The organism is Caulobacter sp. 17J65-9, assembly GCF_010975005.1.
In the GTDB taxonomy this organism is placed as follows: domain Bacteria; phylum Pseudomonadota; class Alphaproteobacteria; order Caulobacterales; family Caulobacteraceae; genus 17J80-11.
In genome coordinates this window covers 1-54620 of the sequence record NZ_JAAIVC010000003.1, presented here as the reverse complement: position 1 = coordinate 54620, position 54620 = coordinate 1, and the positions used below count along the sequence as shown (strand labels likewise).

At 69.9% G+C, this 54620-nt stretch carries 57 protein-coding genes and 1 tRNA gene (1 of these 58 running past the window's edge); 15 read left to right on the top strand and 43 right to left on the bottom strand.

The window, feature by feature from the left end:
• The 7 genes from G3573_RS01300 to G3573_RS01270 all read right to left on the bottom strand — a co-directional run.
• Positions 1-597, bottom strand: the 5' portion of a protein-coding gene (locus G3573_RS01300; RefSeq protein ID WP_346427321.1) for an AraC family transcriptional regulator. It extends 111 nt beyond the left edge of the window; 597 of the gene's 708 nt are visible here — the first part of the coding sequence; it begins with the start codon at positions 595-597; the stop codon falls past the left edge of the window.
• A gap of 148 nt (positions 598-745) precedes the next feature.
• Positions 746-1561, bottom strand: a complete 816-nt coding sequence (locus G3573_RS01295) for an MBL fold metallo-hydrolase (RefSeq protein ID WP_163259038.1) — start codon at positions 1559-1561, stop codon at positions 746-748.
• A complete protein-coding gene (locus tag G3573_RS01290; protein WP_163259037.1) occupies positions 1558-2337 on the bottom strand; it encodes a TatD family hydrolase in 780 nt (259 codons plus the stop codon). Before G3573_RS01290 ends, G3573_RS01295 begins: the two co-directional genes overlap by 4 nt.
• A gap of 19 nt (positions 2338-2356) precedes the next feature.
• Entirely contained in the window at positions 2357-3349 is a 993-nt protein-coding gene (locus G3573_RS01285; protein WP_163259036.1) for a DNA polymerase III subunit delta', read from the bottom strand.
• Entirely contained in the window at positions 3342-3983 is a 642-nt protein-coding gene (tmk, locus tag G3573_RS01280) for a dTMP kinase (protein WP_163259035.1), read from the bottom strand. Before tmk ends, G3573_RS01285 begins: the two co-directional genes overlap by 8 nt.
• 50 nt (positions 3984-4033) lie before the next feature.
• Complete coding sequence (locus G3573_RS01275; protein WP_163259034.1) at positions 4034-5005, bottom strand: SPOR domain-containing protein; 972 nt, start codon at positions 5003-5005, stop codon at positions 4034-4036.
• Positions 5006-5100: 95 nt separating this feature from the next.
• Positions 5101-5604 carry a septal ring lytic transglycosylase RlpA family protein gene (locus G3573_RS01270; RefSeq protein WP_205597996.1) on the bottom strand — a complete coding sequence of 168 codons (504 nt, stop codon included), beginning with the start codon at positions 5602-5604 and terminating at the stop codon, positions 5101-5103.
• A 187-nt stretch (positions 5605-5791) separates the two neighbouring features.
• Between G3573_RS01270 and G3573_RS01265 the strand changes: the two genes are divergently transcribed.
• A tRNA-Ser gene (locus G3573_RS01265) sits at positions 5792-5881 on the top strand.
• A 19-nt stretch (positions 5882-5900) separates the two neighbouring features.
• Here the strand turns inward: G3573_RS01265 and G3573_RS01260 are convergent.
• From G3573_RS01260 to G3573_RS01230, 7 genes are all read right to left on the bottom strand, one after another.
• Entirely contained in the window at positions 5901-7226 is a 1326-nt protein-coding gene (locus tag G3573_RS01260; RefSeq protein WP_163259032.1) for an epoxide hydrolase family protein, read from the bottom strand.
• An 80-nt stretch (positions 7227-7306) separates the two neighbouring features.
• Positions 7307-8455 (bottom strand): membrane dipeptidase, encoded by a 1149-nt coding sequence (locus tag G3573_RS01255; protein WP_163259031.1) that lies wholly within the window; start codon positions 8453-8455, stop codon positions 7307-7309.
• A gap of 112 nt (positions 8456-8567) precedes the next feature.
• Positions 8568-10316, bottom strand: coding sequence for an acyl-CoA dehydrogenase (locus tag G3573_RS01250; protein WP_163259030.1), 1749 nt, complete (start codon positions 10314-10316; stop codon positions 8568-8570).
• A gap of 36 nt (positions 10317-10352) precedes the next feature.
• Positions 10353-11654, bottom strand: coding sequence for an MFS transporter (locus G3573_RS01245; RefSeq protein WP_163259029.1), 1302 nt, complete (start codon positions 11652-11654; stop codon positions 10353-10355).
• 121 nt (positions 11655-11775) lie between these two features.
• Positions 11776-12837: a 3-keto-5-aminohexanoate cleavage protein gene (locus G3573_RS01240; protein WP_163259028.1), complete on the bottom strand. Its 1062-nt coding sequence runs from the start codon at positions 12835-12837 to the stop codon at positions 11776-11778.
• A 70-nt stretch (positions 12838-12907) separates the two neighbouring features.
• A complete protein-coding gene (locus tag G3573_RS01235) occupies positions 12908-13756 on the bottom strand; it encodes a TauD/TfdA family dioxygenase (protein WP_163259027.1) in 849 nt (282 codons plus the stop codon).
• 23 nt (positions 13757-13779) lie between these two features.
• Positions 13780-14760: a quinone oxidoreductase gene (locus G3573_RS01230; protein ID WP_205597995.1), complete on the bottom strand. Its 981-nt coding sequence runs from the start codon at positions 14758-14760 to the stop codon at positions 13780-13782.
• Between the two features lie 201 nt (positions 14761-14961).
• Here G3573_RS01230 and G3573_RS01225 point away from each other — a divergent pair, with 201 nt between their 5' ends.
• Complete coding sequence (locus tag G3573_RS01225) at positions 14962-15984, top strand: AraC family transcriptional regulator (RefSeq protein ID WP_163259026.1); 1023 nt, start codon at positions 14962-14964, stop codon at positions 15982-15984.
• Positions 15985-16008: 24 nt separating this feature from the next.
• On the opposite strand, the gene G3573_RS01220 is transcribed toward G3573_RS01225, so the two are convergent.
• The 3 genes from G3573_RS01220 to G3573_RS01210 form a co-directional block, all read right to left on the bottom strand.
• The gene (locus tag G3573_RS01220) at positions 16009-17637 is read right to left on the bottom strand and encodes a long-chain-fatty-acid--CoA ligase (protein ID WP_163259025.1); all 1629 of its coding nucleotides are present in this window, start codon (positions 17635-17637) and stop codon (positions 16009-16011) included.
• A 129-nt stretch (positions 17638-17766) separates the two neighbouring features.
• Complete coding sequence (locus tag G3573_RS01215; RefSeq protein WP_163259024.1) at positions 17767-20157, bottom strand: TonB-dependent receptor; 2391 nt, start codon at positions 20155-20157, stop codon at positions 17767-17769.
• A 235-nt stretch (positions 20158-20392) separates the two neighbouring features.
• Positions 20393-21199: a hypothetical protein gene (locus G3573_RS01210; RefSeq protein ID WP_163259023.1), complete on the bottom strand. Its 807-nt coding sequence runs from the start codon at positions 21197-21199 to the stop codon at positions 20393-20395.
• Between the two features lie 77 nt (positions 21200-21276).
• Between G3573_RS01210 and G3573_RS01205 the strand changes: the two genes are divergently transcribed.
• Positions 21277-21912 (top strand): hypothetical protein, encoded by a 636-nt coding sequence (locus G3573_RS01205; RefSeq protein ID WP_163259022.1) that lies wholly within the window; start codon positions 21277-21279, stop codon positions 21910-21912.
• 5 nt (positions 21913-21917) lie between these two features.
• On the opposite strand, the gene G3573_RS01200 is transcribed toward G3573_RS01205, so the two are convergent.
• From G3573_RS01200 to G3573_RS01180, 5 genes are read right to left on the bottom strand one after another with little or no spacing between them, the layout of a single operon-like run.
• A complete protein-coding gene (locus G3573_RS01200; RefSeq protein WP_163259021.1) occupies positions 21918-23021 on the bottom strand; it encodes an amidohydrolase family protein in 1104 nt (367 codons plus the stop codon).
• Positions 23022-23049: 28 nt separating this feature from the next.
• Complete coding sequence (locus G3573_RS01195) at positions 23050-24579, bottom strand: hypothetical protein (RefSeq protein WP_205597994.1); 1530 nt, start codon at positions 24577-24579, stop codon at positions 23050-23052.
• Between the two features lie 22 nt (positions 24580-24601).
• Positions 24602-26281: a hypothetical protein gene (locus G3573_RS01190; RefSeq protein WP_205597993.1), complete on the bottom strand. Its 1680-nt coding sequence runs from the start codon at positions 26279-26281 to the stop codon at positions 24602-24604.
• 34 nt (positions 26282-26315) lie between these two features.
• Positions 26316-27371 (bottom strand): glutaminase A, encoded by a 1056-nt coding sequence (gene glsA / locus G3573_RS01185; protein ID WP_205597992.1) that lies wholly within the window; start codon positions 27369-27371, stop codon positions 26316-26318.
• Entirely contained in the window at positions 27371-28591 is a 1221-nt protein-coding gene (locus G3573_RS01180) for a DcaP family trimeric outer membrane transporter (RefSeq protein WP_205597991.1), read from the bottom strand. The genes glsA and G3573_RS01180 overlap by 1 nt, the downstream gene beginning before the upstream one ends.
• Positions 28592-28830: 239 nt before the next feature.
• Here G3573_RS01180 and G3573_RS01175 point away from each other — a divergent pair, with 239 nt between their 5' ends.
• Positions 28831-29373: a hypothetical protein gene (locus G3573_RS01175; protein WP_163259020.1), complete on the top strand. Its 543-nt coding sequence runs from the start codon at positions 28831-28833 to the stop codon at positions 29371-29373.
• A 3-nt stretch (positions 29374-29376) separates the two neighbouring features.
• On the opposite strand, the gene G3573_RS01170 is transcribed toward G3573_RS01175, so the two are convergent.
• From G3573_RS01170 to G3573_RS01160, 3 genes are all read right to left on the bottom strand, one after another.
• Complete coding sequence (locus tag G3573_RS01170; protein ID WP_163259019.1) at positions 29377-29676, bottom strand: hypothetical protein; 300 nt, start codon at positions 29674-29676, stop codon at positions 29377-29379.
• Complete coding sequence (locus G3573_RS01165; RefSeq protein WP_163259018.1) at positions 29663-30196, bottom strand: RNA polymerase sigma factor; 534 nt, start codon at positions 30194-30196, stop codon at positions 29663-29665. The genes G3573_RS01170 and G3573_RS01165 overlap by 14 nt, the downstream gene beginning before the upstream one ends.
• Before the next feature lie 64 nt (positions 30197-30260).
• Positions 30261-30659, bottom strand: coding sequence for a hypothetical protein (locus tag G3573_RS01160; protein WP_163259017.1), 399 nt, complete (start codon positions 30657-30659; stop codon positions 30261-30263).
• A 113-nt stretch (positions 30660-30772) separates the two neighbouring features.
• Here G3573_RS01160 and G3573_RS01155 point away from each other — a divergent pair, with 113 nt between their 5' ends.
• The 3 genes from G3573_RS01155 (at position 30773) to G3573_RS01145 (ending at position 32907) form a co-directional block, all read left to right on the top strand.
• Complete coding sequence (locus tag G3573_RS01155; RefSeq protein ID WP_163259016.1) at positions 30773-31447, top strand: alpha/beta family hydrolase; 675 nt, start codon at positions 30773-30775, stop codon at positions 31445-31447.
• Between the two features lie 63 nt (positions 31448-31510).
• Positions 31511-32143 (top strand): VOC family protein, encoded by a 633-nt coding sequence (locus G3573_RS01150; protein WP_163259015.1) that lies wholly within the window; start codon positions 31511-31513, stop codon positions 32141-32143.
• 8 nt (positions 32144-32151) lie between these two features.
• Positions 32152-32907 (top strand): alpha/beta hydrolase, encoded by a 756-nt coding sequence (locus G3573_RS01145; protein WP_163259014.1) that lies wholly within the window; start codon positions 32152-32154, stop codon positions 32905-32907.
• A 2-nt stretch (positions 32908-32909) separates the two neighbouring features.
• On the opposite strand, the gene G3573_RS01140 is transcribed toward G3573_RS01145, so the two are convergent.
• From G3573_RS01140 to guaB, 8 genes are all read right to left on the bottom strand, one after another.
• Positions 32910-33284 (bottom strand): VOC family protein, encoded by a 375-nt coding sequence (locus G3573_RS01140; RefSeq protein WP_163259013.1) that lies wholly within the window; start codon positions 33282-33284, stop codon positions 32910-32912.
• Positions 33285-33300: 16 nt separating this feature from the next.
• Positions 33301-33648 carry an ArsC family reductase gene (locus tag G3573_RS01135; RefSeq protein ID WP_163259012.1) on the bottom strand — a complete coding sequence of 116 codons (348 nt, stop codon included), beginning with the start codon at positions 33646-33648 and terminating at the stop codon, positions 33301-33303.
• Between the two features lie 100 nt (positions 33649-33748).
• A complete protein-coding gene (locus tag G3573_RS01130) occupies positions 33749-34570 on the bottom strand; it encodes an aldo/keto reductase (protein WP_163259011.1) in 822 nt (273 codons plus the stop codon).
• Between the two features lie 240 nt (positions 34571-34810).
• Positions 34811-35194 (bottom strand): hypothetical protein, encoded by a 384-nt coding sequence (locus G3573_RS01125; protein WP_163259010.1) that lies wholly within the window; start codon positions 35192-35194, stop codon positions 34811-34813.
• 184 nt (positions 35195-35378) lie between these two features.
• The gene (guaA, locus tag G3573_RS01120; RefSeq protein WP_163259009.1) at positions 35379-36950 is read right to left on the bottom strand and encodes a glutamine-hydrolyzing GMP synthase; all 1572 of its coding nucleotides are present in this window, start codon (positions 36948-36950) and stop codon (positions 35379-35381) included.
• Complete coding sequence (locus G3573_RS01115; RefSeq protein ID WP_163259008.1) at positions 36947-38248, bottom strand: RsmB/NOP family class I SAM-dependent RNA methyltransferase; 1302 nt, start codon at positions 38246-38248, stop codon at positions 36947-36949. Before G3573_RS01115 ends, guaA begins: the two co-directional genes overlap by 4 nt.
• Positions 38249-38258: 10 nt before the next feature.
• Positions 38259-38690, bottom strand: a complete 432-nt coding sequence (locus G3573_RS01110; protein ID WP_240454448.1) for an MAPEG family protein — start codon at positions 38688-38690, stop codon at positions 38259-38261.
• 93 nt (positions 38691-38783) lie between these two features.
• Positions 38784-40244, bottom strand: a complete 1461-nt coding sequence (gene guaB / locus G3573_RS01105) for an IMP dehydrogenase (protein ID WP_163259007.1) — start codon at positions 40242-40244, stop codon at positions 38784-38786.
• A 292-nt stretch (positions 40245-40536) separates the two neighbouring features.
• Between guaB and G3573_RS01100 the strand changes: the two genes are divergently transcribed.
• The gene (locus tag G3573_RS01100) at positions 40537-40830 is read left to right on the top strand and encodes a hypothetical protein (protein ID WP_163259006.1); all 294 of its coding nucleotides are present in this window, start codon (positions 40537-40539) and stop codon (positions 40828-40830) included.
• On the opposite strand, the gene G3573_RS01095 is transcribed toward G3573_RS01100, so the two are convergent.
• From G3573_RS01095 to G3573_RS01085, 3 genes are read right to left on the bottom strand one after another with little or no spacing between them, the layout of a single operon-like run.
• Positions 40802-41152: a hypothetical protein gene (locus tag G3573_RS01095; RefSeq protein ID WP_163259005.1), complete on the bottom strand. Its 351-nt coding sequence runs from the start codon at positions 41150-41152 to the stop codon at positions 40802-40804. The genes G3573_RS01100 and G3573_RS01095 overlap by 29 nt on opposite strands.
• The gene (locus G3573_RS01090; RefSeq protein WP_163259004.1) at positions 41149-41865 is read right to left on the bottom strand and encodes an RlmE family RNA methyltransferase; all 717 of its coding nucleotides are present in this window, start codon (positions 41863-41865) and stop codon (positions 41149-41151) included. Before G3573_RS01090 ends, G3573_RS01095 begins: the two co-directional genes overlap by 4 nt.
• Before the next feature lie 55 nt (positions 41866-41920).
• Positions 41921-43606: a hypothetical protein gene (locus G3573_RS01085; protein ID WP_163259003.1), complete on the bottom strand. Its 1686-nt coding sequence runs from the start codon at positions 43604-43606 to the stop codon at positions 41921-41923.
• A 152-nt stretch (positions 43607-43758) separates the two neighbouring features.
• Here G3573_RS01085 and G3573_RS01080 point away from each other — a divergent pair, with 152 nt between their 5' ends.
• The 4 genes from G3573_RS01080 (at position 43759) to G3573_RS01065 (ending at position 46578) form a co-directional block, all read left to right on the top strand.
• Entirely contained in the window at positions 43759-44229 is a 471-nt protein-coding gene (locus tag G3573_RS01080) for a peptidylprolyl isomerase (RefSeq protein ID WP_163259002.1), read from the top strand.
• On the top strand, positions 44229-44672 hold the full coding sequence (locus tag G3573_RS01075) for a hypothetical protein (protein ID WP_163259001.1): 444 nt from the start codon (positions 44229-44231) through the stop codon (positions 44670-44672). Before G3573_RS01080 ends, G3573_RS01075 begins: the two co-directional genes overlap by 1 nt.
• Before the next feature lie 74 nt (positions 44673-44746).
• On the top strand, positions 44747-45319 hold the full coding sequence (locus tag G3573_RS01070) for a phosphohydrolase (RefSeq protein WP_163259000.1): 573 nt from the start codon (positions 44747-44749) through the stop codon (positions 45317-45319).
• A 101-nt stretch (positions 45320-45420) separates the two neighbouring features.
• Positions 45421-46578 (top strand): GNAT family N-acetyltransferase, encoded by a 1158-nt coding sequence (locus G3573_RS01065; protein WP_163258999.1) that lies wholly within the window; start codon positions 45421-45423, stop codon positions 46576-46578.
• Between the two features lie 154 nt (positions 46579-46732).
• Here the strand turns inward: G3573_RS01065 and G3573_RS01060 are convergent, their stop codons facing one another.
• Positions 46733-47311 carry a DUF5655 domain-containing protein gene (locus tag G3573_RS01060; protein ID WP_163258998.1) on the bottom strand — a complete coding sequence of 193 codons (579 nt, stop codon included), beginning with the start codon at positions 47309-47311 and terminating at the stop codon, positions 46733-46735.
• Between the two features lie 60 nt (positions 47312-47371).
• Here G3573_RS01060 and G3573_RS01055 point away from each other — a divergent pair, with 60 nt between their 5' ends.
• Complete coding sequence (locus tag G3573_RS01055; protein WP_163258997.1) at positions 47372-47803, top strand: HIT family protein; 432 nt, start codon at positions 47372-47374, stop codon at positions 47801-47803.
• 6 nt (positions 47804-47809) lie between these two features.
• Here the strand turns inward: G3573_RS01055 and G3573_RS01050 are convergent, their stop codons facing one another.
• From G3573_RS01050 to phaP, 5 genes are all read right to left on the bottom strand, one after another.
• A complete protein-coding gene (locus G3573_RS01050; protein ID WP_163258996.1) occupies positions 47810-48193 on the bottom strand; it encodes a TonB family protein in 384 nt (127 codons plus the stop codon).
• A gap of 5 nt (positions 48194-48198) precedes the next feature.
• Complete coding sequence (locus G3573_RS01045) at positions 48199-48816, bottom strand: hypothetical protein (RefSeq protein WP_163258995.1); 618 nt, start codon at positions 48814-48816, stop codon at positions 48199-48201.
• A gap of 81 nt (positions 48817-48897) precedes the next feature.
• Positions 48898-51201: an ATP-dependent Clp protease ATP-binding subunit ClpA gene (clpA, locus tag G3573_RS01040; RefSeq protein ID WP_163258994.1), complete on the bottom strand. Its 2304-nt coding sequence runs from the start codon at positions 51199-51201 to the stop codon at positions 48898-48900.
• 6 nt (positions 51202-51207) lie between these two features.
• Entirely contained in the window at positions 51208-51537 is a 330-nt protein-coding gene (gene clpS, locus G3573_RS01035; protein WP_163258993.1) for an ATP-dependent Clp protease adapter ClpS, read from the bottom strand.
• Positions 51538-51719: 182 nt separating this feature from the next.
• Positions 51720-52157, bottom strand: a complete 438-nt coding sequence (gene phaP / locus G3573_RS01030) for a TIGR01841 family phasin (RefSeq protein WP_163258992.1) — start codon at positions 52155-52157, stop codon at positions 51720-51722.
• A 267-nt stretch (positions 52158-52424) separates the two neighbouring features.
• Between phaP and G3573_RS01025 the strand changes: the two genes are divergently transcribed.
• Positions 52425-53822 (top strand): D-alanyl-D-alanine carboxypeptidase, encoded by a 1398-nt coding sequence (locus G3573_RS01025; protein WP_163258991.1) that lies wholly within the window; start codon positions 52425-52427, stop codon positions 53820-53822.
• A 104-nt stretch (positions 53823-53926) separates the two neighbouring features.
• Entirely contained in the window at positions 53927-54418 is a 492-nt protein-coding gene (locus G3573_RS01020) for a hypothetical protein (RefSeq protein WP_163258990.1), read from the top strand.
• Between the two features lie 7 nt (positions 54419-54425).
• Here the strand turns inward: G3573_RS01020 and G3573_RS01015 are convergent.
• Positions 54426-54620, bottom strand: a 195-nt coding sequence (locus G3573_RS01015) for a DnaJ domain-containing protein (protein ID WP_346427320.1), incomplete at its 5' end; no start/stop codon positions are given.

Here is a 54620-nt window from a genome sequence, read left to right as displayed (position 1 = left end):
GGCGAGCCCGTCCCCGGACCGGACGATCCGGTCGATCGCCCGGCCGATCCGTCCGGCCTGGCGAAGGTCAGCGGGCGTTCGGCCATAGGCGTCCCGGAACAGACGCGCGAACCGTACCGGATGAAGTCCGAGGGTGCGTGCGACCGTCGCGGTCCGGGTCTGTCCTTCGGCCAGCAGGCGTCGGCGCGCCGCCTCCAATCGGGGCTGCTCGTGGAAATCGGCCCTGGGCAGGCCGCGCATCGCGCCCAGGTTTTCCAGGGCGGGCTCTCCCGCCCAAGCGGCCGCCCTCAGCGCAATGTGGTCGATCCCTTCGGGACGGGGCACGGCGAAATGGCGGGTCAGGAACGGCGCCTCTGTCAGGTTGACCGACAGGATCAGCGCGCCGGCGTCGGAGAACTGGTTCTCATGCTCGAAGCCGGCCGGCTTGCCGGTCAGGACGCCGTCTTCCGCGACGAGGCGGCCGGCCGCCCCCTCTTCGTGATAGCCACCGGTCAGCACCAGAGAGATCTGCGCGCCGGCATGGCTGTGCGCCCGGCTGCGCTCGCCAGGGGCGTAGAAGCTCAGGGCGAGATGCCCGCCCCGGCACGCCTCGATCACCCGACTTATGCTCACCGCCCCTCCCCGTCGTTATTGGGTGAGAGGACGCCGAAGCCCGGATTGGATGCAGCGCCGCGCACTGAATATCGCCGGGCGGCGTACAGCTGTCTGAAAACTTGTGTCCACGCAGCGTGTTGCGCGTGTCTCCTCACGCGAGCTCTACGGTGAAGCGCAGGCCGTCATAGGCCGGCTCGACGCCGGCCGGCAGGCGCGCGGCCAGGGCTTCGAAGTCGAGGTCGACGTGCAGGTTGGTCAGGATCGCGCGGCGCGGCTTCACCTCGGCGATCCAGGCCAGGGCCTTGTCGACGTGGGCGTGGGTCGGATGCGGCGTCCAGCGCAGCGCGTCGACGATCCACACCTCCACGCCTGACAGCGCTATCAGCGCGTCGGGCCCCAGGGCTGAGACGTCGGGCGAATAGGCCAGCGGCCCGAACCGGTAGCCGACCGAGCGGATCGCCCCGTGCTCCTGGTCGAAGGTGCGCACCGGGATCTCGCCGGAGGGGCCGTCCACCGCCCAGGCCTCGCCGTGCGGCGGGATCCGCCAGGCGTCGCAGATGGCCGGATAGCCGGCCTGGTCCTGGAAGATGTAGTCGAACCGGGTGATCAGGCTGGCGTGGGTGGCCGCGTCCATGAAGCACGGCACGCGCCGGCGCATCTTGCCGGCGAAGCAGCGCAGATCGTCGATGCCGTGCACCTGATCGGCGTGGTCGTGGGTGTAGAGGGCGGCGTCGACCCGCTTGGCGCCGGCGGCGGCCGTCTGGCTGCGGAAGTCCGGCGAGGTGTCGACCACCACGGTCGTGGCCTGCATCGGATCGTTGAAGGGCGTCCGGCGCAGCATCAGCGAGCAGCGCGAGCGCCGGTTACGGGGATCGTTCGGATCGCACAGGCCCCAGTCGCCGTCCGCGCGCGGCACGCCCCCGGAGGAGCCGCTGCCCAGGATGGTGACCTCGAGCCCGCCGCTCACGGACGCGGGATCCGGTCGAACAGGTTGAAGAAGGCGTCCTCGGTCCGCTGTTCGGCCTCCTCGCGGCTCCAGCCGCGGATCTCGGCCAGTTTGTCGAGGATGAAGGGGATGTAGGCCGGCTCGTTCTTGCGCCCGCGCATGGGCACCGGGGCCAGGTAGGGGCAGTCGGTTTCGACGATGATGCGGTCGGCCGGGAAGTGGCGGATCACGTGGCGCACGCCGTCGGCGGCCTTGAAGGTGGCGATCCCCGAAACCGAGAACCAGGCGCCCAATTGTGCAGCTTTTTTCGCGAGTAGCGGCCCGGAGGTGTAGCAGTGCATGAGGAGCTTGAAGGCGCCCTTCGCGTACTCCTCCTCCAGGATCTCGGCCATGACGTCGTCGGCCTCGCGGGTGTGCACCACCAGCGGCAGGCCGGTTTCGCGCGCGGCGGCCACGTGGGCGCGGAACACCTGGGCCTGCACCTCGCGCGGGCTGAGGTCGTAGTGGAAGTCCAGCCCGCACTCGCCGATGCCGACGACCTTCGGACGGCCGGCCAGTTCGACCAGCTCGGCCGCGGTCAGCGCCGGGTTCTCCTTGGCCTCGTGCGGGTGGGTGCCGACCGTGCACCACATGTCGTCGTGGGCCATGGCCAGGGCGTGGGTCTGGTCGAAGGACGAGACCTTGTCGGAGATCTCCACCATCAGCCGGATGCCCGCCTCGCGGGCGCGGGCGATCACCTCGTCGCGGTCCTCGTCGAACTGGGCGGCGTGGAGGTTGACGTGGCTGTCGATGAGCATGGCCGTCTTTAAGCTGGGATCAGGCGCGCAGGGCCTTGAGGTCGGCGATCGTCGACCAGAACAGGTCGGCGCGGTCGAGGTTCAGCGCGTCGGCCTGGGCCGGCGCGGCGGCGAGCTTGTCCCACAGCGACGCCCAGCGTTCAACGGCCGAGCCCAGCGCGTTCCCCTGCCCCGTCGTGTGGGCCCGCACGGCGTCGCCCAGCCGCTCGAAGAACAGCTCGAAGCGGATCTGGCCGGGCTGGCCGCGGAAGCTGTCGGCCAGGTGCTGCAGCTCGGCCTGCGGCGGCGTGGCGCCATGCACCAGGGCCTGGGCCATGTCGTCGAACTCCAGGCCCGGGCCGCCGGCCAGCGTCAGGGCCCGGCCCGGCGCGCCGCCGGACATGGCGGCCAGCCGGTCGGCGTCCTCCAGGTTCACGCCCGCGCGTTCGTGCACGAAGGCGGCGACCTCGGCGGTCTTCCACGGCATGAACGGCAGGCGGCGGCACCGCGAGCGGATGGTGGCCAGGAGCTTGCCCGGCGAATGCGAGACCAGGAACAGCACGCCCCGTTCGGGCGGCTCTTCAAGTGTCTTCAGCAAGGCGTTGGCGGCGTTGATGTTCATGTCGTCGACGGCGTCGACGATGGCGACTCGGTAGGCCGCTCGCGAGGGGGCCTTGGAGAAGAATTCGGGCAGCACGCGAGCGTCGTCGACCGAGATGAACTTCTTGGTCTTTCCGTCGACCACGGCGCGTTCCAGCACGATCAGATCGGGGTGCGACTGGGCGGTGATCAGCCGGCTGACGGCGTCGCTGGGCGCGGCGCCCAGCAGGCCCATGGACGGCGTCTCGGCAGCCCCCAGCAGCCGGCGCGCGGCGCGGTAGGCGAAGGTGGCCTTGCCCACGCCCTCGGGGCCGCTCAGCAGCCAGGCGTGGTGCAGCCGTCCGCGCTCCAGCGCGTCGATGAAGGCGCGCTCGGGCGCGTCGGGGCCGCGCCAGTCGTAGACGTCGCGGGGATGCGGGGCGGCCTCAGCCATGCCCGGCGTCTTCCAGGGCCTCGATCACGGCCGCCCACACGGTCTCGGAGACCTCGTCGACGGGCCGCGTGGCGTCGATCACCCGGCAGCGGTCGGCTTCGGCCAGCGCGATGGCCAGGAAGCCCTGGCGCAGGCGGTTGTGGAAGTCGACGCCCTTGCTCTCGAACCGCGCCTCGCCGCCGGCCCGGTGGTGGGCGCGCGCCAGGCCGGCCTCGACGGGCAGGTCGAACACCAGGGTCAGGTCCGGCCGGTCGTCGCCGACCACGGTGCGGTCCAGCTGCTCGATCACCTCGGCCGACACGCCGCCGCCGGCGCCCTGGTAGGCGCGGGTGGAATCGCTGAAGCGGTCGCACACCACCCAGGCGCCGCTCTCCAGCGCGGGTCGGATCACCCGCTCCAGATGGTCGGAGCGCGCGGCGTACATCATCAGGGCTTCGCTGAGCGGCGACCAGCGCTCGGCCCCGCCTTCGACCAGCAGGCCTCGCAGGGCCTCGGCGCCGGGGGAGCCGCCGGGCTCGCGGGTCTGCACGACCTGGATGCCGCGCTCGCGCAAACGGTCGGCCAGGCGTCGCGCCTGGGTCGACTTGCCGGCGCCTTCGCCGCCTTCCAGGGTGATGAACCGCCCTCGCCTCACGGCCCGTTCTTCGGCCGGATCGCGCGTCGAGGCAAGCGTTAGAGCGCGCTCTAGTAGGGCCGCTTGATGATGGCGTCGGGGAAGCCCGCGCCGGCGGCCAGATCGCGGGCCCGGAAAGCCTCTTCCGCCACCGGCCAGGGGCCCAGGATCACCCGGTAGAGCACGCGCCCGCCGATCTGCACGCGGACGACCTCGGCCGGGGCGACCCGGCTCAGCATGGCCACCGCCCGCTGGGCGTTGGCCGGCACCTCGTAGGCCCCGGCCTGCACCGTCCAGCCGCCGCCCCCGCCATAGCCCCCGCCCCCGTAGCCCTCGGGCGGGACCGGCGGCGGAAGCGCCTGGCTGTCGACCGGTCCCGGGCCATACCCTCCGCCTGGAGGGTACGCGCCCGGGGCGCCGTTCGGCGGGTAGGCGCCGCCGCCCTGGTCCGGCGGGTACGCTCCCGCGCTCCCGTCGGGTGGATACTGCGGCGCGGCGCCGTCGCTGGCGTACTGGCCGGGATCGCCCAGCGGGGCCTGGCCGAGATAGCGGACCCGCACGTTGGCGGTTCCCCGGTCGGCGAAGCCGAGCTCCACGGCCGCGGCGCGCGACACCGAGATGATCTCGCCCGGCGCGTCGAACGGCCCGCGGTCGTTGATCCGCAGCGCGATGGTGGTGCCGGTGTCGAGGTTGGTCACCTCGACCATCACCGGCATGGGCAGGGTGGTGTGCGCCCCGGTCAGCGCCTCCGGGTCATAGACCTCGCCGTTGGCGGTGGTCTGGCCGCTCCGGTCGTCGCTGATGATTCCGGCCGTGCCGCTCTCGTCGTATTCGGGCTGCTCCTGGGGATAGTACCAGACCCCGTGCACCTCGTAGGGCTCGCCGACCATGTACTGGCCGGCCCCGCCCTGCAGCGGCGCTCCGCCGGGCGCGCCGTTGACGCCGGGTGTGGCGCAGGCGCTCAGCCCGGCCGCGACCGCCGCGGCGATCACGGTCAGAGCGCGAATCCAGCCGCCGAATTGGGCGCCGAATTGGGCGCGCACGGGGTGAGCCACCCTCCCCTCCGCGAGGCGAGCAAGGTCGCCCGGGGCTCGGGCGACGACGGCTTACAAACCGGCGAACCCCCGCAGAGGTTCGATCAGGACTGGCCCGCGGACGGCAGGAAGGGCGGAGTCGGCTGCGCCGGCGCCGGGGTGGCGTCTGGGCTCAGGGTCATGGCGCGGGTGGAGCCCGGCAGGAACGCCCGGATGCGCACCTTGGCGGTGCCGCGGCGCATGAAGTCCAGGGTCTCGGCGGCGGCGCGCGACAGGTCGACGACCCGCCGCCCGTGATAGGGGCCGCGGTCGTTCACCCGCACCTTCACGGTCTTGCCGTTGTCGAGGTTGGTGACCTCCAGCACGCTGCCGAACGGCAGGTCCGGATGGGCGGCGGTCAACTCGTCCGCGTCGTAGGTCTCGCCGCTGGCGGTGCGACGGCCCTGGAATCGGTCGGCGTAGAAAGACGCCGCGCCCACCTGCTCGAAGCTCGCCGGGTCCGCCGCCGTTTGGTTCGCGCTCTCCACCGGCGCTGCGGCCGGCGGGACTGGTTCTTCGGCCTGGGCGGCCCCGCCGAGAACGGCGCAGGCCAGGCCCATAAAGATCATACGCGACGCACGTCGGCCTTGCGGCCCCAGGAAGCTCCGGCTCATCGGCCCGCCCCACGCGGCGACCGCCCCTCGGCGGCCCTCTCTAAGGTCAGGCTAATGGCTAAGCTGAGATCGCGGGTTAAGCAACACGGTTAGCGGATCGACGGTCGCCTCGGCCGTCCGGCCCTGCTATCAGGGCGGCCCTGGACGGGTGGCCGAGTGGTTTAAGGCAGCGGTCTTGAAAACCGCCGTGGGTTCACGCCCACCGTGGGTTCGAATCCCACCCCGTCCGCCACTCCCCTGTTCGTGTCGGGTCAGGACTGCGCCTGCCGCAGCGGCCGGAAGGTGGCGCGCATTTCCTCGGCCAGGGCCTGGGGCTGCTCCCAGGCCGCGAAGTGGCCGCCCTTGGGCATGCGGCCGTAATGAATCAGGTTGGGATAGGCCTTCTCGGCCCAGCTCTTCGGCGCGGTGTAGATCTCCGTCGGGAAAGCGCTGACGCCGGTCGGCAGGGTGACGCCCTTGGGCGCGAAGAAGGCCAGCTTGCTCTCCCAGTACAGCCGCGCCGAAGGGACGCCCGTCTTGGTCAGCCAGTAGAGCGTCGCGTTGTCGAGCACGTCGTCGCGGCTCAGGCCCTCGGGCTGGCCGTCGAACACCCGCGCGATCAGGGCCAGGCCTTCGGCGTCGTGATCCAGCATCCAGGCGGCCAGACCGATCGGCGAGTCGTCGATCGCGTATAGGGTCTGCGGCCGGTTCGACATCTCCTGGGCGTAGCCCAGCCCGTGGGCGTAGAAGGTGACGAGCTGGTCGTAGGCGCGCTTCTCGTCGGCCGACAGGCCCGCCGGAGGCGGCGCGCCGGCAAGGGCCGCCTTGTCGATCTCGGGCGGCACGGTCGCGGGCATGTTGGTGTGGATGCCGATCAGGCCCGGCGGCTTCTGCAGCGCCATCTGCTCGGTCACGGCGTTGCCCCAGTCGCCGCCCTGGGCGACGAAGCGGTCGTAGCCCAGCCGCTGCATCAGCACGGGCCAGGCCTTGGCGATGCGGATCGGATCCCAGCCGAGCTCCGTCGGCGCGCCGGAGAAGCCGTACCCCGGCAGGGACGGGATCACCACGTCGAAGGCGTCCGCCGCCGTGCCGCCGTACGCGGTCGGGTCGGTCAGCGGTCCGATCATCTTGAGCTGCTCGGCCACCGAGCCCGGCCAGCCGTGCGTGATGATCACCGGCAGGGCGTTCGGCTCCTTCGACTTCACGTGGATGAAGTGGATCGGCACGCCGTCGATGGTGGTGACGAACTGCGGGTACGAGTTCAGCCTGGTCTCGAACTTGCGCCAGTCGTACGGGCCGCCCCAGTACTGGGCCAGCTTCTGCATGGTCGCCAGCGGCACGCCCTGGGACTGGTCGGAGACCAGTTCGCGCGGCGGCCAGCGGGTGGCGGCGATCCGGCGCTTCAGGTCGGCCAGGTCGGCGTCGGACGCGTGGTACTTGAACGGCCGGATCGACGCGTCGGCGGTCTTCGCGCCGGGCGACTGGGGCGAGGTCATCTGGGCGTGGGACTCCGAGGCGGGAAGCAGGAGACCGATCGTGCCAGCGGACGTGGACGCCAGAAATTCACGCCGCCCGATCGCGGGACGTCCTTCGGACATGACCGTTCTCCGTGGGAGGTGCGCGCTACCGACTGGCGGCCTGAGGCGCGTGTTCCCCCGTTGAACGTCCCGGCCGCTCCCTATCCCCACACCTCGCCCATCACCCGCGCGAAGTTGGCGCCGAGGATCTTCTCGATGCGGGCGTCCGGCCAGCCGCGGGCGGAGAGCTTGGCGGCCAGGGTTTCGAAGCGGTTGGGGACGTTCAGGTCGGGCGGGAACAGGGTCATTTCGGGCGAGCGGTCCTTGGCGAAGATGCCCTGGCTGATCATGTCCTTGACGGTGTCGAGGCTGTCCTTGGCGAACTCCGGGGTGAGTTCGATCGGCGAGATGCCGAGGTCGGTGCCGATGCCGACGTGATCTTCGCCGCAGACCTTCACGGCGTGCTCGAGGTGGCGGATGACGTCGGCGGAGGTCTGCTGGCCCTGAACGCGCAGGTAGGGCCAGAAGATGATCCCGACCACGCCGCCGCGGTCGGCCAGCAGCTTCAGGCTCTCGTCCGAGGTCAGGCGCGAGGCGTCGGCCAGCGCGCGGCAGCCGCTGTGCCCGACCAGAACCGGCGCCTTCGAGGCCAGGATGCCCTCGCGGATGGTGCGCGGCGAGCCGTGCGACAGGTCCACGACGATCCGCTCGGCGTTCAGCCGCTCCACCACCTGACGGCCGTAGTTGCTGAGGCCCGCGTCGCCGGCCTCCAGGGCCCCGTCGCCGACCAGGTTGCGGCGGTTGTGGGTCAGCTGGATCATCCGCACGCCCTGCTCGCGGAAGCTGGTGATCCGGTCCAGGTCCTCGCCCAGCGGCTCGGTGCCCTGGAAGGTGAAGATCACCCCGACCTTGCCCTCGCGGTTGGCGCGCTCCAGGTCGGCGCGCTCACGCACCAGCAGCAGCACGTCGGGGTGCTTGTCGATGCGTCCCTTCCATTCGTCGATGCGGGCGCGGGTGTCCTCGTAGGCCTTGTCGTTGAGCCAGAACCGGCCCTGCGGGGCGGCGGTCATCACCGCGCCGGTCAGGCCGCATTCGCGCAGGTGCTGCAGCAGCTTTGGCGCGGCCGGATCGTCTTCGGGGACGTAGAACAGGTCGACGCCGGTCATGGCGTCGACGGCCATGGCCTGGCGCATGCGCGGCCAGCGCGCCGGGCCCTCGGCGGCCCAGGCCCGGCCGCCCGTGGCGGCGCCCAACGTGGTTCCCAGGGCGGCCAGCCCCGCCGCACCCACAACCCGACGACGATCGATCATGACGCTTCCCCGTCGCGGGCGCACGGCCCGCTCCCCGCGGCGAAGCTAAGCTGGGCGAACGCGGTTCGGCGAGTCCGTCCGGGGGATTTGCGACGAACCGGGTCGGGTCGATTCAGGCGGCGAGGCCCTCGGGGCCGACCGCCTCGAGGTCGGCCGCGCCGTGGACGACCGCGGCGGCCCGGGCGTGGGCGCCGGCCAGCACCTCCTCGGCGAACAGGCGCGCCAGCACGATCTTGGTGCGCCAGTAGGGATCGGCGTCGGTCTCCGCGCGACGCGCGGCGACCAGCGCGCCCCTGGCCAGCATCCAGCCGCCGACCACGTCGCCCAACAGGTTCAGATAGCCGCTGGCCCCGGCCAGGGCGTCGGCCTCGCCGCGCCGTTGCAGCAGCCACTCGCTGGTCAGCCGTACGGCCGCCGCGCCCGCCTGAAGGCGGGCGGCGACCAGGGCCAGGGCGTCGGCCCGCTGTAGCTCGGCGACGGTGATGTCGATCTCGGCCAGCAGGGCGCGCACGCCCTCGCCGTCGCCCAGCGCCAGCTTGCGCCCGACCAGGTCCAGGGCCTGGATGCCGTTGGTGCCCTCGTAGATCGGGGCGATGCGGGCGTCGCGGTAGTGTTGGGCGGCGCCGGTCTCCTCGATGAAGCCCATGCCGCCGTGCACCTGCAGGCCGCGCGAGGCGACCTCGACGCCGACATCGGTGGACCAGGCCTTGGCCACCGGGGTCAGCACGGCCTCGCGCAGGGCCGCGGCTTCGTCGCCGGTCCGGCCCAGGTCGCCGGCCAGCGCGGTGGTCAGGCAGATGGCCCGCGCCGCTTCGGTCTTCGCCTTCATCAGCAGCAGGGTGCGGCGCACGTCCGGATGGTCGAAGATCCGGGCCGAGGCCTCGCCGGTCCACACCGAGCGGCCCTGGCGGCGCTCCAGCGCGTAGGCCAGCGCCTGCTGGTAGGCGCGTTCGGCCACGCCCACGCCCTGCACGCCGATGTTCAGGCGCGCCGAGTTCATCATGGTGAACATCTGGGCCAGGCCCTTGCCGCCCTCGCCGACCAGCTCGGCCTTCGCGCCCTCGAACTGGATCACGCAGGTGGGGGAGGCGTGGATGCCCAGCTTGTGCTCGATGCCGACCGGGCCCAGCGCGTTGGTCTCGCCCAGAGCGCCGTCGTCGGCGACCAGCCGCTTGGTCGCCAGGAACAGCGAAATGCCCTTCACGCCCTCCGGCGCGTCCGGCAGGCGGGCCAACACCAGGTGGACGATGTTGTCGGCGCAGTCGTGGTCGCCCCAGGTGATGAAGATCTTCTGGCCGTACAGGCGATAGCCGCCCTCCCCGTCCGGCTCGGCGCGGGTGCGCACGGCGGCCAGGTCCGAGCCCGCCTGCGGCTCGGTCAGGTCCATCACCCCGGTCCATTCGCCGGAGACGAGCCTGGGCAGGTAGAGCGCCTTCTGGCGGGGATCGCCGTGGGCGTGCAGGGCCTCGATCGCGCCCTGCGTCAGGGTCGGGCACAGGGTGAAGGCGGTGTTGGCCGCGTGCATCAGTTCGTAGACCGCCAGCTCCAGCGTCTTGGGCAGGCCCTGGCCGCCGTGCTCGGGATCGGCGGCCAGGCTGGTCCAGCCGCCTTCGGAGAACGCCCGATAGGCGTCGGCGAAGCCAGGCGCGGCGCGCACCCGGCCGTCCTCGAAGCGCGCGCCGTGCAGGTCGCCCGAGCGGTTCAGCGGGGCCAGCACGCCCTCGGCCAGGTCGCCGGCCGCCTCCAGCACGGCGGCCGCCATGTCGCGGTCGCAGTCGGGAAAGGCGGTGGTCAGCCGGTCGATGCCGACCACCTCGGTCAGGGCGAACAGCAGGTCGCGGGTGGGAGCGCGAAACGTCATGGCGGTACTCGGTCAGGCGTCGGTGTCGGGCGTGGCTCAGCCGGCGCTGGCGGCGATCCGATCGAGGTCTCGGGCGTAGGTTTTCCGGCCGATCAGGAAGACCAGGGCGGCGGCGGCCCCGATCGCCGGGACCCACTGCAGGGCGACGTCCAGGCCGAACCGGTCGGCCAGCATGCCGGTCAGGATCGGCCCGGGCGCCAGGCCCAGCAGGTTGTTGGCCAGGGTCAGGACGGCGAAGGCCGCGCCGTGGACGGCCAGGTGGGTCAGGTTGGCGACCATGGCCCCGGACGGCCCGGTGGCGCCGGCGGCGACGAACAGGCCGGCCGCGATCAGCAGCAGCTGCTCCTTCGAGGGCGGCATGCGGAAGGCGACCATCAGCAGGGCGCAGCAGGCTACGCACAGGAAGACGGCGAGGCTGGCGGCGCGCGGCTTGAAGCGCTTGGAAATGGCGTCGGCGAACATGCCCCAGACGACCATGCCGGCGCCGGAGACCAGCACCAGGCCCGCGGCGGTGACCGCGGCCTTGTCGGGCGCCATGCCGTGATAGCGGTTCAGATAGCTGGGCATCCAGGCCAGCATGGCCCCGGAGATGAACAGCTGCAGGCCGCTGCCGACGTAGGCGCACAGCACCGAGGGGGTGGAGACCAGGGTGCCGAGGCTCTTCCAGAAGCCCGGGCGGGCGGCTTCGCCCTCGACCGGGGCGGCCTTCTTCACCTTAGGGTGCACCTTCGACTGGCGCACCACGAACGGATAGAGCACGGCCAGGACCAGGCCGAAGGCGGCCATGGCGGCGAAGGCGGCGCGCCAGCCGTAGTGGGTTGCGACGATCCCGCCGGCCGCCATGCCCAGCACCGAGCCGAACAGGCCGCCGGCCATGAAGGCGCCGGTCAGGGTGGCGCGCATGTGGGGCGGGAAGACGCTGATCACCACGGCGATGCCGACGCTGCCGTAGGCGGCCTCGCCCAGGCCCACCAGGAAGCGGGCCAGCAGCATGTGGTTGTAGTCCTGGGCGAGCGCGCAGCCGAAGGTGGCCAGGCTCCACACCACGGCCATGGCGGCGATGGCCCGCACGCGGCCGACCCATTCGGCCAGCAGCGACAGCGGGAAGGTCAGCAGGCCGACCATCAGCGAGACCACGCCGCTGAGCGAACCCAGCTGGGTGTCGGTCAGGCCCCACTCGACCTTCAACAGCGGGAACACCGCGTTCAGGACCTGGCGGGACATGTAGTCGGAAATCAGCAGGCCGAACGTCAGGGCGAAAACCACCCAGGCGTAGGCCAGCGGAACCTTCACGGCGGGCGCCTGAGCGGCGCCGGCGTCGGCGTGGATCACGGCCATGGACGGCCCTCCTGATCGTATCGCCGTCGGCGGCATCTTCGGCCTGTCCGAGGGCGGCGTCTCCCTGAAAGTGAAAACGGGGTCGGGCGGCCCCTCACCGCCCGACCCCGCGGCGCAAGGCTTAGCCGGCCATACGGAACGGCACGCCGCGCTCACCCGGCTGGCGGTTCGGCGCGAAGCCGTTCTTCGCCAGGGTCTCGTCGGCGTTCTTGTAGAACTCGCCGATCCTGTAGATCTCGCGCGCCTCCTGGCAGCTGGCGATGTCGCGGCCGAACTCGTTGGAGATGCGGACCAGCTGCTCGATCTGCTCGATGCTGCCCATCTTCCGGTCGCGGCGCTGGGTCCAGATGTTGTCCTCGTTGCCGCAACGCACGTGCAGGCCCATGGCGATCGCCATCATGTTGACCGGCAGCACGTTGAGCATCGAGCTTTCCAGCGTCAGCACCGAGCCGTCCGGGCAGCCGCGCACGAAGTTCGCCAGGTTGTAGATGTTGGGCTGGTCGAAACCGCCGCCGATCGCGACCCAGGTCAGGATCAGCGGCACGTTGCAGACGCCGCGGCGCATCATGCGCTCGACCGTCTCGAGTTGGGTGATGTTGGCCAGCTGGAAGTGGGTCTGGATGCCCTTGGCCGAGAGGCGGCGGATGTGTTCCTCCACCCAGACCGGGCCGGCCGGGATGGTCATCTCGCTGTAGGCGCGTTTGCCTTCCGGCGTGCCGAGCGTGGTGCCGCGGATGTCCGCCTCGCACATCTGCTCGATGACGTTCATCTGGTTGGTGTTGATCGCGATCGTCACCTGGTCCGGCGCGGGATCCAGGTCGGCGAGCATGTGGCGGGTGTCGTCGGACAGCCACTTGGCCACGTCGCCGTCACCTTCGGGCGCGAACGAGATCGAGCCGCCGACCTGCAGGATCATGTCGGGCACGCGGGCCCGGATGCCGGCCAGCAGCTCGTTGAACATCGACAGGCGCTTGGAGCCGTGGCCGTCCAACTCACGGCAGTGCAGGTGCAGCACCGTGGCGCCGGCGTTGTAGCAGTCGACCGCCTTCTGGATCTGCTCTTCCATCGTCACCGGAATGTCTTCCGGGAAGTCGGACGGCATCCACTCCGGGCCGTACGGCGCGGCGGTGATCACGAGCTTCTGCTGGTTTTCGGGGAACAGCGAGCCGTCGAAGAAATTCATGTGCGTTTCCTTCAAAGTTCTGGGCGAAAGGCGCCGTCTCCGCGGCGCTCGGGGAAGACTTCGGTGTTGGTCAGAAGGGCTTGCAGCCGATGATCCCGGCCCGTTCCATCTTGCGGACGGCCGGCCAGTAGTCCTGGACCGCGTAGTGCTGGGTGCAGCGGTTGTCCCAGATGGCCATGCTGTTCTTCGTCCAGCGCCAGCGGACCTGGTATTCCGGGATGGCGGCGCGGCCGATCAGGTAGCTCAGCAGCTGGGCCGAGCCGGGCGCGAAGTCCTGGCCGTAGCGGACGTTCTGCGGCCGGTGGAAGTTCACGAAGTGCGTGGCGAAGCCGCTGACGAACAGCACCTTCTCGCCGGTCTCCGGATGGGTGCGCACCACCGGGTGCTCGGAGTCCGGGAAGCGCGCCTTCAGGGCGTGGCGCTTCTCCATCGGCATGGCCGCGCCGAAGCTGGCCTCGATGGAGTGGCGCGCGCGCAGGCCGTCGATCTGCTCTTTCACGTGGTCCGGCAGCTCGGCGTAGGCCTGGACCATGTTGACCCAGACGGTGTCGCCGCCGACGTCCGGCGTCTCCACGCAGCGCAGCACGCAGCCCATCGGCGGCTCGTCCCGCCAGGTGGCGTCGCAGTGGTAGGCGTTCTCGTAGTGCTCCGGCGGGCTGTCGAGATCCTTGTAGATCCGCACCAGGCCTGGATTTTCCGGATCGGAACCGACCACCGGATGGTCCTCCAGCTCGCCGAAGCGGCGGGCGAAGGCGACGTGGTCGGCCCGGGCGATGTCCTGGTCGCGCAGGAACAGCACCTTGTGCTGCAGCAGCAGCGCCTTGATCTCGGCGAACATGTCGTCGTTGCGGGCGGCTTCGCCCAGGTTCACGTCGAACAGCTCGGCGCCGATGTTGGCCGTCAGTTTTTCGGCTCTCATTGTCCCCTCCCTCTCCGGCGGCGTCAGATCACGAAGATCGAGGAGCCGGTGGTCTTCCGGGCCTCGAGATCGCGGTGGGCCTGGACGGCGTCTTCCAGGGCGTAGCGCTGGTTGACCTCGATCTTGATGCGGCCGGCGGCGACGTGGCTGAACAGCTCGCCGGCCAGCTCGGCGCGTTCGGCCGGGTCGGCGATGTAGTCGGCCAGCGCCGGGCGGGTGACGTAGAGCGAGCCCTTGATGGCCAGCTGCAGGGCGTCGATCGGCGGGATCGGGCCCGACGCGGTGCCGACGCAGACCAGCATGCCGCGGCGCTTCAGCGAGTTCAGCGAGCCCTGGAAGGTGGTCGCGCCGACGCTGTCGTAGACCACGGCCACGCCTTGGCCGTCGGTGATCTCGCGCACGCGGGTCGGCACGTCCTCGTGGTCGTAGCGGATGACGTGGTCGCAGCCGTGGGCGCGGGCGATCTCGGCCTTGGCGTCGGTGGAGACCGTGCCGATGACGTTCAGGCCCAGCAGCTTGGCCCACTGCGACACGATCAGGCCGACGCCGCCGGCGGCGGCGTGCAGCAGGACGGTGTCGCCGGCCTTCAGGGTCGGGCAGATGCGGCGCAGCAGATAGGACGAGGTCAGGCCGCGCATGGTCATGGCCGCGGCGGTCTCGAAGGCGATGGTCTCCGGCAGCTTGATCAGCGAGCCGGCCGGCATCACCCGGGCGGTCGAATAGGCGCCCAGCGGGCTGCCCGTGTAGGTGATGCGGTCGCCGGGCGCGAAGCCGGCGACGCCCTCGCCCACTTCCTCGATCACGCCGGAAGCTTCGACGCCGATCCCGCAGGTCGGCTTCACCGGGTAGTAGCCGGTGCGGAAGTAGGTGTCGGCGAAGTTCAGACCGACCGCGACGTGGCGGATGCGAACCTCGCCCGGCCCGGGCGCGCCGACCTCGACGTCCTCGTAGCGCAGGACCTCGGGGCCCCCGATCTCGTGAAAGCGAACGGCTTTTTGCAGCATTTCCTCAGGCCTACTGGGCTGGACGCCTCTGTTTGGACGCCTCTGTTTGGCCTTGGACCGTATGTGAGCCCCCGAGCGTGGCGCTCACCATCCGACGACAACCGCTTTTCATTTCATGACACGGGCGGTACGGTCGCAGGACTTGAGCCGCGGCGTTCCGCCGCCGCCCGCCTTTTCAGCGCCTCGCCCTACGATCTCGCCATGAGCACCCTGGTCCGCGCCGCCGTCCTGACCAACTACTTCGAGGTCGCTCGCCAGGTCGGGCTCAATCCGCAGCCGCTGCTGCGCGCCGCGGGCCTGAGCCAGACGACCCTGACCGATCCCGAGCAGCGGGTGCTGGTCAGCGCCGCCGCCAACCTGCTGGAGGAGTCCGCGCGGCAGGCCAACTGCCCGACCTTCGGCCTGCGGATGGCCGAGTCGCGCCAGCTGTCGGACATGGGCGCGATCAGCCTGCTGCTGACCCACCAGGCGACGCTGGGCGACGCGCTGCGCACCACCATCCAGTACCGCCACCTGCTCAACGAGGCGCTGGCCATCTACCTGGAGCAGGCCGGCGACACGGTGATCGTGCGCCAGGAGGTGCTGACCGACACGCCGGTCGCCTCGCGGCAGGCCACCGAGCTGGCGCTGGGCGTGCTGTTCCGCATGTGCGGGACAGTGCTGGGTGCGCACTGGCGGCCCTACAGCGTGAACTTCACCCATCCCGCGCCGCCGGACCTGCAGGTCCACCGGCGCGTGTTCGGGTCGTCGACCAAGTTTGAGTTCGATAGCGATTTCAACGGCTTTGTCTGCTCTGCTGCGGATCTGGAGCAGAAGAACCCGACCGCCGATCCGGTGATGGCGCGCTACGCCCAGCGCTTCGTCGACTCGCTGCAGAGCGCCAACGAACCGTCGGTGGTGCGCGACGTGCGCCGCGCCATCTACCTGTTCCTGCCGATGGGCCGCGCGACCATCGAGCTGGTCGCGCAGGGGCTGGGCCTGAACGTGCGCACCTTGCAGCGGCAACTGGACGACGCCGGCTCGAATTTCTCCGAGCTGATCAACGAGGTCCGCCGCGACCTGGCCCTGCGCTACATGCAGAACGAGAAGTACGCGCTGGGCCGGATCGCCGAGCTGCTCGGCTATTCCATGCCCAGCTCGTTCACCCGCTGGTTCACCGCCCAGTTCGGGGCCGCCCCCGCCCAGTGGCGTGCGGAGCACGCCCGCAAGCCCCGGGTGGAGTGAGTCGAAGGCTCATGACGCGAAGGCTCAGGCGGCCGGCAGTCGGTAGTCCTTCATCCGCTCGCGCAGCAGCTTCTTGTCGATCTTGCCGGTCGCGCCCAGCGGGATGTCCTCGAGGAACACCACCGCGTCCGGCGTCCACCACTTGGCGATTTTGCCTTCCAGGTGGGCCAGGAAGTCCTGCTCGGTCGCCTGCTCGCCGGCGCGCAGCTTGACCAGCAGCAGCGGACGCTCGTCCCACTTGGGGTGGGCCACGCCGATCACCGCCGCCAGCTCGGCCGCCGGGTGGCCGACGGCGATGTTCTCGATGTCGATGGAGCTGATCCACTCGCCGCCGGACTTGATGACGTCCTTGGCGCGGTCGGTGATCTGCATGAAGCCGTCGGCGTCCAGGGTGGCCACGTCGCCGGTGTCGAAGAAGCCGTCGGCGTCCAGAACCGAGCCGCCCGCGCCCTTGTAGTAGGCCCCCGCGACCGCCGCGCCGCGCACCACCAGGCGTCCCGGCGTGCGGCCGTCGTGCGGCACGGGACGGCCGGCGTCGTCGACCAGCTTCATCTCGACGGTCAGCGGCGCGCGGCCCTGCTTCAGCCGGGTCGGCACCTGGTCCTCGAACGGCCGGGCGGCGATCTCCGGCGGCAGCTGACAGAGCGCGCCGATCGGCGACAGCTCGGTCATGCCCCAGCCGTGGATGACGTCCACGCCGTAGTCGTCGTGGAAGGCGCGGATCATCGACTCCGGACAGGCGGAACCGCCGATCACCACCCGCTTCAGGGTGGAGAGCCGCAGCCCGTTGGCCTTCAGGTGCTGCAGGAGGCCGCCCCACACGGTCGGCACCGCGGCGGAGAAGGTCACACCCTCCCCTTCGATGAGGTCGTAGACGCTGGCCCCGTCCAGCCTGGCGCCGGGCATGACCAGCTTGGCGCCGGCGGCCGGGGCGGCGAAGGCCACGCCCCAGGCGTTGGCGTGGAACATCGGCACGATCGGGAGCACCACCTCGCGGCTGGAGACGCCCAGGCCGTCGGCCTGCAGGGCCAGCAGGCCGTGCAGGAAGTTCGAGCGGTGCGAGTACAGCACCCCCTTCGGATCGCCGGTGGTGCCGGACGTGTAGCAGAGGCCCGCGGCGGTGTTCTCGTCGAAGCCGCCCCAGGCGCAGTCGGCGTCGTAGCGGGGCAGCAGATCTTCGTAGCACTCCCAGCCGGCGGGGACGCCCGCGGGCATGTGGGCGCGGTCGGTCAGCAGCACCACGCGCTCCACCGTCGGGCAGCGCTCGACGATCTGGGCCAGCAGCGGCGCGAACACCACGTCGGCGAAGATCACCCGGTCCTCGGCGTGGTTGACGATCCAGGCCAGCTGCTCGGGGAACAGGCGCGGGTTCAGGGTATGGCAGACCGCCCCGATCCCCATGATCCCGTACCAGCATTCCAGGTGCCGGCCGGTGTTGAAGGCCAGCGTCGCGACCCGCTCGCCCTGCCCCACGCCCCAGGCCTTCAGCAGGCTGGAGACGCGCTTGGCCCGTTCGTGGAGCTCCGCGTAGGTGGTCTCGACGACAGGCCCCTCGACCGACCGGGTCACCACGGTGCGCCGGCCGTGCAGCGCCTTGGCGTGGTCCAGGATCTTGTCGATGGTCAGAGGCCAGTTCTGCATCAGGCCCAGCATGGCGCGAACTCCGTCACTGTCTTGAAGCGTCCGCGTAGGCCCAGCTTGGCCGGACGCGGAAAAAGAGACGGCGCGGCCCCTGGAGAAGCCGCGCCGTTAGGGAAGGAAACCAGTGAGTTTCCCGGGGCCTTAGAACTCCTTGCGAAGGGTCACGCCGATCTCGCGAGGAGGAGCCAGGAAGCGCTGGTAGGACGGGTCCTTGCCGAACAGGGTGGTGACGGCGTCCTGCACCACCACGCTCTCGTTGAGGAGGTTGTTGGCGAAGACCGAGATGTCGTAGCCGTCGCCGGCCCGCACGCCGAGGCGGGCGTTGAACAGCGAGTACGACGGCTGCACCAGGCGCGGGTCGAGGTTGGTGTTGGTGAAGTACTCCGACGACCAGGCCCAGTCGCCGCGGGCGTAGACTTCACCCCAGGCGACGCTGTGGGCGTAGTCGAGGCCGATCGAGGTGCTCCAGTTCGGGGCGATCGGCAGCGGCTTGCCGGACAGGTCGCAGTTGGCCGGCTGCGGAGCCGGAGCCTGCGGCCACGGCGCGTGGCAGGCGCCGCCGGTGTACTTCTCGTAGCGCGAGTCCAGGTAGGTGGCGCTGGCGGTCAGGTGGAAGCCGTGGCCGAGCACGAAGGCGCCGTTGGCCTCAACCCCGTCGACGACCACTTCCTCGGCGTTGTTGACCTGGAACTGGGCGCCGAGGAAGCCGGCGTTCTGGTAGTCCTCGTAGACCGTGTGGAAAGCGGCCGTCGACAGGCGGACGCGCTTGTCCAGCAGGTCGAGCTTGGCCCCGATCTCGTAGTTGTCGACGGTCTCCGGCTTGAACGGACGAGCCGACAGCGGCGCGTTGCCGAAGCCGATGTTGCCGCCGCCCGACTTCGCCCCGCGCGAGTAGGTCGCGTAGAACATGGTGTCGTTGTTCGGGTGGTAGTCGGCCGTCACGTTGCCGACGAAGTTGTCCATGTCCGGAATGGCGACGTCGCCGTTCACGCCGGTGGGCGTCAGCAGGAAGGTGATCAGGTTCAGGCTGCCCTGCGGGGCCGCGCGCGGCGTGACCACGGAGCGGTTGTGGACCGAGGCTTCCTTCTCCTCATGCTGCCAGCGCAGGCCGCCGGACAGGTTGATCTGGTCGGTGACGTGCCAGGTCGCCTGGCCGAAGGCGGCGTAGTAGGTCGACGAGGAGTCCGAGTCCAGGAAGCCCTTGTCGCCCGGCGTGCCCAGCACGAAGCCGCCCGGCGCGCCCGGCAGCGGCACGTAGGGCGCGGCGGCGGCCAGGACGAAGGTCGGCGTCTTGCCCTCGTTGCCGCGGTTGAAGTCGTTGACCATGAAGGTCGCGCCGACTTGCCACTCGAAGGTGTCGCTGACCGGCGAGGCCAGGCGGAGCTCTTCGCTGATCGTTTCGCCCGCCTGGGTGTCGAAATAGGTCAGCAGCGGGAACTGCGCCTGGGCGACGTCCTTGGTGGTGGTCTGCGACTTGTAGTTCGACCAGGCCGTGATCGAGGTGAAGTCGAGCCCGCCGATCTCGCTCGTCAACGTGGCCGAGACCATGTTGTTGAAGCTGTTGGTGTGGGTCGGGTCGGTGGTGCAGATCACCCGGTCGCGCGTGTCGGTGTTCGCGCAAGGCGACACGCCGAACAGGCCCGCCAGCGGCGAGTGCTGCAGGATGTAGATGGAGTTGTCGCCCGGGCCCGACGGGTAGCTCGAGGTCGGCTGGATGAAGATTTCCGGGTTGATCGCGTCGGTGTCGTAGATCTCGCTGCGAGCGGCGGCCACGCGCAGGGTGGTCTTTTCGCCGAGGTCCAGCGCCACCTCGCCACGGATGGCGTAGCGGTGCATGTCGTTGGCGTCGCCGACGCCGGGGACCAGGTTATGGTAGGTGTGGTCCTGGTCGTAGTTCACGCCGGTCAGGCGCACGCGGACCTTGTCGCTGAGCGGACCGGAGACCGACCCGGCCAGACGGTAGGCCATGGCGTTGTTGCCGCCCTGGAACTGCGACACGGTCGCGGCCAGGCTGCCTTCCCAATCGTGCGACGGCGCCTCGGTGACGACGTTGATCACGCCGGCGTTGACGTTCTTGCCGTACAGGGTCGACTGCGGGCCCGACAGCACCTCGACGCGCGCCACGTCGACCAGGTCGCCGACGCCCAGGCCCGAGCGGGGCATGTAGACGCCGTCGATGAACAGGCCGACTTCCGGCTCGAAGGTCGGGATCGAGGGCTCGGAGCCGATGCCGCGGATGCGGTAGGCCTGAGCGACCGGCTGGAAGCTTTCCTGGGTCTTCAGCGACGGCACGATGTTCGACACGGACTTCATGTCGACGACGCCGGCTTCCTGCAGGGTCTCCGAAGTCAGGGCCTGCACCGAGATCGGCACGTCCTGCAGAGCCTGTTCCCGCTTCTGCGCGGTGACGACGATCTCTTCGACCGAGTTGTTGTCTTCCGGCTGCGCCTGGGCATAGGCCGAGGCCGCGGTGCCGACCACCAGCGCCAGCGTGGACGCGCCGGCGAGCAAACGCCAATGACGAATCTTCATTTGTCTCCCCCGAAGGCTCCGTTGATCGGGCCTGTTCTCGGCGCCGCCCGCTGACGAAGCAGACGACCTCCTTGCACGGAGGAAAGCACCGCATCACGGGCGGCGACTTCTCATTTCATGACATGATCTTTGCATATGGCGACGGGCGGGAACCTCCTGATCGGAAGGTTTTCCCTGTGTCGCAAGGGCGGCACGCCGCTAAGCTAGTTTCCCCAGCGTCAACCGGTCGCGGAGGTCAGGGCGACGGAGGGCGGAGCTTGGCCGCTTCCAGCGCCGCGATGGTCTCGGCGGCGCGGACCATGGACGCCTGGCTGACCCGGATCGGGCCGCTGTAGGAGCGGTCCAGGTCGAGGATCAGCAGGAAGACGAAGGCGAACAGCAGGAACAGCACGGCCGTGGGCGCGCGGTGGCGCCGCTCCAGCTCCAGACCGTAGCCGGTGAAGAAGGCCGTCAGGACGGCGAAGCTGAGCAGGCCGATCAGGATCGAGGACGGGATGCGCGCGTCGACCATCGCCCGGCGCATGGCGGTGATCTCGAACATGGTGTTCGTGCTGTCCATCACCGGCTCGATCAGGGCGGGCTGTCGGGCCAGGCCGGCGAGGACGGCGTCCCAGATCTGCGCCTGGTAGGCTGCGGTCCGGGCGACCAGGGTGTTGAGCTTCTCCCGTTCCCGCTGGGCGTCGAACGCCTGGCTGCGGAGCTGGGCGTAGTCCCGCATCAGGCGGCTGAGCCGGGTGCGTTCCGGTTCCTCGAAGGCCTGGTAGCGCAGGTAGCTGGTCGACACGGCGTTGGCTTCCTGCATGACCAACCGCCGCCGCTGGTCGTAGCGGTCCTGCGCCATGGCGAAGGTGAAGGCGAACAGGAGGCCCAGCAGGGCCAGCGCCGCGCCGACGAGATTGCCGACCCGCTCCTCGCCCTTTCCTTCCTTGCCTCCACGCTGGGCGAGCATCCGGCAGCGGAAGCCGATCTCCTCGGCGGCGATCATGACCACCACCAGCAGCAAGCCGATCAGCCAGAGCGGCGCGGTGTTCAGGAAGTGCATCCCGGCCTCCTCCGGCGGAAGTCTCGGGCAACCGGGCCGCGACGCTGCGGGTTGCACGAACGGGAGCCGCAGCACCGATGGCCGATAGCCCCGCCGAACGCCGCGAGTGGAAGTCGCTGGAGATCGCCGCCCTGGTGCTGATGTCGCTGGCGAGTCTGGCCGGGTCCTGGAGCAGCTACCAGGCGACGCGGTGGAGCACGGTGCAGACCCGCAGCACCGCCGAGGTGGGCGGCCTGCGCACCCAGGCCAACCGCGCCGAGATCAAGGCCATGATCCAGCAGTCGCTGGACTTCCAGATGTTCGTGCGCTGGCTGGAGGCCGACGGGCGCGGCGACGCCAGGGCGGCGCTGATCTACGAGGGCCAGTTCCGCCCGGAATTCCGCCAGACCTTCCAGCTCTGGAAGGCGGCTCGCGATCGCCGCACGCCCGGAGTTCCGGACACGCCGTTCGACCTGCGGGCCTACCGTCTGGCGCAGGCCGTTCGCGTCGTCGAGCTGGACCGCAAGGCCGACCAGATGGCGGCGCGGGCGCGCGAAGCCACCTTCATGTCGGAGGCTTACGTGCAGAACGGGGTGATCTTCGCGCTCGTGCTCTTCCTGACCGGCATGGCGCAGACCTTCCGCCGGCCGCGGCTGCGGACCCTTCTGACCGTCGCCGCCGCCCTCACCTTCCTGTTCGGCGTGCTCCAGGGAATCCGGCTGCCGGCGGCGTGATCCCGTCAGGGCGCGGTCAGGTTGGCCTTCTCCCAGGCGCGCACCTTGGTGCGGGCGCTGTCGAACAGGCGCACATAGTTGCCCTTCAGCACCTTCTCGCGCGCGTCGGGGGTCAGGGCGTCCCAGAGCGGCTGGTACATCTGGTAGACCGCGAAATAGTGCTCGGCGTCCCGGGGCGCGACCACGTCGGTGCCGAACAGGAACCGGTCGGGGTGCGCGTTGATGACCTCGGCGGCCACCTTCACGGTCTGCTCGTCCTTGATCACGTACTTCGCGACCTCGTCCCACGAGAGGTCGAAGTAGACGTGGCTCATCTCCGGGTCGTTCAGGATCGACTCGATGAAGGCCCGGAATTCGGCCGGCGGCTGCACCACCCGGCCCAGGCCCATGTGCGCCCAGATGATGGTCGTCTTCGGGTGTTTGCGCAGCGCGTCGGTGAGCTGCTGGAAGTAGATCGGCGAGTACTCGGCCTTCGAGTACGGCATGATGATGTCGTTGTGCATGATGGTCAGCAGGCCGACCTCGCCGGCGAAATCGAGCAGACGGTCGAGCGCCGGGTCCAGCAGGCTGGCCACGTCGCCGGCCACCTTGGACGAGACGAACTCCTTGTGGATCGAGAACTCGCCGATGCCCACGAACACGCCCGGGTAGGTCTTCAGCACGCGCTTGATCTGATCGGCGGCGTACATGTCGGTCGGATTGAAGCCGGTGATCATCGGATCGAACCGGGCCCGCTCCTCCGGGCTCAGCGCCAGGTAGCGCACGGCGATGTCGGCGTCGGTGAAGGAGTAGTAGTAGAGGTGGGCGTCGGTATCCATGTAGTACTTGGGCGCCCGCCCCGCGGTCACGCGGTAGGACCACTGCTGCTGCAGCGGAATGCCGAACAGGGCCGAGCGGCACACCCGGCCGTCCATGATCTTCAGCACGTCGCGGGCCGGCGGGCCCTCCTGGATGTAGTTGGTCAGGTGGAAGTGGGAGTCGTTGAACAGGCAGGTCTTGCCCTTGGGCGGCACGGCCGCGACCGTGTTCGGGGAGTCCTGGGCCTTAGCCGCATTGGCGGCCAGAGCGATCAGGGCGGCCGCGGCCGCCGCGCTGAAAAGCCGAGACATCGCACCGCCTCCTCCGCCGGGCGGCGCCTCAGAATTTCAGCACCGCGTCGGTCGTGAACGTCCAACCGTCGCCACCGACCGGATAAGGCAGGGCGTTGTTCCCGACCGGCGACCGGTCGAGCCAGATGGCCTGGCCGTTCAGCTTCAGCTCCTGACGCGACAGCGGCCACCAGTTGAGCCCGAGGGCCAGGTCGCTGGGGTCGCCGAACTCGCCGAAGATCTTCGAGCCTGAGGCGTAGAGCTGGACCGTCTGGTGCACCGGCATGGCCGAGGCCTGCAGCTGGAAGCCGTGGTCGAAGAAGCGATCGAACGGGATGTCGCCGACGGTTTTGAAGTCGTCCAGCCAGCGCCAGTAGTACTCCCCGTCCAGCGAGAAGCCGCGGTATTTCACGCCGCCGTTCATCGCCAGCATCTCATAGGTGGCGCGGCGGATCTGGCCGTCGGTGGCGAAGGCGCCGGGCTGGAAGATGCGGGTGCCGTCGGAAATGCGCAGCTGCACGTTCTCGAAGGCGTTCTGGCCCGGCTGCTCCTCGGCGTCCTCGCGGCTGCGGGTGAAGTTCACCCCGAACAGGGTCGCCGCCTTGTCGTGGCCTTCCCAGTCGCCGAAGCCGCTGCGCAGACCGTATTCGCCGGTGGTCGGCATCCACCAAAGCGCGCCTGAGACGGTGTTGAGCCCCGCCGCCAACTGGCCGGCGTCGACGCCCAGCTGGCTCAGGTTGTCGCCGGCCATCACCCGGTAATAGAGCTTGTCGGTGATCTCGCCCCAGGCCCAGATCCCGCTGGTGTAGGAGCCGCGGAAGTACTCGTCGGCGATGGTGCGGTTGTCGTTGCGCAGCCAGTACGGGAAGGTCTGGTTGGTCGAGCGGGTGGTCGGCAGGCTGTCGATGCCGGCGGCCAGGCTGAAATGCTCGTTGAACCGCCAGCCCAGATTGCCGCCCACCACCACCTGGGCGCCCAGCCCCTGGCTGGTGTTGGAGGTCCAGACGTAGAGCTGGTAGCGCAGCCGCGGATCGGCGATCCAGCCGAGGAAGTTCAGCGTCACCTTCTGCAGCTGCACGTCCTCGCGCAGGTGCAGCTGCGTGGTGCGCCCGAAGGCGTCGGTGTAGTCCGGCGCCAGCGCCGTCTGATTGATGTAGCGGGCGTAGGTGAAGGGACTGAACACCAGCTCGCCCTGCGGCCGGCGCATCAGCACCACGCCCCTGCCCGGCTCGTAGATCCCGCCCACCTCTGCGGTCTGGGTCGGCGAGACCGGGACCGGCAGGGCGGGGAATTCCTGGGCGTGCTCCGGCGGCGCTTCGACGATCGTGGTCGGTGGGCCGGCCCCGGCGTCCGCGGTCGCGACCGGGCCGTGAAGCTCCGTCTCCAGCGCCTCGACCCGGGCGTCCAGCGCCTGCATCTGGCGGGCGAGGTCGCGGCGCATGGCGTTGATCTCGTCGAGCTCGCGTTCGATGCGCGCCGGGTCGGCCGGGGCCGTCGCCTGGGCTTCGGCCCGGCCCGCGACGGCCGTCAGCGCCAGGCCGGCGGCAGCGACTGCGAGGCGTTGCGCGGACGACGTCATGGGGCCTTCCCCACCGTCGCCGTCAGAACTGGACGATCAGGTCGGTGTTGAACACCCAGCCGTCGCCGCCGACCTGGGCGACCAGCACGTTGCTGCCGATCGGCGAATGGTCCAGCCGCAGGGCCTGGGCGTTCAGGCGCACTTCCTTCCGCTGGAACGGATACCAGTTGACCCCCAGCGCGATCTCCGACGGGTCGCCGTACTGGCCGAAGATGTGCGAGCCGGTGACGTAGCCCTGCAGGCGCTTGGGCACGAACATCACCGAGCCGCGCAGGGTGTAGCCGTGGTCGTAGAGGTCGTCGACCGGCACGGTCCCGCCGGTCACCACGAAGTCGTCGACCCACCGCCAGTAGTACTCGCCCTCCAGATAGAGGCCCCGGTACTTCATGCCGGCGTTGACCGCGGCCATGCGGTAGTCGGCCTGGGTGATGCTGCCGCTGGTGTTGAAGGCGTTCGGGCTGAACAGCAGCGTGCCGTCCGACAGGCGGATCTGGCTGTTCTCGATGGTGTTGACGCCCGGCTGCTCCTGGGCGGTCTCGGTGCTCGAGGTGAAGTGGGCCCCGAACAGGGTCGCCAGCTTCTCGTGCTCCTCGTAGTCGCCGAAGCCGTTCGACGGGCCGAACTCGCCGGTCGTGGGCATCCACCAGACCGCGCCCGAGACGGTGTCGAGGCCGTTGTTCAGCTGGGCGGCGCTGATGCCCAGCTGGGCCAGGTTGTTGGTCAGGGCGACGCGGTAGTGCAGCTTGGGCAAGATCTCGCCCTGCGCGTCGATGCCGGTGGAGTACGAGCCGCGGAAGAACTCGTCGGCCATCACCCGGTTGTCGTTCCGCAGCCAGTTCGGGAAGGTGTAGTTGGTGCTGCGGGTGGTCGGCACCGGCATGACGCCGGCCGTGACGATGAACGCCGGATCGAACCGGTACTGGAAGTAGCCGCCCAGGACGACCTGCGCCCCCTCGCCCATGTTCGGGTTCGCGGTCCAGAAGAAGTAGTAGTAGCGGAACTTCGGGTCGAACAGCCAACCCTTCAGGTTCATGCTGATCTTCTGGAACTGGAGGCTCTGGTTCCGTTCGACCGACTTGGTGCGGCCGAAGGCGTCGACATAGGTCGGGTTCAGGCCGTTCTGGTTGATGTAGCGGGCGTAGCTGAACATGCCCATGCCCAGCTCGCCATCCTTCCCGTCGACGAACAGGAACCCCTTGCCGGGCTCGTAGGCGGGCAGATGGCGGTGCTCTTCCTCGAAGTCCTCCGCCTCGACCGGCTCCTCCTGGCGGGCCAGGACGAGCGCCGGGGCCGCCGCATCGGCCGAGTACGTCTCGTCGACGGACGCGCCCGGATCACGGCCGATCGGGGCCGAAGCGAATACGGCCGGCGCCGGCGCGGTCACGGCGATCTCGGCGGGGGCTGACGGCGTGGGGACCGGTCTGATCCCGGTGCGCGACGCCGCAGGCCCGGACGGCGGCGGGACGGCCGCCACCGTCGAGGGCGCGGCGCCCAGGACGGCGTCGAGCTTGTGCTCCAGCTGATCGATGCGCCGGGCGCGGTCGGCCTCCTCGGCCTTCAGCGCGCTGAGTTCGGCGCGCAGGGCCGCGACCTCGTCGGCGGACAAGGTCACGTCCTGGGCGAAGGCCGGGCTGGCGAGCGCGCTGGCGCCCAGGACGAGCGCAAGCCACCCCGCCCGTCCGGCGGTGAACCGAAGCGACATCACTACCCCCGTCGGTGAAGCGAAGGCCCGGCCGTCAGACCGGGCGCACCAAGTACGGATTGCCGTTCAGCGCGGTGGAGATGTCGGTGATCGCGCGCTGGCCGCGGACGCTGTTGCCGGCTTCATCCAGCGGCGGCGAGAAGGTGCCGACACCGAACTTGCCCGGCGACACCGCCATCAGGCCGCCGCCGACGCCGCTCTTGGCCGGCAGGCCGGTGTGGAACAGCCACTTGCCGCTGTCGTCGTAGAGGCCGGCCGTCGCCATCACCGCCAGCGCGTGGGCGATCAGCTTCGGCTCGACGATCTGCTGCTTGCTGACCGGGTTCTTGCCGCCGTTGGCCATGGTCGCGGCCATGACGCCGAGATCCTTGGCGGTGACGTTGATCGAGCACTGGCGGGTGTAGAGGTCGACCGCCTGGGCCGGATCGCCGGGGAAGCGTTCGTAGGCGCTCATCAGGGCGCTGATGGCCCGGTTGCGCTGGTTGGTGTCGGACTCCGACTTGTAGACCTCCTGGTTCACCTCCAGCTGGCGCCCGGCGAAGGCGCTGTGGATGGCCAGGATCTTCTTCCAGACCTCGTCGGCGCTGGCGCCCTTGACGTTGCCGACCGTGGCGATGGCCCCCGGATTGACCAGGGGGTTCATCTCCTTGCCCTTGTACTGCTCGATCGCCTCGATCGAGTTGAACACCCGGCCAGTGGCGTCGACGCCGACGGTCTCCTCGATCTTCTGCGGGCCGGACTCCTGCATCACCAGGATCATGGTGAAGACCTTGGAGATCGACTGGATCGAGAACGGGCTGTCGATGTCGCCGGCGGTGGCCTGCTGGCCGCCGGGCGTCACGAGCGCGATGCCGAACAGGCTGGACGGCACCTTGGCCAACGCCGGGATGTAGTCGGCGTTCTTGCCTTCCTGCAGGCCGCGATACTTCTCGAAGGCGGCCTTGACCGCCTTTTCGGCGGCGCCGGCGGCGACGCCGGCCTCCTCCTTCTTGAAGAACGGCATGGCCCCGGCGGGCGCTGCGGCGGCGGCCGCGCCGGCCATTGTGATCCCGCCCAGTCCCAGGGCGAGGCGGCGACGGTTCATGTCCATCAGAGGATGTTCCCGCTGGAGAAGCTGTATTTGGCGGTGAGCTGGATCCGGTAGTCCTCGGCCGAGGTGTCGTCGTTGTCCTCGCGCTGGCCCCACAGGAATTCGCCGCCGAACAGCAGGTCCGGAGCCGGCGTGAACAGCAGGTTGATCGAGGCGTACTGGCCGGTCTGGAAGGCTTCCGGGGCCTGGAAGTCGGTGTTGTCGACCTTGGTCTGGCTCCAGCCGAAGGAGGTCGACCAGCGGTCGTTCCAGTAGTGGTCGTAGTAGAACGACAGGCCGAGCAGCTTGACCGCCTCGGCGCTCAGGTCGCCGGGCACGCCCTCCGGCGCCAGGTCGACGCCGCCGTCGTTCATGTAGCTGGCGATGCCCTGGCCGTAGACCACGCCGGCCAGGATCTTGTCCTTGTGGCCGATCATGATGTTGGAGGTCAGGTCGAGGCCCCAGCCGAGTTCGTTGCCCTTCGGCCGGTTGTCGACCGTGCCCAGGGTCTCGAAGCCGAGATTGCGCAGGATCCCGGCCAGCTGGACGTAGCCCCATTCGTTTCCGGTGTAGCGGAACTGGGCCGTCAGGTCGGGGACGTTGTCGTGCGCCTGGATGTTGCTGCCGAGGTCGGGGTCGATCTCGCGGATGCGGCCGGAGTCGATGTCGTTGTTCGGCTGTTCGGCCGCGACGGCGAACCTGTAGGTCCCGTCGTCGACGAAGGTCCAGCGCACCTGCGGGTTGCGCAGGAACACCATGCCGCCGGGCCCCCAGTAGTCGATCACGTTGGGGAAGATGTCCCCGTCCATGAACAGGCTGTTGGTCTGGCCGGCCAGCAGGTGGCCCCATTCGCCGTAGGCGTGCCGCAGGCGGATGGTCGTCTGTCCGGCGTCCGCGCCGACGCCGAAGAAGTCGAACTCGAACTTGAAGTTCATCGGCAGGCCGTCGACGTCCTCCTGCCCGCCCTTCACCCCGAAGCGGGTCTGGCGGACGCTGACGACCGACTTGCCGTCGCCGCCGAACAGGCCGGGTGAGGTCGGGATCTTCGAGGCCCTCAGCGTGGCCTCCCAGTCGGGATCGACCCGCCGGAAGTCCTGGATGTAGTCCAGGTCGGCGAAGCCGTAGGCTTCGAACTCGCGATCCTGGGCATGGGCGGCGAACGGGCTCGCCGCGATCAGCGCGGCCGTCGCCAGGCCGCACAACAGGGCCGGGCGCAGCGCGCCCGTTTGGTTGGGAAGCATCCCCCACCTCCGACAGTGATTGACCAGAGCGACGCCACAGACGCGCCTTGCCGCCTCACTCTCGGGACAAGCGCCACCACAACCACGGTCAAGCCGGACTGTTCCGTTTCGCCTAGGCAGATTTTCGGTGGGATCGCGGCGCGGCCCGGCGTGGCGCCCCGTGCGGCGCAACCATGCCCGCGCGCTCGCGGTTGGATCGCCGCGCTTGGAAGCGCCGCAAGCAGCCGGGTCGATCGCCCATGAAAGCCCTCGCCGTCCTGTCGGCCATCGCCCTGCTGTTCGGTTGCGCGCCGCCGGCCCAGGTCACGCAAGGCGTGCACCGCGGCTATGTGCAGGGCGAGGCGGCCAAGGGGCGCAACTGCGCGAACAACCGGCGCGCCGGCGAGGTCTGGTGCACCGCCTGCTGGGTGGTCGCCGGCGAGCCGCAGTTCAAGGAAGTGACCTGCGACGACGGCAGGGTGCGCGACTACGGCCCGTGCGCGACCGAGGCGGTGTGCAAGGCCCCCGCCCCGCCGTCCGGTTCGGACGCCAAGGCGTCGCTGGTGGTCTACGACATCGACGCGCCCGACCGCGGCTGCAACCTGCCCGGCAAGGGCGCGCGCGCCGTGATGCTGCTGAACCGCGACAAGGTCCGCTCCATCGTCGCGACCATCCGCTCCGACCAGAGCGCCGCCCAGGCCGTGACGGTGCCGCCGGCCCAGCAGGTCCCGCTGGGCTGCGCCGAGGAAGCCGAGCAGCCGACCAACTGGCGGGTCGAGAAGGCCGAGTGGGGAGCGTCCTGACGCTCAGCGCCGCAGCGTCCGGGCCACCGCGCCTGCGGCCATCCACGAGGACAGGACCAGGGTCAGGCAGACCGCGACCATGGTCGCGTCGACGGCCCGGCCGAGCGCTGCGGCGGCTTCGGCGGCGAGCGGGGCCAGGGTCGCCAGGGCGACCAGCAGGACGGCGCGCCGCAGCCACGCGCTCCAGTTCAGCACCGTGCGGCCCTGCGGTAGCCGCGAGGTGACGGCCGCCACGAACGCCTCGTCGCGATCGGGCGCGTCGGCCAGAAGCGCCGCCCTCAGCTCGTCTTCACTCGGCCGCATGGTCGGCTCCCAAGGCTTGTGCGAGGCGCGCGCGTCCGCGCGCCACATGCGACTTCACCGTGCCCAGCGGCAGGCCCAGCGCATGGGCGGCCTCCGCATGCGAGAAGTCCGCGCCGAGGCACAGGGCCAGCGCGGCGCGCTGTTCGGGCTCCAGCCCGGCCAGGGCGATTTCCAGATCGAGCCGGGCGTCGCTGGCCGGGTCAAGCCGCGTCGTCGACGGTTCGAGCTGGGCGACGTGACGTTCCCGCGCGCGGGTCCGCTGCGCGCCCCGGCGGGCGGTCTGCAGCTTTCGCCAGGCTATGGCGCACAGCCACGAGCGCAGGCTGGCGCGGCCGTGGAAGGCGCCGATCCGGCTCCAGGCGGCGATGAAGGCCTCCTGCGCCAGGTCGTCGGCCTCGGCGACGTCGCCGCCAGCGCGGCGCAGGAAGCCGCGCACCGCCTGCTGGTGACGGCGCACCAGGGCGGCGAAGGCCTCCGCTGAGCCGGCTCGGGCCGCGGCGATGAGCTGGGTCTCGTCCACGTCGGTTCGCGTTCGTTCGGGTCGAGCTTCGCCGATTCCCGGAGGGCCGGCGAAGCTCGACGCCTCACCGGCGCTTGCGCGTGAGCGCGGCCAGCAGGGAGCCCAGGCCGCTCACCCCCATGGCGGCCGAGACGCTGGCGAAGGCCAGGCCGACCGGCGTGCCGGGGCCGCCGCCCCACCAGCTGGCGGCGCCGAAGGCTGCGGCCATGAACAGGAACATGATCACGTTCTGCCAGGCGCCGAACTGGTTGGACGGGTCGCCATGCCCGTAGCCCGCGGGCGAGGTCCCGCCGCCGATGCGGGCCAGCTGTTCGATCACCACCGGCGGCAGGTCGCGGCCCTGCGCGACGGCGTCCTTGAGGACGTCCAGCGCCTTGTCCTTGCGCTTGTGCTCGAGCCACAGGCTCCAGGCGCCGATCGCCATCGCCCCGCCGGCCACCGCCGGCACCCACCACAGTTCCATCATGCGCCCCGAAGCCCCGTCGGCGGTCCGTCCGCCCTTCTGAAGCTTAGTCGCCGCCGCGGCCCTGATCGGATGCGGCCCACTTCGGAAAATCTGGCGCTATGGTGCGCGGCATGACGACGACCGCACAGAGCGTGACCATCGCGATCGAGGGCGCCGAGCCCGTGTCGGGCCTGTGGCAGGCGCCGGCCGGGGCGAAAGCCTGCCTGGTGCTGGCCCATGGCGCGGGCGCCGGCATGACCCACAAGGCCATGGCCGCGACGGCCGACGGCCTGGCCGGTCGCGGCGTGGCCGTGCTGCGCTACCAGTTCCCCTACATGGAGAAGGGCTCCAAGCGGCCCGACTCTCCGGCCGTGGCGCACGCGGCCGTGCGCGCCGCGGTCGCCGAGGCCGACCGGCTGTCTGCGGGCCTGCCGCTGTTCGCCGGCGGCCGCTCGTTCGGCGGGCGGATGACCTCCCAGGCGCAGGCGCAAAGCCCCCTGCCCGGCGTCCGCGGCCTGGTGTTCTTCGCCTTCCCGCTGCACCCGGCCGGCAAGCCCGGGACCGACCGCGCCGACCATCTGGCCGATGTCGCCGTGCCCATGCTGTTCCTGCAGGGGACTAACGACGCCCTGGCCGGGCTGGACCTGCTGCGCCCGGTGGTCGGGGGGCTGGGCGAGCGCGCCGGCCTGGTCCTGGCCGAGGGCGCCGACCACAGCTTCCACGTGCCCGCCAAGAGCGGCCGCAAGGACGCCGACGTGCTGGCCGAGCTGCTGGACGCGGCGGCGGCGTGGATGACGCGGACCTGACGGCGGCGCTGCGTCTTCTCGCCCGGCCCGGGTGTTGTCCGCCGGGTCGCGAAGGAGCGAAGCATGGCAGCCGCGCACAAGGTCGAGATGAAGCTCGAGGTCCTCGTCATCCCTGTCTCCGACGTGGACCGCGCGGCGCAGTTCTATGAGAGCCTCGGCTGGCGCAAGGACGCGGACTTCCGCGCGGAGGACCGCCGGCTGTTGCAGTTCACGCCGCCGGGCTCGCCCGGCTCGATCATCTTCGGGACGCGCGCCAGCCCGGCCCCGCCCGGCTCGGCCCAGTTCAACCACCTGGTGGTCGAGAACGTCGAGGCGGCGCGGGCGGAGCTCGCCGCCAGGGGGATCAAGGTCAGCGAGGTCTTTCACGACGCCGGCGGCGGCTACAATCCCTTCGACCCGGCCGCGCGGGCCAGCGGCCCGGACCCGCAGCGGCGCAGCTATCTGTCGTTCGTGAGCTTCAAGGACCCGGACGGCAATGTCTGGCTGCTGCAGGAGGTCACCTCCCGCCTGCCTGGTCGCATCGAGGCGGAGGCGACCAGCTTCGCCGACGCGTCGGACCTCGCCGCCGCGATGAAGCGCGCCGAGACAGCCCACGGCGCGCACGAGAAGCGGCTGGGACACCGGGACGAGGACTGGCCCTCCTGGTACGCCGCCTACATGGCCGCCGAGCAGCACGGCGCCGCGCCGCCGGTGTGAGCGGCGGCATGATCGACCGTCGTTCAGTCCTCGCCACGGGCGTGGCGACCGCCGTCGCGCCGGCGGGGTTCGTCCGGGCCGCTCCGGTGAAGGCGCGCAACGTCGTCTGCGTGCACGGCCTGTTCGCCGACGGCTCCTGCTGGTCCGACGTGATCGTCCGCCTGCAAGCGAAGGGGCTGAACGTCACCTCGGTGCAGAACCCGCTGACCACCCTGCCCGACGCCGTCGCCTCGGCCGAGCGGGTGCTGGCGCGCCAGGACGGGCCGACCGTGCTGGTCGGGCATTCCTTCGCGGGCATCATCGTCACCCAGGCCGGCGTGCAGCCGAACGTCTCGGCCCTGGTCTATGTGGCGGCCCGCGCGCCCGACGCGAACGAGAACTACGCGGCGCTGGCCGCGCAGTATCCGACTCCGCCGGCCACGGCCGGAATCGTCTACGACGGCGACGAAGGCCGGCTGAGCGAGGTCGCCTTCCTGCGCGACTTCGCCAACGGCCTGCCGGACGTCCGGGCCAAGGTGCTCTATGCGGTGCAGCAGCCATTTCACAAGGCGCTGCTGGACGGCCGCACCACCGTGGCCGCCTGGCGCTCGAAGCCCAGCTTCTATGCGGTGTCCAAGCAGGATCGGACGATCGACCCGGGCCTCGAGCGGTTCATGGCTCAGCGCATGGGGGCCACGACCATCGAGGTCGACGCGGGCCACCTGTCGCTGATCTCGCATCCGGACGAGATCACCCGGCTGATCCTCGACGCCGCCGGCGGCTAAAGTCAGTCGGCCCGGCGTTCGGCGACGTGCCAGAGCACGCCGGCGGGATCGAACACGTAGGCGACGCGCATCCCCCAGGGCTGCATGGCCGGCGCGCGCGGCGCGGCCACGCCGAAGGCGGCCGGCAGGTCCAGCGCTTCGATGTGCGCCCACCAGCCGTCCAGGTCGTCGACCAGCAGCTGCATCATGAAGTTCGAGGCCCAGGCCTCGACGTAGTAGTTCTGCAGGATGAATTCGCTGCGCCCGACGCTGAAGATGGCGATCTCGCCGTCGAACAGCTTTTCGAACCCGAGCGCCTCGTAGAAGGCGCGGCTGACCGCGAAGTCCCTGGCCGGCAGGAACGGCCGCGCCGTTTCATTTCCGTCGAGCGCCGCCATGTCCCCCCGCCCCGCCTCAGCCTAGGGTCTTTTCGTAGACGTCCGGCTTGAAGCCGACCAGCAGGGTCCCGTCCACGTCCAGCACCGGGCGCTTGATCATCGACGGCTGGGCCAGCATCAGGTCGATCGCCTTCGCTTGCGTCAGGTCGGCGCGGTCGGCGTCCGGCAGCTTGCGGAAGGTGGTCCCGGAGCGGTTCAGCAGCACCTCCCAACCCACCGATTTCACCCAGCTTTCCAGGCGCGGCCGGTCGATGCCGACGACCTTGTAGTCGTGGAAGGCGGCGTCGACGCCCCGGCTCTCAAGCCAGGTGCGGGCCTTCTTCATCGTGTCGCAGGCCTTGATGCCGTAGATGGTGACAGTCATGCGGGTCCTCGGAACTCGCCGCTGCTTAGCCGGACGCCGCGACGGCCGCCAGAGGCGCGGGCGCGGCGGCGTCGCTTACGTCAGGGTCCGCCGGCGCGCCTCAGTCCCAGGCCGGGGCGAGGCCGGACGGGTTCACCAGCCGGCCGTCGGGCCGCGCCAGCCGTCCGATCGCCGCCATTTCCTCGTCGGTCAGCGCGAAGTCGAAGATTGCGAAGTTCTCGGCCACACGCTCGGGCTTCGCGGTCTTGGACAGGGCGACGAAGCCCTGCTGGACCAGCCAGCGCAGCGCGACCTGGGCGGCGCTCTTGCCGTGGGCGGCCCCGATCATCTGGAGCACCGGGTCGCGCGGGACCGCGCCGTCGGCCATGCCGTAATAGGCGGTGATCGCGACTCCGGCGGCCTTGGCGGCGGCCGCCACGGCCCGCTGATCGAGGTAGGGATGCACCTCGATCTGATTGGTGACGATCGGCGCCGCGCTGAGGGCGACCGACTGAGCCATCTGGGCGATGTTCTGGTTGCTGACCCCGATGAAGCGCGTCTTGCCCGCGGCCTGGACCGTGTTCAGCATCGCGATCTGGTCCGTGATCGCGACCTTGTCGCCCGGCCAGTGCAGCAGCAGAAGATCGACCTGATCGACCTGGAGCCTGTCGAGGCTCTGGTCGACCGAAGCCGCGAACCTGTCCTCGCTGTAGTTGTCCACCCAGACCTTGGTGGTGAGGAACAGGTCTTCCCGGCGCGCGCCGGCGACCGCGAGCGCACGACCGAGCGCCGCCTCGTTCTTGTAGATCTGCGCGGTGTCGAAGTGGCGGAAGCCCGCCTCGAGCGCTGCGGGGACCACCTTCTCGACCTCGGCGTCCGACATGCGGAACACCCCGAAGCCGAGCGCCGGAATTTCCGCGCCATGCGCGTTCACGCTGTCCATGAGTTCAGTCCTTGGTCTTCAGGCGGCTTGCGCCGTGGGGAGGTGTCGAGCGCCGGCGCCGGTACGATCCGTTCCTTACGACCGACACGCGGGCCGAACGGTTCGCGAGCTGAATTCGACAGGGCCCCGATCTAGGCCGCGTCCGGGGCCGTGATAACCGGCCGACACGCCACATCATCTGTGAGCTGAAATCAAAGGTGGTGGCTCGCCGTGGCGTCACGGTGCGCAGAGCGGGTCCGCTCAGGGCTTCCTTTGGTGCGAGCCGAACGTCACCGTCACGAGGGCGCGGACATTCTTGCCCGCCTGGACGTTCGAGGCGCCGTGGCTGACCTGATGGGCCCTCAGCGCCTCAGCGACGGTCTTGTGCAGCTGTTCCCTGGGCAGGTCGCCGCTGCAGGACGCCACGCGCCAGGTGACGTGCTCCCGGACCCCCGGGTTGAGCAGCCGCTCCAGCGGCGACAGCGTCCGCACGCCGGTCTGGGCGGCGAGAAAGCCGATGTAGCTGAGCCCCTTGCGGGTGATCCGATACGTCGTCGCACTGCGCATCTGCTCGACGACGCTCAGTTCGAGGCGCTCGTCCGGCTCCCAGGTGCGCCTGCTCTCGTAATCAGACTTCCACGCCACCGACGCCCCCCGGACTGCGCGCGAGGACGGTAAGGCTTGCGTCGGGCCCCTGCAAACCGAGCGCTTCGGAGCGCGCGCGGCGGGGCCTCACGCTCGGGCGAACCGCAGCCAAGAAGAAAGCCGCCACGCTTCGAGCGTGACGGCTTCCGACAGTTCGGCTTGAACGCGCCTCAGCGCGCCAGGATCACTCCCACTCGATGGTCCCGGGGGGCTTCGAGGTGACGTCGTAGACCACGCGGTTCACGCCGCGGACCTCGTTGATGATGCGCGTGGCGGTCTTGCCCAGCACGTCCCACGGGAACTCGAAGAAGTCGGCGGTCATGCCGTCGGTGGAGGTCACCGCGCGCAGCGCCAGGACGTTCTCGTAGGTGCGCGCGTCGCCCATGACGCCGACGGTCTTCACCGGCAGCAGCACGGCGAAGGCCTGCCAGATCTTGTCGTAGAGGCCGGCCTTGCGGATCTCTTCGAGGTAGATGGCGTCGGCTTCCTGCAGGACGGCGACCTTCTCCGGCGTGATGTCGCCGGGGATGCGGATGGCCAGGCCCGGGCCGGGGAACGGGTGACGGCCGACGAAGGCCTCGTCCAGGCCCAGTTCACGGCCCAGCGCCCGGACCTCGTCCTTGAACAGCTCGCGCAGCGGCTCGACCAGCTTCAGCTTCATGAAGTCCGGCAGGCCGCCCACGTTGTGGTGGCTCTTGATCACGGCCGAGGGGCCGCCGCGGGCCGAGACGCTCTCGACCACGTCCGGGTACAGGGTGCCCTGGGCCAGGAACTCGGCGCCCTCGATCTTGGCCGCCTCGCGGTCGAACACGTCGATGAACAGCTTGCCGATGGTCTTGCGCTTGGTCTCGGGATCCGAGACGCCGGCCAGGGCGCCCAGGAAGTCCGCAGAGGCGTCAACGTGCACCAGCGGGATGTTGTAGTGGTGGCGGAACAGGTTCACGACCTGGTCGCTCTCGCCCTTCCGCATCAGGCCGGTGTCGACATAGACGCAGGTCAGCTGGTCGCCGATGGCCTCGTGGATCAGCACGGCGGCGACCGAGGAGTCCACGCCGCCCGACAGGCCGCAGATCACCCGGCTGGAGCCGACCTGGTCGCGGATCTTGGCGATCATCTCCTGCTTGTAGGACGCCATCGTCCAGTCGCCCTTCAGCCCGGCGATGCCGTGGGTGAAGTTGCGGTAGATCTGCGCGCCGCGCGGGGTGTGGACCACCTCCGGGTGGAACTGCACGCCGTAGAACTTGCGCTTCTCGTCGGCGATGGCCGCGAACGGCGCGCCGGTCGAGGTGGCGATCACCTCGAAGCCCTCGGGGATGGCGGTGACCCGGTCGCCGTGGCTCATCCACACCGGCTCGCGATGGTCGACCGCGCCGATGCCGGCGAACAGCGGGCTTTCCTTGGCGATGACGACCTCGGCCCGGCCGAACTCACGGTGGTGGCCGGACTCGACCTTGCCGCCCAGCAGGTCGCACATCAGCTGCTCGCCGTAGCAGACGGCCAGGACCGGCACGCCCAGCTCGAACACCTTCTTGCCGATGCGCGGGCTCTCCTCCTCGGTGACGCTGGAGGGGCCGCCGGACAGGATGACAGCCTTCGGCTGGTACTCGTCGAGGATCGCCTCCGCCTTGTCGAACGGATGGATCTCGCAATAGACGCCGCTTTCGCGGACGCGGCGCGCGATCAGCTGGGTGACCTGCGAGCCGAAATCGATGATCAGGACGCGCTCGTGTAGTCGGGCGGGATCGAGGGCGGTCATGCGGTCCTTTCGTATAGCGCGATGAAAAAGCCGTCGGTGCCGGTCGCGCGCGGGGAGAGCCGGAGCCTATGGCTCCCGTTCGCCAGCGAGGCAAGCCGAGCCCGGGCGGCGTCGGTCAGGTTCGGGGTGTTCAGGGCCGTCTCGATGGAGACGGGGCGGAAGTTCGGGTGCGCCGCCTCGAAGGCCTCGCAGCTGTCCTCGTTCTCGCGCTTGAGCATGGAGCAGGTGACGTAGGCCAGCCGCCCGCCGGGGCGCACCAGCTTGGCCGCGCGGCCCAGGATGACGACCTGCAGGGCGTGCAGGCGCTCGACCTCTTCCTCGGTCAGCCGCCAGGCGTCCTCCGGGCGACGGCGCCAGGTGCCGGAGCCCGAGCACGGGGCGTCGGCCAGCACCAGCTCCGCGGAGTTCTCCAGGTCGGCCATGCCGCCGCCCTCGAGGCCCAGCTTGCGCAGCTCGGCGGTGACGCCGGCGCGGGACAGGCGGGGGCGGATGTTGTCCAGCCGCTTCTGCTCGACGTCGCAGGCGATAAGCCCGCCGCTGTCGGACATCGATTGGGCCAGGGCCAGGGTCTTGCCGCCGCCGCCGGCGCAGTAGTCGACCACGGTCCAGCCCGGATGCGCGTCGGCCAGCCAGGCGGCCAGTTGGCTGCCTTCGTCCTGGATCTCGATGCGGCCGGCCTGGAAGGCCTCCAGCTTCTGGACGTTCGGCGGCGGTTCGGCGGTCAGGCGCAGGCCCCAGGCCGAATACGGCGTGCGCTCGGGGGCTAGCCCCTCGCCTTCCAGCTCGGCCTTCACGGCTTCGACCGTGGCGCGCTCGCCGTTGACCCGCAGGTCGATCGGCGCGCGCGGGCGCATCAGGGCCTCGGCCTCGTCGGCCCAGGCGTCGCCGTAGACCTCGCGGAAACTGTCGGCGGCGAAGGCGGGCAGGCCCGCGGCCACCCAGGCCGGGGGTTCGCCCGGCCGGGCTTCGAGGCGGGCGCGCTCCTCCGCAGTCAGGGCCGCGGGGGCGTAGCCTTCGCCGGTGTAGAGGGCGTCGATCTCCTCCAGCGGCGTGCCGTCGATCAGGGCCAGCGAGCCGATCACAAGCGCGCGGCCGTTGCTCGCCCCCATCGCCCAGCTGAGCCGCGCCTTGGCGCGGATGCAGCGATAGACCCGGTCGGCGATGGCGCGGCGGTCCTTGGAACCGGCGAACCGGTGGGTCTGGCCCCAGGCTTTCAGCGCCCCTTCCGCAGGCGCGCGCGAGCGGGCGATCTGGTCGAGGACTTCGGCGGCGGCGGCGAGGCGGGCGGCGGGGGTCAAGGGACTCCGATCAGACGAACGATGCGGCCAGCACCATCAGCAGGCCGACGAGGGAAACAAACCAGACCAGGGAGCGCACAGTCGGCACGCCCAGGGCGTAGAGCGGCACGTAGACGATCCGCGCCGCGACGTAGAGGAGCGAGCCCCACAGGCTGAGCTCGCCGAGCTTTCCCGCAACCGTCGCCAGCAGCACCGCGGCGGCGAAGAACGGGAAGGTCTCCATGTAGTTCTTGTAGGCGCGGTCCAGACGCCCGGCGACCTTGCCCATCGGCCGGTCGACGTCGCGTGCGCCCGCGGCCCACTTCAGCCCCTGGGTCGTGCGCGCGGCGTAGGCCGCCCAGAGCATGTGCAGGAGGCCCAGCAGGATGGCAGCGCCGAGCAGGCAGAACTCGGGCCGGCAACCGGCCTGGAACATCAATTGCGAAAACTGCGTACCGGTCATCGTCCCCTCCCCCAGGAACACTGAACCGCCCCTCGCCCGCCCATCCCGGCTGAGCCGGGACGGACGGAGCAAGGAACGAACGCACGGTTCTTATCACCCCGGCCGGTAGTTCGGCGCTTCGCGGGTGATCTGCACGTCGTGCACGTGGCTTTCGCGCAGGCCGGCGTTGGTGATGCGCACGAAGCGGGCGCGCTTCTGCAGCTCCGGGATGGTCGGCGCGCCGACATAGCCCATGGCCGCACGCAGGCCGCCCACCAGCTGGTGCAGGATGGAGCTGATCGGCCCCTTGTACGGCACCTGGCCCTCGATGCCTTCCGGCACGAGCTTCAGGGTGTCGCGCACCTCCTTCTGGAAGTAGCGGTCGGCCGACCCTTGCGCCATCGCGCCCAGCGAACCCATGCCGCGGTAGCTCTTGAACGAGCGGCCCTGGTGCAGGAACACCTCGCCCGGAGCTTCCTCGGTGCCGGCGAACATGGAGCCCAGCATGGCGATGGAGGCGCCCGCGGCGATGGCCTTGGCCAGGTCGCCGGATTGCTTGATGCCGCCGTCGGCGATGATCGGCACGCCCGAGCCCTGGGCCGCGCGGACCGAGTCCACGATGGCGGTCAGCTGCGGCACGCCCACGCCGGCGACGATGCGGGTGGTGCAGATGGAGCCCGGCCCGATGCCGACCTTCACCGCGTCGGCCCCGGCGTCGATCAGGGCGCGGGTGGCGTCGTAGGTGGCGACGTTGCCGGCGATGATCTGGACCTTGCCGGCTTCGCGCTTCAGGCGGCGGACCGCCTCGGCGACCTGCGAGGAGTGGCCGTGGGCGGTGTCGATCACCACCACGTCCACGCCCGCCTCGACCAGGGCCAGCGAGCGCTCCAGGCCGGCGTCGCCGACGGTGGAGGCGGCGCCGACGCGCAGGCGGCCCTGCTCGTCCTTGGCGGCGTTCGGGAAGGCCTGGGCCTTCTCCATGTCCTTGACGGTGATCAGGCCGACGGCGCGGTATTCGCCGTCCACCACGATCACCCGCTCGACGCGGTTGGCGGCCAGCAGGCGGCGCGCCTCGTCGGGACCCGTGCCCTGCAGCAGGGTGACCAGGTTGTCCTTGGTCATCAGGTCGGCGGCGATGCGGTCGCCGTCGCCTTCGAAGCGCATGTCGCGGTTGGTCAGGATGCCCAGCAGCTTGCCGCTGCCGCGATCCACGACCGGGAAGCCCGACACGTTCTTCTGGGCGATGATGGCGCGCACTTCGTTGAGCGTGGTGTCCGGGGGGACGGTGATCGGGTTGATCACCATGCCGCTCTCGTGGCGCTTCACCTGGCGGACCTGATCGGCCTGCTGCTCAACCGTCAGGTTGCGGTGCAGCACGCCCAGGCCGCCGTACTGCGCCATGGCGATCGCCAGGGCGCTTTCGGTGACCGTGTCCATGGCCGAGGACACGATCGGGATGTTCAGCTCGATTTCGCGGGTAAGCCGTGACGCGGTGGTCACTTGGGTCGGCATCACATCGGACGGACCCGGCTCCAGCAAAACGTCGTCGAAAGTGAGACCTTCGCGAATCTCCATAGGGACTCTCCGTTTTGCGGGCCGCCTATAAACCCTAGTGCTGCGGTGCGGCAACCCCGCTCGGGCGTGGCGAGAAAGCGCAGCAGGATTTTTCTCATACCGGCGCTTTTCGGGGACGGTTGCTGCTCAGGTCGGCCCCGTGCGTGCAAAACGGCGCCCGCGACGAAATCTTAGCCCTGTCGGCGCAGGCTGAAGCTCGACGCCAATTCGCCCGGCGCCCTCGTTCGGAGGGGTCACTATGGCTGCGGCTCGCACACGAACGCCTTCCCCGAAGGTCGCTCCGGGGAAGGCTGTGCGGCGTCGCGAGCCGTCGGTGCGGGCCAACCGCGCGCTGGAGCAGCACCGCGCGGACGTCCGCGTGCTGGCCGAGATCGCCGACACCTACGTGAAGATCGCCTGCAAGCTGATCGGCGCGGCCGTGGTCGCCTGGGCGGCCAGCCGCCTGTTCACCGGCCGCGCCGCGGAGCTCGACCCCTGGTGGGTGGCCGGCGGCGGCGGCGCGGGCGCGCTGCTGTGGCTGTTCGGGCGGCTGACGGGCCGGAGCCCGCCGCCGGAGATCAGGCCACGTGCACGGCGTCGGAGCTGAAGCTCTCGAAGCTGAGTGCGTCGGTGCCGTAGCGGTCCTGCTGTCTTAGCGACACGCCGACCTCGCCGCCGTCCTCGAAGCGGACCAGCACGCGCTCGGCCCCGACCTCGGCGCCGGCGACTTCCCAGCCGATGCGCGCGCACAGCGCGTCGCGGAAGCCCGGATCGTCGGCGGTGATGGTCCCGTCCTCGTCGCGCACGTCGGTCAGGGCGTAGGCCGAGATCACGTGGCCGTCGAAGTCGAGCTGCAGGTAGTCCTTCAGGAAGGTCACGGCGCTCAGGCGTTCGCCCGTCAGCACCTGCAGGGCTTCGGTAAGGCTCATCGGGGGGCTCCCTTGAATCCGGTCGCCACCAGATAGACTTCCGAGGAGTCCTGCCGGCTGGCCTTGGGTTTGACGAACTTCACCTCGGTGAAGGCCGCTTTCAGGCGCTGCAGCACGTCGCCGGCCGATCCGCCCTGGAAGTTCTTGGTCACGAAGGCGCCGCCGGGCTTGAGCGTATCGATCGCGAAGTCGGCCGCGATCTCGATCAGGGCGACGATGCGCAGGTGGTCGGTCGCCTTATGGCCGACGGTGTTGTGGGCCATATCCGACAGCACCAGGTCGGGCGCGCCGCCCAGCATGTCGAGCAGGCGCTTGCCCATGTCCGGGTCGGTGAAGTCGCCCTCGACCAGGTCGGCGCCCGGAATCGGGTCGACCGGCAGCAGGTCGACGCCCACCACCTTCTCCGCCCCGCGCTTCAGGGCCACCTGCACCCAGCCGCCGGGCGCGCAGCCCAGGTCGATGACCTTGGAGCCCCGCTTGATCAGCCGGAAGCGGTCGTCGATCTCGGCCAGCTTGAAGGCGGCGCGCGAACGCCAGCCCTCGGCCTTGGCCTTCAGGACGTAGGGGTCGTTGATCTGACGCTCCAGCCACTTCTGCTGGGAGGTCGTCCGCCCGAACGCGGTCTTCAGCCGCTTTTCGGTCCCGCCGCGGCCGGCCGGATCGCCGCCCGTGGGCGGACGGACCATGCGGCGGCGCTCTTCACCTTCACTCATGGGCGCCCTCTTAGCACGTCGTCCCGGAAGGCGAGTGTCCGAATGAGGGCGAGGTTCAGTGCGCCGCGGAATCCGCCTCGGCCACGATCTTGCGGGCGGCCGCGTTGGCCGGGTTCAGGGTCAGCGAGCGGCGATAGCTCTCCACGCCCCTGGCCTTGTCGCCGGTGGAGATCTGCGCCTCGCCCAGGCTGTCCCAGACGTACCAGCTGTCCGGGTAGATCTCGGTGTTGATCCTGAACACCTCGAGCGCCGCGTCACGCTCGCCGGCCTCCAGCAGGCGGTAGCCGGTCGAGTTCATGGTGATCATGTCGGCCGGCTTCCACCAGGCCAGGGTCGAGAAGCGCGCCCTGCGCTCGTCGTAGGCCTTGCGCACGGCCGCCGCGCCGTCGGTCTCGGCGATCACCGGTAGAGCGCGCATTTCCTGGCCCGACAGGATGGCGTCGACCGCGGGGTCGCGGCCCAGGCGATAGTCCTCGGAGCTGAACTGGGCCGGCACGTCCACCGGCGTGTAGGGCTCCTCGTTGCGGGTGACGCCGCCGGAGCCGGCGTGCCAGACGGTCGAGAAGGTCAGCTGCAGGCCGGTCTTGGGGAAGGCCAGCGTCTCGGCGTTGCCGGCGTGCTTGAACGGCGCCCCGGCCGGCTCGCCCACCCAGCTGGCGTCGACGTGCTCCTTGAAGGCGTCCAGCGCGTTCACCCCGGCGCTGAAGGTGCGCCGGCCGCTGAGCACGTAGAGCTCCTTCCACGGCGGCGCGTCCTCGCGCTTGATGAACTCGTGGATGATGGCCCGCACCTTCGAGCCGTCGCCGCCGCGGTTGTAGCGCCAGTCGACGATCAGCCGCCTCGGCTTCAGGGCGTCGACCTCCTTCAGGGCGCGGCGGAAGAACTGCTCCATGGTCTCGTCCGGCGCGTCGGACATGTAGTTCGCCTGGATGTAGTAGGCGTCCTTGTCGGGTAGCGGCACGGCCACGAAGTGGCGGCGGTAGACCAGGTGCGGCGGGCGCGTGGGATCGGGCTTGCGGAAGGCGTCCGCGCCCAGGCCCTTGTAGGCGCTGATCCAGTCGGCGTACTCGCCGAAGCCGACCCCGAACACCTCGTTGCGGTTGCGCCACTCCATGGTCGAGGAGCCCTTCAGGGCCTCGAGCCTGACGTTGGCGACCTTGCCGTTGGCGCGCTTCACCTTCAGCCGCAGGGTCCCGTCGGCCTCGACATAGCCCAGGCCCTTCATCAGGCCGGCGTTGCTGACCGAGAACACGTCTTCCAGCGCGCCCAGGCTGTTGTCCGCCGGCTCCAGCGTGCGGGTGTCGGCCAGCACCTCGGCGACCGGGCGGCCGGCGATCTCCAGGATCTGGGCCCCGGCGAGGTCGGCGTGGGACTTGTGGGCGCTGACCACGAAGACGCCGTCGGTGAACTGGTAGAGGCGGACCGGATACCAGTCGTCGAACTGGTCGCCGGCGATCTCCAGGAAGGTGTGGCCGTCGTCCAGCGCCGCGACCAGCTGAAGGGCGCGCACCGCCCGCTGCTCCTCCGAGGCCTGCGGCAGGTCGTGGTAGAAGGCCTCCACCCGCCGGTCGAACTCGCGCTCGCCGATGCGGGTGAACGGGTCGGGATGGCGCAGCTTCAGGGTCTCGACGACCTTGTCGAACTCTTCCTTCCACTCGGCCGAGGTCGCGGCCTGGGCCGGCTGGGCCAGCGCGAGCACGGCCGCCAGCACCGCGGCCGGCGCGAGCATCCAACGGTTCACGCGCTTTCCCCCTCCCCTGCCCCGGCGCATGTGAGCGCGAGTCAGGGGCCGGCGCAGCTTACAAATCGCTCATGGGAGAGACGCGGGCGCCCTTCCCCCGCCGCGCGAGTTGGGGCAGACAGCGCGAACACTGAAATCAGGAGTGCCCGACGATGGCCGCCGATCCCGAAAACACCCTGCTCGTGAAGCTCGACACCGGCGACGTGACCATCCGTCTGCGCCCGGACCTGGCGCCGAACCACGTCGCGCGCATCAAGGAACTGGCGCGCGAAGGCTTCTACGACGGCGTGGTGTTCCACCGCGTGATCCCGGGCTTCATGGCCCAGGGCGGCGACCCGACCGGCACCGGCTACAACGGCTCCTCCAAGCCGAACCTGAAGGCCGAGTTCTCCGACGCCCCGCACACCCGCGGCGTCTGCTCGATGGCCCGCGCCGCCAGCCCGGACAGCGCCAACTCGCAGTTCTTCATCTGCTTCGACGACGCCCGCTTCCTGGACAACCAGTACACCGTCTGGGGCGAAGTGACCGAGGGCATGGAAGCCGTCGACGCCCTGCCGAAGGGCGAGCCGCCGCGCGCGCCCGGCAAGATCGTCAGCATGAAAGTCGCGGCCGACGCCGCCTGATGCGGCCGGGGGCGACCGCCCTCGCCGTTCTCGTCGCCCCGCTGATCGCCCTGCCTCTGGCGGTGGTGATCGGCGGGGCGGCCGACACCTTCGCGTCCGGTGACCGGCCCGACCTGATCGGCCTGTTGCTCCTGGGCGCCGACGCCGTGCTCCGGGGCTATCTGCCGGCCGTCCTGGTCACCGGGCTTCTGCTGGTTCCGCTGAGCCGCGCGCTCGCCGCCTCAGGTGTGGTCGGGGCCTTCAGCTACGGCGTGGGCGGCGCGCTGACCGCGGCCCCCCTCCTTCTCATCCTGCCTTTTGTCGAGCGGCTGCTCGACGAGGACCTGCTCGACGGCTACGCCGCGCCGGTGTTCTGGGCGACGGCGATCGGGGTGGTGTGCGTCGCCAGCTGGCTGAGCTTCTGGGTGGTGGCGCGGCCGGATCGCGGCGGCGATCCCGCCTGAACTATTGTTAACTCGGCCGCATTCAACTTTAGCGGTAGCGTCGTTTTCGTATCGCCAGCAGTTCGGCGGCAGGAATGACGCGCGCACCCCACTCCGCTCTGGTCTTGGCCTACGCCGAGCAGCATCGGCGCTATCACACCCTCGCCCACGTCCAGGACTGTCTGGCGGAGCTCGCCGCCGTCCCGGACCTGTCGCCGTCCGAACGCCTGACCCTGGAGCGGGCGATCTGGTGGCATGACGCGATCTACGACCCGACCCGCTCCGACAACGAGGAGCGTAGCGCCGAGCTGGCCGAGCGCGACCTGGCCGGCCAGGGCGTGAGCGCGGACGAACGGGCCGAGGTGGTGCGGCTGATCCTGCTGACCAAGGGCCATACGGTTGAGCCCGGCGACCGGCTGGGCGCGCTGCTGGTCTCGATCGACCTTTCGATCCTGGGCCGGCCGGCGGCCGTCTACGACGCCTACGCCCGCCAGATCCGGCAGGAATATTCCTACGTGCCCGAGGACCTGTATCGTATGGGCCGCGCCGCGGTGCTGAAGCACTTCCTGAACGGCGCGGCGATCTACGCCGACGCGACGTTTCGCGAGCGCTACGAGGCGCAGGCTCGCGCCAACCTGGCGCGCGAGATCGCTTCGCTGGCGGGGTGACGTCCCCCACCGATCATCCCCGCTTTCGCGGGATGAGCGGAAAGTTGAGAAGCGTCGCAGGCCATTGGCGTTCGCGGTCCGGACGCCTAGATCGAAGCGCAATGAGCGCCTCCGTCCCAACCAGCGTCCGCGTGCACGGCCGCATCGCCGAGATCGGCCGCGAGGCCTGGGACGCCTGCGCCGCGCCGTCCGGCAATCCGTTCGTCAGCTTCGACTTCCTCGACGCCTGCGAACAGGCCGGCTGCGCGGTCGAGGCGGCCGGCTGGGGCCCGCGGCACCTCGCGGTCGAGGATGACGCCGGCGCCGTGGCCGGCGTCATGCCGCTCTACCTGAAGGGCCACAGCCAGGGCGAATACGTGTTCGACCACGCCTGGGCCCAGGCCTATGAGGACGCTGGCGGGCGCTACTATCCCAAGCTGCTGTCGGCCGTGCCGTTCACGCCGGTGACCGGGCCGCGCCTGCTGGCCCGGCCGGGCGCCGACGCCGAGGCGGTGCGGGAGGCCCTGCTGGGCGGGGCGCTGCAGGTCTGCCGGCAGAGCCGCGCCTCCTCCCTGCACGTGACCTTCCCGACCGAAGCCGACTGGAAACGGCTGGGCGGCCACGGCCTGCTGCTGCGCCAGGACGTGCAGTACTGGTGGGACAATCCGGGCTACGGCTCGTTCGACGACTTCCTGGCCGCTTTGTCGTCGGGCCGGCGCAAGACCATCCGGCGCGAGCGGCGCGAGGCCCTGGCCGGTCTCGAGATCGAGACCCTGACCGGCGCGGAGTTGACCGAGGCGCATTGGGACGCCTTCTTCGACTTCTACGAGGACACCGGCGCGCGAAAGTGGGGCCAGCCCTACCTGAACCGGCGGTTCTTCTCGCTGATCGGCGAGCGTATGGCCGACCGGGTGGTGTTGTTCCTCGCCCGGCGCGGGGGCGAGCCGATCGCCGGCGCGCTGAACTTCGTCGGCGGCGACACGCTCTACGGCCGCTACTGGGGCGCGACCGAGCCCGTGCCCTTCTTGCACTTCGAGCTCAGCTACTACCAGGCCATCGAATATGCGATCGCGCGGGGCCTGAAGCGGGTCGAGGCCGGGGCCCAGGGCGAGCACAAGCTGGCGCGCGGCTATCTGCCCAGGCCCGTCTACTCCGCCCACTACATCGCCGATCCGGCGCTGCGCGCGCCGGTGGCCCGCTACCTGGACCGCGAGCGCCCGGCGGTGGCGGCGGAAATGGCGGCGTTGGAGGAGGAGTGTTCGCCTTTCCGGAAGGGGTGAGTTTCAGATCCGTCATCCCGGCCGTAGCGGAGCGAAGCGCAGCGGAGAGCCGGGACCCAGCAAGCGCGGCGCTTGTTGCAGCGTGGGTTTGCAGCGTTGAGGTCGAGGCTGCTGGGTCCCGGATAAGCGCTGCGCGCTTTCCGGGATGACGGGATCAGGAGGCCTCGTACGCCCGCTTGAGCAGGGCCGCGATCTCCGCATCTACATCCTGCGGCCCCTCCAGCCGCACCGTCGACTTCAGCCGGTCGGACCAGGATTCGCTCTTGCCGCGCGGGGCCAGGCGCTCGCCCTCAGGCGGCACGGCCAGGCCCAGCGACGCCGCCCCGCCCTTCAGCGGCTTCACGGCGGCGAACTTCACCTTGCGCGACCAGGCGGTGTAGCCCTTGCGCTGGCCCTCGGTGACGTCGTCGTGGGCGGACGCCGCCGCCGCGACCGCCTCGAAGATCGCGCGCGAGGCCGGATCGGCCCACAGGGCCGCGCGCAGGGCGTCGGGATCGTCCCAGCCCATCTCGTTCGGAAAGGCGGCGTCCAGCACGGTCGAGGCGCGGTTTTGGCCCAGGCCGTGGTGCGCCTTCAGCCACTCCAGGCGGGCCCGGTGGGCGGTCTCGGGACAGCCGCGGGCGATCTCGGCCCACTGCTCCAGGGTCTTGCCGGTTTCGCGCTCCAGGCCCTCGCGGACGGCGGCGAACCACTTCGCCTGGCGTTCGGTGATGTTGGCGTCCCGCTTGGCCAAGGCCCCCTCCCCGTTCTAGCGTTGGGCGAACACCATCCTGCGACTCCCGGGAACGTCAAGATGAGCCTGAACGGCGCCTACGACCGCGACAACGTCTTCGCCAAGATCCTGCGCGGCGACATGCCCGCGACCAAGGTCTACGAGGACGACCAGGTGCTGGCCATCATGGACGTCTTCCCCCAGTCGCGCGGCCACACCCTGGTCATCCCCAAGGTCGAGGCCCGCAACCTGCTCGACATCGATCCGGCCGCCCTGCAGGGCCTGATCACCCGGGTGCAGAAGGTCGCGCGCGCGGTCGAGAAGGCGCTGGATCCCGACGGCGTGACGGTCATGCAGTTCAACGGCGCGGCCGGCGGCCAGACCGTCTTCCACCTGCACTTCCACATCGTGCCCCGCTGGGAAGGCACGGCCATGGGCCGACACGCCGAGGGTATGGCCGATCAGGCTGAGCTGAAGGCGCTGGCGAAGCAGATCTCGGCGGCGATGGCCTGACCCCGGTCAGTCCGGATACCAGCGCAGGGTTACGTGCACCCGGGCGCCGTCCACTGGACTGCCGTCGGACGCCGTCGGACGCATTCGGTATTTCGGAACGGTTTTGAGAGTCGCGGCTCCGAAACCCCACCCGGTCGGCTCTTCGGCGACGACTTCGCACTCGGTCAGGTCGCCGGTAGCGGTGACCTGGCACCTGAACTGCACCTTGGCGCCGATCCCGGCTTTCAGCGCGGCGGGCGGATAGTTTCGCGCCATGTCGTCGGCGTCCGGCTTTCGGGTCCATTCCGGCCGCATGATCTTGGGCGGCGCCGCCACCGGAGTGGGCGGCGGGGAAACTGCGGGCGCGTCCTGCGCGACCGCCAGGGCGATCCAGGCGAGGGTTACGAGCATGGTCCCTACTTCTTCGAGCCCGTGGCGGGCAGGCCCGCCGGCCCTTTCGGCGCCCGGAGCTGGGTCGTCGCGTAGTCGGTGCCGCCGCGCGCGCTGGGGGTGAACGCGACCTGCACGGTGAGGTCCTGACCGCACGCGTTGATCGGCCAGATCTCGGTCCAGGACCCGTCGGGCCGGTACGGCTCGCTGCTGATCTCGCCCCAGACCACGTCGCCGGCGTCGCATCCTGGTGCGGCGGTCGCCACGCCTCGGCCGAGCGCCTGGAAGACGTCCACGGTCAACTGTAGGTCCGCCCGCGAGAGGCCCGGCAACAAGGCCGCGCTCTGCCAGCCGCCTTCGGGCCGGCGCCCCACGGCGATGTTCTGCACCGAGCTTCGGCCGCAGCCGCTCACCCGCGCCCGTTCGTAATGGTGGTCGCGCCCGTTCCCCGGCTGTGTGCGGATCGGCTCGATCACGGCGTCCACGCAGGCCGGCTGGTGGGAGAAGAAGGCCTCGCGGCGGATGAAGTCCTCGCGCAGCCAGGCCTGATAGGCCGCGGCCTCAGCGGGCGTGGGCAAGGTCGCCGGAGGCGCGGGCGGCCCTTCGGCCAGCGCGGCCGCAAACACAAGCGCGACAAGACTCATGGGACGCCCCCGAACACCCAGCAAAAAGGCCGCCCGGATCGCTCCGGACGGCCCATGCTTAGCTCAGGTTGCGAGCCGGCGTCACTCCACCGGTTCGGCCGCGTCGTCGGCCTTGGCCTGTCCGTCCTTGGCCGCCTCGACGTCGAAGGCCAGCTTGCCGTCGACAAGCTTGATCTTGACGTGGCCGCCGCGGACCAGCCGGCCGAACAGGATCTCGTCGGCCAGCGGCTTCTTGACGTGCTCCTGGATGACCCGGGCCAGCGGCCGGGCGCCGTAGAGCTCGTCGAAGCCGTTCTTGGCCAGCCAGTCGGCCGCGTCCTCGGCCAGTTCGACCGTGACGTTGCGGTCGGCCAGCTGGGCCTCCAGCTGCATGATGAACTTGTGGACGACCTGGCGGATGATCTCCGGGCTCAGCGGCTTGAACGCGACGACCGCGTCCAGGCGGTTGCGGAACTCCGGCGTGAACAGCCGCTGGATCGCCTTCTCGTCCTCGCCCTCGACCTTCGAGCGGCCGAAGCCGATCGAGTTGCGGGCGTTGTCGGCGGCGCCGGCGTTGGTGGTCATGATCAGGACGACGTTGCGGAAGTCGACCTTCTTGCCCACCGCGTCGGTCAGGGCGCCGTGGTCCATCACCTGCAGCAGGATGTTGTAGACGTCCTGGTGCGCCTTCTCGATCTCGTCGAGCAGCACCACGGCGTGCGGGTGCTGGTCGACCGCGTCGGTCAGCAGGCCGCCCTGGTCATGGCCGACATAGCCCGGAGGCGCGCCGATCAGGCGGCTGACGGTGTGGCGCTCCATGTACTCCGACATGTCGAAGCGCAGGAGCTCGATGCCGAGCGTCGAGGCCAGCTGCTTGGCCACCTCGGTCTTGCCCACCCCGGTCGGGCCGGAGAACAGGTAGGAGCCGATCGGCTTCTGCGGGTCGCGCAGGCCCGCGCGGGCCAGCTTCATGGCCGCCGACAGCTGGGTGATGGCGTCGTCCTGGCCGAACACGGTGCGGCGCAGGTCGCTCTCGAGCTGGCGCAGCGCCTCGGTGTCGGACTTGGAGACCGACTTGGGCGGGATGCGGGCGATCTTGGCGACGACGGCCTCGACCTCCTTCTGGCCGATCACCTTCTTGCGCTTGGACTCGGCCACCAGCATCTGGCTGGCCCCGGCCTCGTCGATCACGTCTATCGCCTTGTCGGGCAGCTTGCGGTCGGTGATGTACTTGGCCGACAGCTCCACCGCCGCCTTGATGGCGGAGTCGGTGTAGCGGAGCTTGTGGAAGGTCTCGTAGTAGGTCTTGAGGCCCTTCAGGATCTTGATGGTGTCCTCGACCGTCGGCTCGTTCACGTCGATCTTCTGGAACCGGCGCACCAGCGCGCGGTCCTTCTCGAAGTGCTGGCGGAACTCCTTGTAGGTCGTGGAGCCCATGCAGCGCAGCGTGCCCGAGGCCAGGGCCGGCTTCAGCAGGTTGGAGGCGTCCATCGCCCCGCCGCTGGTCGCGCCGGCGCCGATCACGGTGTGGATCTCGTCGATGAACAGCACCGCGTTCGGGTGGTTCTCGAGTTCCTTGACGACCTGCTTCACGCGCTCTTCGAAGTCGCCGCGATAGCGGGTGCCGGCCAGCAGCGCGCCCATGTCGAGCGAGTAGATGGTCGCCCCGGCCAGCACGTCCGGCACTTCGCCGTTGACGATCTTGCGGGCCAGGCCCTCGGCGATGGCGGTCTTGCCGACGCCCGGGTCGCCGACGAGCAGCGGGTTGTTCTTGGTGCGGCGGCACAGGATCTGGATCGCCCGCTCGACCTCGGCCGTGCGGCCGATCAGCGGGTCGACCTTGCCCTGGCGGGACTTCTCGTTGAGGTCGACGCAGTAGGCTTCGAGGGCCTCGCCGCCGGACTTGGCGACACGCTCCTCGGGCTCCTCGTTGGCGCCCTTGACCGCGCGCGGCTCCGACGCGCCCGGCTTCTTGGCGATGCCGTGGGCGATGAAGTTGACCGCGTCGTAGCGGGTCATTTCCTGCTCCTGCAGGAAGTACGCGGCGTGGCTTTCGCGCTCGGAGAACACCGCGACCAGCACGTTGGCGCCGGTCACTTCGTCGCGGCCCGAGGACTGCACGTGGATGACGGCGCGCTGGATGACGCGCTGGAAGCCGGCGGTCGGCTTGGCGTCGTCGCCGTCCTCGACGATCAGGCTGTTCAGCTCGCTGTCGATGTAGTCGGTCAGGCTTTTGCGCAGCAGCGTCAGATCGACGTTGCAGGCCCGCATCACCCCGGACGCTTCCGGGTCGTCCGCCAGCGCCAGGAGCAGGTGCTCCAGCGTGGCGTACTCATGCTTGCGCTCGTTGGCGTAGCCGACCGCGCGATGAAGGGTTTCTTCGAGGTGACGGGAGAAAGAAGGCACCGGTGCTCAGTCCTTTTCCATAGTGCACTGGAGCGGGTGTTGATGGCGACGCGCGGTCTCGACGACCTGCGCCACCTTCGTTTCGGCCACTTCGTAGGTATAAACGCCGCAGACGCCGACACCATGCTGATGCACATGCAGCATGATACGAGTCGCGTCCTCTCGCGATTTGTTGAAAAACCGCTCGAGGACGTAAACCACGAATTCCATCGGGGTGTAGTCGTCGTTCAGGATCAGCACGCGGTAAAGCGAAGGCTTTTGCGTCTTCGGCTTGACCTGCGTGACGACCGCCGCACCGGCGCCGTTGTTTTGATCACCTTGCTTCCGCTCGGTCATCAGGTTCCCCGACTGTGTGGGCCGAAGCCCGGACTCTAGAATTAGATATGGCAACGCGGGCGCTTTGGAAGGTCCCCCCGGCAACCTTAACGTCGCACGCGCCGCCTTCGATCCGGTAAACGCGAAAAGGCCCGGGACGTCGCCGTCCCGGGCCCCTTGCTGCGTTTGGGAAGCGGCGCTGTTTAGCGGACCGACTGGAACCGCTCGACGGTGGCGGTCATGCGCTCGTTCAGCGGCTTCAGGCTGTCGTTGACCGAGGCCGAGACGATCTCGGTCATCCGGGTCATTTCCGACAGGTAGGATTCGATGGCGGATTTCGCCCACTTGGTCTGCAGTTCGACCACTTCCTGGACGCTCTTGGCCGACGACAGGGCCTGGGCGGCGGACACGTTGTCCTCCCAGTTCTTCTTCGAATAGGCCAGCGCCTGGGCGCCCAGGGTCTCGGCCCCGCGGGTCGCGGCGGTGACGCTCTCGACCACGGCTTCCAGGTTGCGCTTGCCGGCCGAGTTGATCTCGTTCAGCGCGCCCAGCGACTTCTCGACGTTCTCGCGGAAGGCCTGCTGGCCGGCGGCGGTGGCGCGCTCGACGTTGGCCTTGATGGCTTCGGAACCGTTCTGCATCTCAGTATCTCCTGCGATGTCCACGGGGCGATGGGAGGCCCCGCGCGCGCACCGTAGGGTCCGCGCCACGTGACCGCTGATATATTGCACCTGCGAAATAAGTCAAGGCGACGTTGTGCGGTGCACAATCGGCAAGGCTTCCCCTGCGACAATCACGTTTGTGGCAAAGCTCGTTTACCGGCGAGAAACCGTAACGGGATCATGCTAAACAGATGTCTCGGCGGCGTGGAAAGCCGTCGCGTGCCTTCCAGAACGACGGACGATCGTATGCTCCTCACCGCCCGCCGTATCGCCGTGGCGCTCTGCCTGGTTTTCGGCGCCGTCACGGCCTCGCTGCCTCTCGCCCTCGCCGCCCCCGCCGTCGCCGCTCCGGCTGACGACGTTCGCTATGCGGCCATCGTCGTCGACGCCAATTCCGGCGAAGTTCTGTACGCGCGCCGCGCCGACGAACAGCGCTACCCGGCGTCGATCACCAAGATCATGACGCTCTATCTGGTCTTCGAGCAGCTGAGCCAAGGCAAGCTGAAGCTGACCGACACCATCACCATTTCGCCGCGCGCGGCCGCCCAGCCCCCGTCCAAGCTGGGCCTGTCCCCCGGTCAGACGCTGACCGTCGACGAAGCCATCCAGGCCCTGTGCATCAAGTCGGCCAACGACGTGGCCCTGGCGGTCGCCGAGAAGATCGGCGGCTCGGAAGCCCGCTTCGCCGCCCTGATGACCCTGCGCGCCCAGGAGCTGGGCATGACGCAGAGCCGCTTCGTCAACCCGCACGGCCTGCCCGACAGCCGCCAGCTGACCAGCGCCCGCGACATCGCCATCCTGTCGCGCGCCATGATGCGCGACTTCCCGCAGTACTATTCGTACTTCGGCCAGAAGAGCATGACCTTCCGCGGTCAGACCATGCGCAACCACAACGGCCTGCTGCACCGCATGCCGGGCGTGGACGGCATCAAGACCGGCTTCACCAACGCCTCGGGCTACAATCTGGCCGCCTCGGCCGTGCGTGACGGCCGTCGCCTGATCACCGTGGTGATGGGCGGCTCCTCGACCCGTTCGCGCGACGACAACGTCGCCGACCTGCTGAACACCGGCTTTGAAGTCATGCGCCGCCGCCAGGCCGGCGAGGTCATCAACGTCGCCCAGAACCTGTTCGAGCACCCGACGAGCCCGAACGGCCCGGTGGCCTACGCTTCGATGGGCCCGAGCGCGCAGCCGCGCGACATCGGCGACGTGCTGAGCGCCGCCCAAGCGTCGGACTCCGGCGTCGCCGTCGCGGCCACCTCCCGCATGCGCCCGATCGCCAACCCGGAAGAAAGCGATCCGATGGCCATGGTCTCGGGCATGGACGCCAAGGCGAAGGCCAAGGTCGTCCCCGCCAAGACCACCCCGGCCAAGACCGCGCCGGTCGCGAAGAAAAAGAAGAAGGACCCGGACGCGATCTGGTCGGTCCAGGTCGGCGCCTACAAGCAGAAGTCGCTGGCCAACAACCAGCTGAAGCAGCTGAGCAAGAAGTTCGCCCAGCACTTCGCCGACGCTGACGGCGGCGTGGACGCCGGCGGCGGCTGGTACCGGGCCCGCTTCGAGGGCCTGACCAAGAGCGGCGCGCAGCAGGCCTGCAAGGCGCTGAAGGCCAAGAAGATCCCCTGTCTGGTGATGGCCCCCTGACGGGAGCCGCGCCGAGCGGAACGACTGAGAACCCTCCGCCCCACGGCGGAGGGTTTTTCTTTGGGGCGGTGGCGCGGTCGCGGGCGCGTCCCTAAGCTGAGCCGATGACGCAGCGCCTTCGCGCGAGATTTCCGCGCGAGCTCTATTTCCCGGATCGTGACGTCGAAACGCTCGACGAGCTCGACGGCGACTTCGTGCATCGATCGGTGTCGGTGTTCGAGCACTGGCTGAGCCGCGATGAATTCGTCGCCGAGCCCTACCTGTCCTACTGGGAGGCGGTGGAGGTGGGGCAACTGAAGCATTTCCTTGAACGCGAGCGGAGATATCTGGCTGCGTTTTTGGAGATGTCTGCGGGCGGCGTGCTCTTTGATGGTGAAAAGGCGGTGCACTTTCGCGGCCGCCGCGATCCAGTGACGCGCGAGTTGTTCAGCAAGATCGTTCGCGAACGCTATCGCGAGAGCGTCTATTTCTTGGGCTCGGAACTGGTGTTGTGGCCAGGGTGGCACCTGACCCATCACCTTCTGGCGAAGTCGTCCGACGCGCTTGAGCGAGCCGTCCGCGTGTTTGAACGCCACGGCCTGCACGCACTCGACTGAGCCGGCTTCAGCGCCGGTCGAGCAGCCGATCTCGCGCTGCGTTGAGCTGGCTGGCCAGGCCGCTGGTGCCGCCGCGGTCGGGGTGCACGGCGCGCATCAGGCGCAGGTAGGCGGCCTGGATCTGCTCGGGGCCGGCCTCGGCGTCGACGCCCAGGACCGCCCTCGCCTCCGCCAGGCTCATGCGCCGCTGAGGCTCGGCGGG

Coding starts and splice junctions, on each gene's coding strand:
- G3573_RS01290 (WP_163259037.1), bottom strand. CDS start 2,337: ATGCTCATCGACAGCCACGTCAACCTCCACGCCGCCCAGTTCGACGAG.
- G3573_RS01285 (WP_163259036.1), bottom strand. CDS start 3,349: ATGGCTGAGGCCGCCCCGCATCCCCGCGACGTCTACGACTGGCGCGGC.
- G3573_RS01270 (WP_205597996.1), bottom strand. CDS start 5,604: ATGATCTTTATGGGCCTGGCCTGCGCCGTTCTCGGCGGGGCCGCCCAG.
- G3573_RS01260 (WP_163259032.1), bottom strand. CDS start 7,226: ATGTCCGAAGGACGTCCCGCGATCGGGCGGCGTGAATTTCTGGCGTCC.
- G3573_RS01255 (WP_163259031.1), bottom strand. CDS start 8,455: ATGATCGATCGTCGTCGGGTTGTGGGTGCGGCGGGGCTGGCCGCCCTG.
- G3573_RS01250 (WP_163259030.1), bottom strand. CDS start 10,316: ATGACGTTTCGCGCTCCCACCCGCGACCTGCTGTTCGCCCTGACCGAG.
- G3573_RS01245 (WP_163259029.1), bottom strand. CDS start 11,654: ATGGCCGTGATCCACGCCGACGCCGGCGCCGCTCAGGCGCCCGCCGTG.
- G3573_RS01240 (WP_163259028.1), bottom strand. CDS start 12,837: ATGAATTTCTTCGACGGCTCGCTGTTCCCCGAAAACCAGCAGAAGCTC.
- G3573_RS01235 (WP_163259027.1), bottom strand. CDS start 13,756: ATGAGAGCCGAAAAACTGACGGCCAACATCGGCGCCGAGCTGTTCGAC.
- G3573_RS01230 (WP_205597995.1), bottom strand. CDS start 14,760: ATGCTGCAAAAAGCCGTTCGCTTTCACGAGATCGGGGGCCCCGAGGTC.
- G3573_RS01225 (WP_163259026.1), top strand. CDS start 14,962: ATGAGCACCCTGGTCCGCGCCGCCGTCCTGACCAACTACTTCGAGGTC.
- G3573_RS01220 (WP_163259025.1), bottom strand. CDS start 17,637: ATGCTGGGCCTGATGCAGAACTGGCCTCTGACCATCGACAAGATCCTG.
- G3573_RS01215 (WP_163259024.1), bottom strand. CDS start 20,157: ATGAAGATTCGTCATTGGCGTTTGCTCGCCGGCGCGTCCACGCTGGCG.
- G3573_RS01210 (WP_163259023.1), bottom strand. CDS start 21,199: ATGCACTTCCTGAACACCGCGCCGCTCTGGCTGATCGGCTTGCTGCTG.
- G3573_RS01205 (WP_163259022.1), top strand. CDS start 21,277: ATGGCCGATAGCCCCGCCGAACGCCGCGAGTGGAAGTCGCTGGAGATC.
- G3573_RS01200 (WP_163259021.1), bottom strand. CDS start 23,021: ATGTCTCGGCTTTTCAGCGCGGCGGCCGCGGCCGCCCTGATCGCTCTG.
- G3573_RS01195 (WP_205597994.1), bottom strand. CDS start 24,579: ATGACGTCGTCCGCGCAACGCCTCGCAGTCGCTGCCGCCGGCCTGGCG.
- G3573_RS01190 (WP_205597993.1), bottom strand. CDS start 26,281: ATGTCGCTTCGGTTCACCGCCGGACGGGCGGGGTGGCTTGCGCTCGTC.
- glsA (WP_205597992.1), bottom strand. CDS start 27,371: ATGGACATGAACCGTCGCCGCCTCGCCCTGGGACTGGGCGGGATCACA.
- G3573_RS01180 (WP_205597991.1), bottom strand. CDS start 28,591: ATGCTTCCCAACCAAACGGGCGCGCTGCGCCCGGCCCTGTTGTGCGGC.
- G3573_RS01175 (WP_163259020.1), top strand. CDS start 28,831: ATGAAAGCCCTCGCCGTCCTGTCGGCCATCGCCCTGCTGTTCGGTTGC.
- G3573_RS01170 (WP_163259019.1), bottom strand. CDS start 29,676: ATGCGGCCGAGTGAAGACGAGCTGAGGGCGGCGCTTCTGGCCGACGCG.
- G3573_RS01160 (WP_163259017.1), bottom strand. CDS start 30,659: ATGGAACTGTGGTGGGTGCCGGCGGTGGCCGGCGGGGCGATGGCGATC.
- G3573_RS01155 (WP_163259016.1), top strand. CDS start 30,773: ATGACGACGACCGCACAGAGCGTGACCATCGCGATCGAGGGCGCCGAG.
- G3573_RS01150 (WP_163259015.1), top strand. CDS start 31,511: ATGGCAGCCGCGCACAAGGTCGAGATGAAGCTCGAGGTCCTCGTCATC.
- G3573_RS01145 (WP_163259014.1), top strand. CDS start 32,152: ATGATCGACCGTCGTTCAGTCCTCGCCACGGGCGTGGCGACCGCCGTC.
- G3573_RS01140 (WP_163259013.1), bottom strand. CDS start 33,284: ATGGCGGCGCTCGACGGAAATGAAACGGCGCGGCCGTTCCTGCCGGCC.
- G3573_RS01135 (WP_163259012.1), bottom strand. CDS start 33,648: ATGACTGTCACCATCTACGGCATCAAGGCCTGCGACACGATGAAGAAG.
- G3573_RS01130 (WP_163259011.1), bottom strand. CDS start 34,570: ATGGACAGCGTGAACGCGCATGGCGCGGAAATTCCGGCGCTCGGCTTC.
- guaA (WP_163259009.1), bottom strand. CDS start 36,950: ATGACCGCCCTCGATCCCGCCCGACTACACGAGCGCGTCCTGATCATC.
- G3573_RS01110 (WP_240454448.1), bottom strand. CDS start 38,690: ATGACCGGTACGCAGTTTTCGCAATTGATGTTCCAGGCCGGTTGCCGG.
- guaB (WP_163259007.1), bottom strand. CDS start 40,244: ATGGAGATTCGCGAAGGTCTCACTTTCGACGACGTTTTGCTGGAGCCG.
- G3573_RS01095 (WP_163259005.1), bottom strand. CDS start 41,152: ATGAGCCTTACCGAAGCCCTGCAGGTGCTGACGGGCGAACGCCTGAGC.
- G3573_RS01090 (WP_163259004.1), bottom strand. CDS start 41,865: ATGAGTGAAGGTGAAGAGCGCCGCCGCATGGTCCGTCCGCCCACGGGC.
- G3573_RS01080 (WP_163259002.1), top strand. CDS start 43,759: ATGGCCGCCGATCCCGAAAACACCCTGCTCGTGAAGCTCGACACCGGC.
- G3573_RS01075 (WP_163259001.1), top strand. CDS start 44,229: ATGCGGCCGGGGGCGACCGCCCTCGCCGTTCTCGTCGCCCCGCTGATC.
- G3573_RS01070 (WP_163259000.1), top strand. CDS start 44,747: ATGACGCGCGCACCCCACTCCGCTCTGGTCTTGGCCTACGCCGAGCAG.
- G3573_RS01065 (WP_163258999.1), top strand. CDS start 45,421: ATGAGCGCCTCCGTCCCAACCAGCGTCCGCGTGCACGGCCGCATCGCC.
- G3573_RS01055 (WP_163258997.1), top strand. CDS start 47,372: ATGAGCCTGAACGGCGCCTACGACCGCGACAACGTCTTCGCCAAGATC.
- G3573_RS01050 (WP_163258996.1), bottom strand. CDS start 48,193: ATGCTCGTAACCCTCGCCTGGATCGCCCTGGCGGTCGCGCAGGACGCG.
- G3573_RS01045 (WP_163258995.1), bottom strand. CDS start 48,816: ATGAGTCTTGTCGCGCTTGTGTTTGCGGCCGCGCTGGCCGAAGGGCCG.
- clpS (WP_163258993.1), bottom strand. CDS start 51,537: ATGACCGAGCGGAAGCAAGGTGATCAAAACAACGGCGCCGGTGCGGCG.
- phaP (WP_163258992.1), bottom strand. CDS start 52,157: ATGCAGAACGGTTCCGAAGCCATCAAGGCCAACGTCGAGCGCGCCACC.
- G3573_RS01025 (WP_163258991.1), top strand. CDS start 52,425: ATGCTCCTCACCGCCCGCCGTATCGCCGTGGCGCTCTGCCTGGTTTTC.
- G3573_RS01020 (WP_163258990.1), top strand. CDS start 53,927: ATGACGCAGCGCCTTCGCGCGAGATTTCCGCGCGAGCTCTATTTCCCG.